This is a genomic window from Burkholderia sp. Bp9140 (genome assembly GCF_003853425.1).
GTDB lineage: Bacteria > Pseudomonadota > Gammaproteobacteria > Burkholderiales > Burkholderiaceae > Burkholderia.
The window spans coordinates 56,256-112,568 of sequence record NZ_QTPQ01000020.1; the positions used below are offsets into that span (position 1 = coordinate 56,256).

At 68.8% G+C, this 56,313-nt stretch carries 51 protein-coding genes and 1 riboswitch (2 of these 52 running past the window's edge); of the genes, 23 read left to right on the top strand and 28 right to left on the bottom strand.

Translation table 11 applies throughout. The features are described 5' to 3' along the window. From DIE21_RS17990 to DIE21_RS18025, 8 genes are all read left to right on the top strand, one after another. Window positions 1-2,215, top strand: the 3' portion of a protein-coding gene (locus tag DIE21_RS17990; RefSeq protein WP_124498973.1) for a 3-hydroxyacyl-CoA dehydrogenase/enoyl-CoA hydratase family protein. Its footprint begins 221 nt before the window's first position; 2,215 of the gene's 2,436 nt are visible here — the last part of the coding sequence; its start codon lies off the left edge, out of view; its stop codon occupies window positions 2,213-2,215. A 27-nt stretch (window positions 2,216-2,242) separates the two neighbouring features. Further along, window positions 2,243-3,442, top strand: a complete 1,200-nt coding sequence (locus tag DIE21_RS17995; protein ID WP_124498974.1) for an acetyl-CoA C-acyltransferase — start codon at window positions 2,243-2,245, stop codon at window positions 3,440-3,442. 91 nt (window positions 3,443-3,533) lie between these two features. Then, the gene (locus DIE21_RS18000) at window positions 3,534-4,301 is read left to right on the top strand and encodes an enoyl-CoA hydratase (RefSeq protein WP_124498975.1); all 768 of its coding nucleotides are present in this window, start codon (window positions 3,534-3,536) and stop codon (window positions 4,299-4,301) included. A gap of 534 nt (window positions 4,302-4,835) precedes the next feature. Then, window positions 4,836-5,726 carry a ubiquinol oxidase subunit II gene (cyoA, locus tag DIE21_RS18005; protein WP_124498976.1) on the top strand — a complete coding sequence of 297 codons (891 nt, stop codon included), beginning with the start codon at window positions 4,836-4,838 and terminating at the stop codon, window positions 5,724-5,726. A gap of 3 nt (window positions 5,727-5,729) precedes the next feature. Next, window positions 5,730-7,742, top strand: coding sequence for a cytochrome o ubiquinol oxidase subunit I (cyoB, locus tag DIE21_RS18010; protein ID WP_124498977.1), 2,013 nt, complete (start codon window positions 5,730-5,732; stop codon window positions 7,740-7,742). Then, on the top strand, window positions 7,742-8,353 hold the full coding sequence (cyoC, locus tag DIE21_RS18015; RefSeq protein WP_124498978.1) for a cytochrome o ubiquinol oxidase subunit III: 612 nt from the start codon (window positions 7,742-7,744) through the stop codon (window positions 8,351-8,353). The genes cyoB and cyoC overlap by 1 nt, the downstream gene beginning before the upstream one ends. After that, entirely contained in the window at window positions 8,354-8,686 is a 333-nt protein-coding gene (gene cyoD / locus DIE21_RS18020) for a cytochrome o ubiquinol oxidase subunit IV (RefSeq protein ID WP_124498979.1), read from the top strand. A gap of 95 nt (window positions 8,687-8,781) precedes the next feature. Beyond that, window positions 8,782-9,948: a fatty acid desaturase gene (locus DIE21_RS18025; protein WP_124498980.1), complete on the top strand. Its 1,167-nt coding sequence runs from the start codon at window positions 8,782-8,784 to the stop codon at window positions 9,946-9,948. Here DIE21_RS18025 and fdhD read toward each other — a convergent pair. Further along, window positions 9,933-10,763 carry a formate dehydrogenase accessory sulfurtransferase FdhD gene (fdhD, locus tag DIE21_RS18030; RefSeq protein ID WP_124498981.1) on the bottom strand — a complete coding sequence of 277 codons (831 nt, stop codon included), beginning with the start codon at window positions 10,761-10,763 and terminating at the stop codon, window positions 9,933-9,935. The genes DIE21_RS18025 and fdhD overlap by 16 nt on opposite strands. A 114-nt stretch (window positions 10,764-10,877) precedes the next feature. Between fdhD and DIE21_RS18035 the strand changes: the two genes are divergently transcribed. Next, complete coding sequence (locus DIE21_RS18035; protein WP_124498982.1) at window positions 10,878-11,360, top strand: nitrate reductase associated protein; 483 nt, start codon at window positions 10,878-10,880, stop codon at window positions 11,358-11,360. A 37-nt stretch (window positions 11,361-11,397) separates the two neighbouring features. Here the strand turns inward: DIE21_RS18035 and DIE21_RS18040 are convergent, their stop codons facing one another. After that, entirely contained in the window at window positions 11,398-11,793 is a 396-nt protein-coding gene (locus DIE21_RS18040) for an acyl-CoA thioesterase (RefSeq protein WP_027789162.1), read from the bottom strand. Between the two features lie 175 nt (window positions 11,794-11,968). Here DIE21_RS18040 and DIE21_RS18050 point away from each other — a divergent pair, with 175 nt between their 5' ends. Next, window positions 11,969-13,840 carry an ABC transporter ATP-binding protein/permease gene (locus tag DIE21_RS18050; protein WP_124498983.1) on the top strand — a complete coding sequence of 624 codons (1,872 nt, stop codon included), beginning with the start codon at window positions 11,969-11,971 and terminating at the stop codon, window positions 13,838-13,840. Between the two features lie 218 nt (window positions 13,841-14,058). Here DIE21_RS18050 and murU read toward each other — a convergent pair whose 3' ends face one another. Together murU and DIE21_RS18060 are read right to left on the bottom strand one after the other, a co-directional pair. Further along, the gene (murU, locus tag DIE21_RS18055; RefSeq protein WP_124498984.1) at window positions 14,059-14,781 is read right to left on the bottom strand and encodes an N-acetylmuramate alpha-1-phosphate uridylyltransferase MurU; all 723 of its coding nucleotides are present in this window, start codon (window positions 14,779-14,781) and stop codon (window positions 14,059-14,061) included. Window positions 14,782-14,812: 31 nt separating this feature from the next. Further along, window positions 14,813-15,862, bottom strand: coding sequence for an aminoglycoside phosphotransferase family protein (locus DIE21_RS18060; RefSeq protein WP_124498985.1), 1,050 nt, complete (start codon window positions 15,860-15,862; stop codon window positions 14,813-14,815). A gap of 223 nt (window positions 15,863-16,085) precedes the next feature. Between DIE21_RS18060 and DIE21_RS18065 the strand changes: the two genes are divergently transcribed. From DIE21_RS18065 to rsmA, 4 genes are read left to right on the top strand one after another with little or no spacing between them, the layout of a single operon-like run. Beyond that, on the top strand, window positions 16,086-18,446 hold the full coding sequence (locus tag DIE21_RS18065; RefSeq protein ID WP_124498986.1) for an LPS-assembly protein LptD: 2,361 nt from the start codon (window positions 16,086-16,088) through the stop codon (window positions 18,444-18,446). Between the two features lie 51 nt (window positions 18,447-18,497). Then, window positions 18,498-19,856, top strand: a complete 1,359-nt coding sequence (locus tag DIE21_RS18070) for a peptidylprolyl isomerase (protein ID WP_124498987.1) — start codon at window positions 18,498-18,500, stop codon at window positions 19,854-19,856. Between the two features lie 11 nt (window positions 19,857-19,867). Then, entirely contained in the window at window positions 19,868-20,857 is a 990-nt protein-coding gene (pdxA, locus tag DIE21_RS18075) for a 4-hydroxythreonine-4-phosphate dehydrogenase PdxA (RefSeq protein ID WP_124498988.1), read from the top strand. Between the two features lie 55 nt (window positions 20,858-20,912). Beyond that, entirely contained in the window at window positions 20,913-21,743 is an 831-nt protein-coding gene (gene rsmA / locus DIE21_RS18080; protein WP_124498989.1) for a 16S rRNA (adenine(1518)-N(6)/adenine(1519)-N(6))-dimethyltransferase RsmA, read from the top strand. 122 nt (window positions 21,744-21,865) lie between these two features. Here rsmA and DIE21_RS18085 read toward each other — a convergent pair whose 3' ends face one another. After that, entirely contained in the window at window positions 21,866-22,801 is a 936-nt protein-coding gene (locus DIE21_RS18085; protein WP_124498990.1) for a DMT family transporter, read from the bottom strand. Window positions 22,802-23,160: 359 nt separating this feature from the next. Here DIE21_RS18085 and gloA point away from each other — a divergent pair, with 359 nt between their 5' ends. Next, window positions 23,161-23,550: a lactoylglutathione lyase gene (gloA, locus tag DIE21_RS18090; protein ID WP_124498991.1), complete on the top strand. Its 390-nt coding sequence runs from the start codon at window positions 23,161-23,163 to the stop codon at window positions 23,548-23,550. A gap of 108 nt (window positions 23,551-23,658) precedes the next feature. On the opposite strand, the gene DIE21_RS18095 is transcribed toward gloA, so the two are convergent. Genes DIE21_RS18095 through glyQ form a run of 5 tightly spaced genes read right to left on the bottom strand, consistent with a single transcriptional unit; the run spans window position 23,659 to window position 29,116 of the window. Further along, window positions 23,659-24,561 (bottom strand): M48 family metallopeptidase, encoded by a 903-nt coding sequence (locus DIE21_RS18095; protein ID WP_124498992.1) that lies wholly within the window; start codon window positions 24,559-24,561, stop codon window positions 23,659-23,661. Between the two features lie 46 nt (window positions 24,562-24,607). Next, on the bottom strand, window positions 24,608-25,372 hold the full coding sequence (locus DIE21_RS18100; RefSeq protein WP_124498993.1) for a 1-acyl-sn-glycerol-3-phosphate acyltransferase: 765 nt from the start codon (window positions 25,370-25,372) through the stop codon (window positions 24,608-24,610). Window positions 25,373-25,415: 43 nt separating this feature from the next. Further along, on the bottom strand, window positions 25,416-25,979 hold the full coding sequence (gene gmhB / locus DIE21_RS18105) for a D-glycero-beta-D-manno-heptose 1,7-bisphosphate 7-phosphatase (protein WP_124498994.1): 564 nt from the start codon (window positions 25,977-25,979) through the stop codon (window positions 25,416-25,418). 10 nt (window positions 25,980-25,989) lie between these two features. Beyond that, the gene (gene glyS, locus DIE21_RS18110) at window positions 25,990-28,089 is read right to left on the bottom strand and encodes a glycine--tRNA ligase subunit beta (protein ID WP_124498995.1); all 2,100 of its coding nucleotides are present in this window, start codon (window positions 28,087-28,089) and stop codon (window positions 25,990-25,992) included. 22 nt (window positions 28,090-28,111) lie between these two features. Further along, a complete protein-coding gene (glyQ, locus tag DIE21_RS18115) occupies window positions 28,112-29,116 on the bottom strand; it encodes a glycine--tRNA ligase subunit alpha (RefSeq protein ID WP_082729730.1) in 1,005 nt (334 codons plus the stop codon). Window positions 29,117-29,449: 333 nt separating this feature from the next. Between glyQ and DIE21_RS18120 the strand changes: the two genes are divergently transcribed. Beyond that, the gene (locus DIE21_RS18120) at window positions 29,450-31,087 is read left to right on the top strand and encodes a tetratricopeptide repeat protein (RefSeq protein WP_124498996.1); all 1,638 of its coding nucleotides are present in this window, start codon (window positions 29,450-29,452) and stop codon (window positions 31,085-31,087) included. Between the two features lie 16 nt (window positions 31,088-31,103). Here the strand turns inward: DIE21_RS18120 and lnt are convergent, their stop codons facing one another. From lnt to DIE21_RS18155, 8 genes are all read right to left on the bottom strand, one after another. After that, window positions 31,104-32,801, bottom strand: a complete 1,698-nt coding sequence (gene lnt / locus DIE21_RS18125) for an apolipoprotein N-acyltransferase (RefSeq protein ID WP_124498997.1) — start codon at window positions 32,799-32,801, stop codon at window positions 31,104-31,106. Between the two features lie 52 nt (window positions 32,802-32,853). Further along, complete coding sequence (locus tag DIE21_RS18130; protein WP_124498998.1) at window positions 32,854-33,741, bottom strand: HlyC/CorC family transporter; 888 nt, start codon at window positions 33,739-33,741, stop codon at window positions 32,854-32,856. A gap of 300 nt (window positions 33,742-34,041) precedes the next feature. Beyond that, entirely contained in the window at window positions 34,042-34,191 is a 150-nt protein-coding gene (locus DIE21_RS37260; protein WP_185642797.1) for a hypothetical protein, read from the bottom strand. A 56-nt stretch (window positions 34,192-34,247) separates the two neighbouring features. Then, complete coding sequence (locus tag DIE21_RS18135) at window positions 34,248-34,880, bottom strand: gamma-glutamylcyclotransferase (protein WP_124498999.1); 633 nt, start codon at window positions 34,878-34,880, stop codon at window positions 34,248-34,250. A 20-nt stretch (window positions 34,881-34,900) separates the two neighbouring features. Next, window positions 34,901-35,686, bottom strand: a complete 786-nt coding sequence (ybeY, locus tag DIE21_RS18140) for an rRNA maturation RNase YbeY (protein ID WP_124499000.1) — start codon at window positions 35,684-35,686, stop codon at window positions 34,901-34,903. 152 nt (window positions 35,687-35,838) lie between these two features. Then, on the bottom strand, window positions 35,839-36,885 hold the full coding sequence (locus DIE21_RS18145) for a PhoH family protein (RefSeq protein ID WP_124499001.1): 1,047 nt from the start codon (window positions 36,883-36,885) through the stop codon (window positions 35,839-35,841). Window positions 36,886-36,918: 33 nt separating this feature from the next. Continuing rightward, entirely contained in the window at window positions 36,919-38,292 is a 1,374-nt protein-coding gene (gene miaB / locus DIE21_RS18150) for a tRNA (N6-isopentenyl adenosine(37)-C2)-methylthiotransferase MiaB (protein WP_124499002.1), read from the bottom strand. A gap of 272 nt (window positions 38,293-38,564) precedes the next feature. Then, window positions 38,565-39,497: a LysR family transcriptional regulator gene (locus DIE21_RS18155; protein WP_124499003.1), complete on the bottom strand. Its 933-nt coding sequence runs from the start codon at window positions 39,495-39,497 to the stop codon at window positions 38,565-38,567. A 150-nt stretch (window positions 39,498-39,647) separates the two neighbouring features. Here DIE21_RS18155 and DIE21_RS18160 point away from each other — a divergent pair, with 150 nt between their 5' ends. The 3 genes from DIE21_RS18160 (at window position 39,648) to ribB (ending at window position 42,901) form a co-directional block, all read left to right on the top strand. After that, on the top strand, window positions 39,648-40,823 hold the full coding sequence (locus DIE21_RS18160; RefSeq protein ID WP_124499004.1) for an MFS transporter: 1,176 nt from the start codon (window positions 39,648-39,650) through the stop codon (window positions 40,821-40,823). 222 nt (window positions 40,824-41,045) lie between these two features. Beyond that, a complete protein-coding gene (locus DIE21_RS18165; RefSeq protein WP_124499005.1) occupies window positions 41,046-41,729 on the top strand; it encodes a helix-turn-helix domain-containing protein in 684 nt (227 codons plus the stop codon). Window positions 41,730-41,923: 194 nt separating this feature from the next. Then, a riboswitch (FMN riboswitch) is annotated at window positions 41,924-42,072 on the top strand. Window positions 42,073-42,190: 118 nt separating this feature from the next. Continuing rightward, the gene (ribB, locus tag DIE21_RS18170) at window positions 42,191-42,901 is read left to right on the top strand and encodes a 3,4-dihydroxy-2-butanone-4-phosphate synthase (RefSeq protein WP_124499006.1); all 711 of its coding nucleotides are present in this window, start codon (window positions 42,191-42,193) and stop codon (window positions 42,899-42,901) included. Between the two features lie 90 nt (window positions 42,902-42,991). Here the strand turns inward: ribB and DIE21_RS18175 are convergent, their stop codons facing one another. From DIE21_RS18175 to DIE21_RS18195, 5 genes are all read right to left on the bottom strand, one after another. After that, a complete protein-coding gene (locus DIE21_RS18175) occupies window positions 42,992-43,678 on the bottom strand; it encodes an HAD family phosphatase (protein ID WP_124499007.1) in 687 nt (228 codons plus the stop codon). Window positions 43,679-43,839: 161 nt separating this feature from the next. Continuing rightward, complete coding sequence (gene iolG / locus DIE21_RS18180) at window positions 43,840-44,826, bottom strand: inositol 2-dehydrogenase (protein ID WP_124499008.1); 987 nt, start codon at window positions 44,824-44,826, stop codon at window positions 43,840-43,842. Window positions 44,827-44,897: 71 nt separating this feature from the next. Beyond that, complete coding sequence (locus tag DIE21_RS18185; RefSeq protein WP_124499009.1) at window positions 44,898-45,728, bottom strand: TIM barrel protein; 831 nt, start codon at window positions 45,726-45,728, stop codon at window positions 44,898-44,900. Window positions 45,729-45,764: 36 nt separating this feature from the next. Next, window positions 45,765-46,799, bottom strand: coding sequence for a xylose isomerase (locus DIE21_RS18190; RefSeq protein WP_124499010.1), 1,035 nt, complete (start codon window positions 46,797-46,799; stop codon window positions 45,765-45,767). Window positions 46,800-46,941: 142 nt separating this feature from the next. Further along, a complete protein-coding gene (locus DIE21_RS18195) occupies window positions 46,942-48,006 on the bottom strand; it encodes a LacI family DNA-binding transcriptional regulator (protein ID WP_124499011.1) in 1,065 nt (354 codons plus the stop codon). A 172-nt stretch (window positions 48,007-48,178) separates the two neighbouring features. Between DIE21_RS18195 and DIE21_RS18200 the strand changes: the two genes are divergently transcribed. From DIE21_RS18200 to DIE21_RS18210, 3 genes are read left to right on the top strand one after another with little or no spacing between them, the layout of a single operon-like run. After that, window positions 48,179-49,264 (top strand): fatty acid desaturase family protein, encoded by a 1,086-nt coding sequence (locus tag DIE21_RS18200; RefSeq protein WP_185642798.1) that lies wholly within the window; start codon window positions 48,179-48,181, stop codon window positions 49,262-49,264. 36 nt (window positions 49,265-49,300) lie between these two features. Continuing rightward, window positions 49,301-49,609: a non-heme iron oxygenase ferredoxin subunit gene (locus DIE21_RS18205; protein ID WP_011657860.1), complete on the top strand. Its 309-nt coding sequence runs from the start codon at window positions 49,301-49,303 to the stop codon at window positions 49,607-49,609. 4 nt (window positions 49,610-49,613) lie between these two features. Next, window positions 49,614-50,864, top strand: coding sequence for an NAD(P)/FAD-dependent oxidoreductase (locus DIE21_RS18210; RefSeq protein ID WP_124499013.1), 1,251 nt, complete (start codon window positions 49,614-49,616; stop codon window positions 50,862-50,864). A gap of 116 nt (window positions 50,865-50,980) precedes the next feature. Here DIE21_RS18210 and DIE21_RS18215 read toward each other — a convergent pair whose 3' ends face one another. The 3 genes from DIE21_RS18215 to glpD form a co-directional block, all read right to left on the bottom strand. Continuing rightward, window positions 50,981-51,697, bottom strand: coding sequence for an MIP/aquaporin family protein (locus DIE21_RS18215; RefSeq protein ID WP_124499014.1), 717 nt, complete (start codon window positions 51,695-51,697; stop codon window positions 50,981-50,983). A gap of 95 nt (window positions 51,698-51,792) precedes the next feature. Next, window positions 51,793-53,295, bottom strand: a complete 1,503-nt coding sequence (gene glpK / locus DIE21_RS18220; RefSeq protein WP_185640579.1) for a glycerol kinase GlpK — start codon at window positions 53,293-53,295, stop codon at window positions 51,793-51,795. A 105-nt stretch (window positions 53,296-53,400) separates the two neighbouring features. Then, the gene (glpD, locus tag DIE21_RS18225; RefSeq protein ID WP_124499016.1) at window positions 53,401-54,924 is read right to left on the bottom strand and encodes a glycerol-3-phosphate dehydrogenase; all 1,524 of its coding nucleotides are present in this window, start codon (window positions 54,922-54,924) and stop codon (window positions 53,401-53,403) included. Between the two features lie 161 nt (window positions 54,925-55,085). Here glpD and DIE21_RS18230 point away from each other — a divergent pair, with 161 nt between their 5' ends. After that, complete coding sequence (locus DIE21_RS18230; protein WP_185640578.1) at window positions 55,086-55,454, top strand: hypothetical protein; 369 nt, start codon at window positions 55,086-55,088, stop codon at window positions 55,452-55,454. Window positions 55,455-55,544: 90 nt separating this feature from the next. Here DIE21_RS18230 and DIE21_RS18235 read toward each other — a convergent pair whose 3' ends face one another. After that, window positions 55,545-55,742 carry a hypothetical protein gene (locus DIE21_RS18235; protein WP_044846784.1) on the bottom strand — a complete coding sequence of 66 codons (198 nt, stop codon included), beginning with the start codon at window positions 55,740-55,742 and terminating at the stop codon, window positions 55,545-55,547. Between the two features lie 302 nt (window positions 55,743-56,044). Beyond that, a protein-coding gene (locus DIE21_RS18240; RefSeq protein ID WP_048025981.1) for a DeoR/GlpR family DNA-binding transcription regulator crosses the window boundary here: on the bottom strand, window positions 56,045-56,313 show its final stretch. The gene runs 511 nt beyond the window's last position; 269 of the gene's 780 nt are visible here — the last part of the coding sequence; its start codon lies beyond the right edge, outside the window; it ends in the stop codon at window positions 56,045-56,047.

Sequence of the window (56,313 nt, forward strand, 5' to 3'; positions counted from 1 at the left end):
CGCGAACTACGAGGACGACATCGCGAAGCTCGCCGAGTGCGACGTCGTGATCGAGGCGATCGCCGAGCGGATGGACTGGAAGCACGACCTGTACAAGAAGGTCGCGCCGCACATCGCACCGAATGCGATCTTCGCGACCAACACGTCTGGCCTGTCGATCACGACGCTGTCCGAAGGTTTCTCGGACGAGCTGAAGTCGCGCTTCTGCGGCGTGCACTTCTTCAACCCGCCGCGCTACATGCACCTCGTCGAACTGATCCCGACCGCGCACACGCGTGCCGAGATCCTCGACCAGCTCGAAACCTTCCTGACGAGCATCGTCGGCAAGGGCGTCGTGCGCGCGAAGGACACGCCGAACTTCATCGCGAACCGCGTCGGCATCTTCTCGATCCTCGCGGTGATCACCGAGGCCGCGAAGTTCGGCCTGCGCTTCGACGAAGTCGACGACCTGACGGGCAGCCGCCTCGGCCGCGCGAAGTCGGCGACCTTCCGCACCGCGGACGTGGTCGGCCTCGACACGATGGCGCACGTGATCAAGACGATGCAGGACAACCTCGCCGGCGATCCGTTCTTCCCGGTCTATGAGACGCCTGCCGTGCTCGCCGAACTGGTGAAGCAGGGCGCGCTCGGCCAGAAGACGGGCGCCGGGTTCTACAAGAAGGAAGGCAAGGCGATCAAGGTGCTCGACGCGAAGACGGGCACCTACGTGGATTCGGGCGCGAAGGCGGACGAAACCGTCGGCCGCATCCTGAAGCGCCCGCCGGCGGAACGCCTGAAGCTGCTGCGCGAGACGGACCATCCGCACGCGCAGTTCCTGTGGTCGATCTTCCGCGACGTGTTCCACTACATCGGCGTGCATCTCGAGTCGATCGCCGACAACGCGCGCGACGTCGACCTCGCGATCCGCTGGGGCTTCGGCTGGAACGAAGGCCCGTTCGAAGGCTGGCAGGCCGCCGGCTGGAAGCAGGTCGCCGAGTGGGTGCAGGAAGACATCGCGGCCGGCAAGGCGCTCGCGAACGTGCCGCTGCCGACGTGGGTGCTCGAAGGCCCGGTCGCCGAGAAGGGCGGCGTGCACACGGCCGAAGGCTCGTGGGCGCCGGCCTCGCAGCGCTTCGTGCCGCGTTCCGACCTCGCCGTCTACGGCAAGCAGGTGTTCCGCGCGCCGCTCATCGGCGAAGCCGGCACCGATCCGAAGACCTACGGCAAGACGCTGTTCGAAACCGACGCGGTGCGTGCCTGGGTCGACGATCGTGCCGGCGAAGACGACGTCGTGATCGTGTCGTTCAAGTCGAAGATGAACACGATCGGACCGAGCGTGATCGACGGGCTCGTGCAGGCGATCGAACTCGCGGAGAAGGATTACCAGGGCGTGGTGATCTGGCAGCCGACGTCGCTGAAGCTCGGCACGCCGGGCGGCCCGTTCTCGGCCGGCGCGAACCTCGAGGAGGCGATGCCCGCGTTCATGATGGGCGGCGCGAAAGGCATCGAGCCGTTCGTGAAGAAGTTCCAGGAAGGCATGCTGCGCGTGAAGTACGCGAACGTGCCGGTGGTGGCGGCCGTGTCGGGCATCGCGCTCGGCGGCGGGTGCGAGCTGTTGCTGCATAGCGCGAAGCGCGTCGTGCACGTCGAGAGCTACATCGGTCTCGTCGAAGTGGGCGTCGGCCTCGTGCCGGCGGGCGGCGGCCTGAAGGAAGCGGCGCTGCGCGCGGCGGATGCGGCAACGGCCGCGAACGCGACCACCGAGATCCTGAAGTTCGTCACGAAGTCGTTCGAGAACGCGGCAATGGCGAAGGTGTCGTCGTCGGCGCACGACGCGCGTGCGATGGGCTATCTGAAGCCGTCCGACACGATCATCTTCAACGTGTTCGAACTGCTCGACACCGCGAAGAAGGAAGCGCGGGCGCTGGCCGCCGTCGGCTACCGTGCGCCGCTGCGCGCGAAGGACGTGCCGGTGGCGGGCCGCTCGGCGATCGCGACGATCAAGGCATCGCTCGTCAACATGCGTGACGGCCGCTTCATCAGCGACCACGACTACCTGATCGCGAGCCGCATCGCCGAAGCCGTATGCGGCGGCGACGTCGAAGCCGGCAGCCTCGTCGACGAGCAGTGGCTGCTCGCGCTGGAGCGTCGCGCGTTCGTCGAGCTGCTCGGCACGCAGAAGACGCAGGAACGGATCATGGGCATGTTGCAGACCGGCAAGCCGGTGCGTAACTGAGCGAGCGGATAAGGCAAGGAGTCTCAAATGAGCAAACAACTGCAAGACGCATACATCGTCGCCGCCAGCCGCACCCCGATCGGCAAGGCCCCGCGCGGTGTCTTCAAGAACACGCGCCCCGACGAGCTGCTGGTCCACGCGATCAAGTCGGCGGTCGCGCAGGTGCCCGGCTTCGACACGAAGCTGATCGAGGACGCGATCATCGGCTGCGCGATTCCGGAAGCCGAGCAGGGCCTGAACGTCGCGCGCATGGGCGCGCTGCTCGCGGGCCTGCCGCAGACGGTCGGCGGCGTGACGGTCAACCGCTTCTGCGCGTCGGGCATCACGGCGCTGGCGATGGCGGCGGACCGCATCCGCGTCGGCGAATCGGACGCGCTGCTCGCGGGCGGCTGCGAATCGATGAGCATGGTGCCGATGATGGGCAACAAGCCGTCGATGTCGCCGCACATCTTCGATCGCAGCGAAGACTTCGGCATCGCGTACGGGATGGGCCTGACCGCCGAGCGCGTCGCCGAGCAGTGGAAGGTGAGCCGCGAGGACCAGGACGCGTTCTCGGTCGAATCGCACCGCAAGGCGCTCGCCGCGCAGCAGGCCGGCGAGTTCGGCGACGAAATCGCCGCGTACACGATCACCGAGCGTTTCCCGAACCTCGCGACCGGCGAAATCGACGTGAAGACGCGCGAGATCGCGCTCGACGAAGGTCCGCGCGCGGATACGTCGCTCGAAGGCCTCGCGAAGCTGCGCACGGTGTTCGCGAACAAGGGCTCGGTCACGGCCGGCAACAGCTCGCAGACGTCGGACGGCGCGGGCGCGCTGCTGGTCGTGTCGGAGAAGGTGCTCAAGGCATTCAACCTGACGCCGCTCGCGCGCTTCGTGAGCTTCGCGGTGCGCGGCGTGCCGCCGGAAATCATGGGCATCGGTCCGAAGGAAGCGATTCCGGCCGCGCTGAAGGCCGCGGGCCTGAAGCAGGACGATCTCGACTGGATCGAGCTGAACGAGGCATTCGCCGCGCAGTCGCTGGCGGTGATCCGCGATCTCGGCCTCGACCCGTCGAAGGTCAACCCGGTCGGCGGCGCGATCGCGCTCGGCCACCCGCTCGGCGCGACCGGCGCGATCCGCGCGGCGACCGTCGTGCACGGCCTGCGCCGCCGCAACCTGAAGTACGGGATGGTCACGATGTGCGTCGGCACCGGCATGGGTGCGGCGGGCATCATCGAACGCCTGTAAGCGGGTCGCGACGCAAAGCGACGACGGTGCGCGGGCCACGAGCTCGCGCACCGTTTTTTCATTCCGGTAGAGGAAGTCAAAGGAGACGGTTGTGGCCGAAATTCAAGTGGAACGCGCCGACGGCGTGATGACGATCACGATCGCGCGCCCGGCGAAGAAGAACGCGCTGACGGCGGCGATGTACCAGACGATGGCCGATGCGCTCGCCGACGCGCAGGAAGACAAGGCGGTCCGCGTGATCCTGCTGCGCGGCGGCGACGGCAACTTCAGCGCGGGGAACGATCTCGAGGATTTCCTGAAGTCGCCGCCGAAGGACGAGAATGCGTCGGTGTTCCAGTTTCTCGCGCGGATCAGCAGCGCGGCCAAGCCGATCGTCGCCGCGGTGCCGGGCATCGCGGTCGGCGTGGGGGTGACGATGCTGCTGCACTGCGATCTCGTCTACGCGGCCGACACCGCGACGTTCTCGCTGCCGTTCGCGCAGCTCGGGCTATGCCCGGAAGCCGCGTCGAGCGTGCTGCTGCCGCGCCTGGCCGGCCATCAGGTCGCCGCGGAAAAGCTGCTGCTCGGCGAGGCGTTCGACGCGCTGGAAGCGCACCGGATCGGCATCGTCAATCGCGTGCTGCCGGCCGCCGAGCTCGACGCATTCGCGGCGAAGCAGGCCGCGAAGCTCGCGGCGCTGCCGGCGTCGTCGCTGCGCGTCACGAAGGCGCTGCTGAAGGATACCGGCGGCGTGGCGACGCCCGCGCGGATGGCCGAGGAAGCCGGCCACTTCTCCGCGATGCTGCGCGCGCCGGAAGCGCGAGAGGCGATGACGGCGTTCTTCGAGAAGCGCAAGCCGGATTTCCGTCAGTTCGACTGACACCGGAAACCAGCGCTTCGCCGTTTCGGATGCCTTCGCCGTCCGAGGCGGCAACGCGCGCGTCCGTGAGCCGCCGGCCGCGCGGCGTCGGTTCCGTGCCGGCGGCCGATGCGTCGATCGACGCGTCGGCTCGACCCTGCGTCGCCGTGCGCTCGTGCGGTGTTTCGCGCGCCCCTGCGTCCGCCACCGTGCTGCGGCCGCACCTCCACGCCCCATGCATGCCCGCGCCCGTCACGGCGCGGCGCAGCGTCGGCACGCTGCCCGTCCCGCCATTGCCGCCCGCTATCCGCGCCGACTGAGCGACGCTCCCGTCCCCGTCGCGCCCCGGGGCGCGCCTGCAATCGCGTGGGCCGGCATCCCCGGCCCGCTCCGGTTGCGGCGGTTCCCGCTTACTCGGCAATCCTTGTTTTCCGTCAAGTTGCACTGCGGCAATTTTCCGTACAGTTCGCGCACAGGTCGCCCGGGCCGGATGCGTCGCGCGACCGCGGCGTGCGGGCCGGCAGTTCTTCTCAACGACAATCAGGCAAACGAACAATGATCGGACGAATCACCGGCGGAGCGCGTGCGGCGCCCGTCATCGCGATGCTGGCGGGACTCGCCGGATGCAGCGACCTTCACGTGCTCGATCCGAAGGGCGCGGTGGGCGTCGCGGAGAAATCGCTGATCGCGACCGCGACGTGGGCGATGCTGATCGTCGTCGTGCCGGTGATCCTGCTCACGCTATGGTTCGCGTGGCGTTATCGCGCGTCGAACCGCAACGCTGCCTACGCGCCGAACTGGTCGCACTCGAACGCGATCGAGGTCGTGATCTGGACGGTGCCGACATTGATCATCCTGTTCCTCGGCATCCTCACGTGGCGGACGACCCACGCGCTCGACCCGTACAAGCCGCTCGAATCGTCGGTGAAGCCGATCGATGTCGAGGTGGTCGCGCTCGACTGGAAATGGCTGTTCATCTATCCGGAGCTTGGCATCGCGTCGGTGAACCAGCTCGCGATTCCGGTCGGCACGCCGGTGAATTTCCGCATCACGTCGGACTCGGTGATGAACTCGTTCTTCATCCCGCAGCTCGGCAGCCAGGTCTATGCGATGGCCGGCATGCAGACGCGCCTGCACCTGATCGCCGACGAGGCGGGCGACTACGCGGGCGTATCCGCCAACTACAGCGGCCGCGGCTTCTCCGACATGAAATTCCGCACGCTCGCCGAGCCGCGCGAACAGTTCGACGCGTGGGTGCAGAAGGTGAAGGCGTCGTCCGAGCGGCTCGACGCGACCGTGTATGGCAGCGTCGCGCAGCCGAGCGAGAAGGCGCCCGTGCGCTACTTCTCGTCGGTGGATCCGAAGCTTTTCCACAACATCATCGCGAAGTACAACAACGGCCATGTCCTCGACCCGAAGGACGCCGCCTGCACGACGAAGGGGTAACGCATGTTCGGCAAACTGACACTCTCGGCGATCCCGTTCGATCAGCCCATCATCATGGGGGCGAGTGCCTTCATGGGGCTCGTCGTGCTGGGCATCGTCGCCGCGCTGACGGCCGCCGGCAGGTGGAAATGGCTGTGGAGCGAATGGCTGACGTCCGTCGATCACAAGAAGATCGGCGTGATGTACCTGGTCGTCGCGGTGCTGATGCTGCTGCGCGGCTTCGCGGACGCCGTGATGATGCGCCTGCAGCTCGCGCTCGCGTACAACGGCCCCGGCTACCTGCCGCCGCATCATTACGACCAGGTCTTCACCGCGCACGGCGTGATCATGATCTTCTTCATGGCGATGGCGCTGCTGGTCGCGTTCTTCAACCTGATCGTGCCGCTGCAGATCGGCGCGCGCGACGTCGCGTTCCCGTTCCTGAACTCGCTCTCGTTCTGGATGACGGCGGTTGCCGCGATCCTGATGAACGTTTCGCTCGTGATCGGCGAATTCGCGCAGACGGGCTGGCTCGCGTATCCGCCGTTGTCGGAGCTGCAGTTCAGCCCGGGTGTCGGGGTCGACTACTATCTGTGGGCGCTGCAGATTTCGGGCGTCGGCACGCTGATCACGTCGATCAATTTCTTCGTGACGATCGTCAAGATGCGCGCGCCCGGCATGACGCTGATGAAGATGCCGGTGTTCACGTGGACCGCGCTGTGCTCGAACGTGCTGATCATGGCGACGTTCCCGATCCTGACGGTCGCGCTCGCGCTGCTGGGGCTCGATCGCTACCTCGACATGCATTTCTTCACGAACGAGGCCGGCGGCAACGCGATGCTGTACCTGAACCTGATCTGGGCATGGGGGCATCCGGAGGTGTACATCCTCGTGCTGCCCGCGTTCGGCATCTATTCGGAAGTCATCGCGACGTTCGCGAAGAAGCCGCTGTTCGGCTACAGGACGATGGTCTATGCGTCGTGCGTGATCATGGTGCTCGCGTTCCTCGTGTGGCTGCATCACTTCTTCACGATGGGCTCCGGCGCGGACGTCAACGCGTTCTTCGGGATCATGACGATGGTCATCGCGATCCCGACCGGCGTGAAGATCTTCAACTGGCTGTTTACGATGTATCGCGGCCGCATCGAGTTCACCGCGCCGGTGCTGTGGACGATCGGCTTCATGGTCACGTTCACGCTCGGCGGGATGACCGGCGTGATGATGGCGATCCCCGGCGCGGACTTCGTGCTGCACAACAGCCTGTTCCTGATCGCGCACTTCCATAACGCGATCATCGGCGGCGTCGTGTTCGGCTACTTCGCGGGCGTCCATTACTGGTTCCCGAAGGTGTTCGGTTTCCGGCTCGACGAGAAGTTCGGCAAGCGCGCGTTCTGGTGCTGGTTCCTCGGCTTCTATGCGTCGTTCGTGCCGCTGTACGTGCTCGGCTTCATGGGCATGACGCGCCGCCTGAACCACTACGACAACCCGGCATGGCATCCGTGGCTGGTCGCCGCCGCGTTCGGCGTCGCGCTGATCGCGATCGGCGTGCTGTGCCAGGTCGCATCGGTATGGGTCGGCTGGCGCAATCGCAACCAGCCGCAGTATCGCGACGCGACGGGCGATCCGTGGAACGGCCGTACGCTCGAGTGGGCGACGTCGTCGCCGCCCGCCGTCTACAACTTCGCGGTGATCCCGAACGTCCACGAGCTCGACGAGCTCGCGTACCGGAAGGCGAAGGGGCTTGGCCTCGGCATCGGCAAGAACGTCCGGTACCAGGACATCCACATGCCGTCGAACACGAGCGCGGGCTTCTTCGTCGGCATCTTCAGCCTGCTGCTCGGCTTCGCGCTGGTCTGGCACATCTGGTGGCTCGCGATCGCTTCGCTCGTCGGCATCGTCGCGACGGTGGTGCTGTACAGCGCACAGGACAACGACGGTTACTACATTCCGGCGGACACCATCCGCAAGATCGAGGAACAACGCGCGGGCGTGCGGATCGGCACCCCGGCGCCGCAAGCCGAACTGGAGACGAACTGATGTCGTATCAATCTGTCGCGGGCGGTGCCCGCCATCCGGCGGCACACGCTCATCCGCCGTCGCATTCGGTGTTCGGCTTCTGGCTGTACCTGATGACCGACTGCGTGATCTTCGCGTCGCTGTTCGCGACGTTCGCGGTGCTCGGCAACCAGTTCGCGGGCGGTCCGACCGCGAAGGACCTGTTCGACATTCCGGGCGTCGCGCTCGAGACGGCGGCGCTGCTGCTGTCGAGCATCACGTACGGCTTCGCGATGCTCGGCGCACAGCGTCGCCGGCGCGGCACGGTGTTCCTGTGGCTCGCCGTCACGTTCGTGCTCGGCGCCGCGTTTCTCGCGCTGGAACTGCGCGAGTTCTCGCACCTGATCGCGCAGGGCGCCGGCCCGCAGCGCAGCGCATTCCTGTCGGCGTTCTTCGCGCTCGTCGGCACGCACGGGCTGCACGTGGCGGTCGGCCTGTTGTGGATGGTCGTGCTCGTCGTGCAGATCGCGCGCGGTCCCGGCATGACGGAGCGCGACTTCCGCCGCCTCACCTGCCTGAGCCTCTTCTGGCACTTCCTCGACATCGTCTGGATCTGCGTGTTCTCCTTCGTCTATCTTGCGAGCGTGATCTAAATGGCCCATTCGGAACTCATCTGCCACGATGACGCGCACGGCACCGCCGGCGGCTATCTCGCCGGGTTCGTGCTGTCGGTGCTGCTGACGGCCGCTTCGTTCGGCCTCGTGATGGGCGGCGTGCTCGCGCCGAAAGCGGCGATCATCGCGCTCGCGGTACTCGCATTCGCGCAGATCGTCGTGCATCTCGTCTGCTTCCTGCACATGAACACGTCGTCCAGCCAGCGCTGGAACGTGATGGCGTTCAGCTACACGGTGCTGACCGCGCTGATCCTGATCTTCGGGACGCTGTGGGTGATGCACAACGTCAGCATGAACATGATGTCGCGTTAACCGGCCCGGGCCGCGGTGCGGCCCGTTCCTCCGCGCCGTGCGTGCCGCACGGCTCCTATCTTTTCCGGCGTGCGGTTCGCGCGCCTTTCCGCATCATGGTCGACAACGATTCCCAGACCCCGGTCCGCTCCGGCGAACCCATTCCGCACCGCAAGATCATCCGCGCGTGGCTCGTGCCGTTCGCCACGCGCGAGATCGTGCGCCCGATCCTGCTGCTCGTGCTCGACTACCTGCTGCTGTTCGCGGCATTCGCCGGCGCGCTGCTGATTCCGTCGAGCGTCGGCAAGATCGTCTGCGGGATGGCCGCCGGGTTCATCACCGGGCGGCTCTTCATCATCGGGCACGACGCCTGCCATCAGAGCCTGACGCCCAATCGCCGGCTGAACCGCTGGCTGGGCCGCATCGCCTTCCTGCCGTCGCTGACGCCATACAGCCTGTGGGAAGTCGGGCACAACGTCGTGCACCACGGCTATACGAACCTGAAGGGCTTCGATTTCGTGTGGGCGCCGCATACGCCGGCGGAGTTCGCCGCGCTGTCGCCGGTGCGCCGCTTGCTGGATCGCGTCTACCGAAGCGGCTGGGCGCCGGGCCTCTACTATTTCGTCGAGATCTGGTGGCTGCGGATGTATTTCCCGAACAGGACCTATATCGGTGCGTCGCGGCCCGTGTTCCGGCGTGACGGCCTGTTGGTGACGGGCTTCGCGGCCGTGTGGATCGCGGCCGTCGTCTGGGTGGCGATCGCGACACGGCAGCCCGTCGCGCTGCTGCTCGCCACCGGCGTGCTCGTGCCGTTCCTGTTCTGGTGCTCGATGATCGGCTTCGTCGTGTACGTGCACCACACCGACCCGCGCATCGCGTGGCACGCGAACCGGGCCGAATGGTCGAATGCCGCGCCGTTCGTGTCGACCACGCTGCACCTGACGTTCCCGTTCGGGATCGGCGGCCTGCTGCACCACATCATGGAGCACACGGCGCATCACGTCGACATGAGCGTGCCGCTGTACCGGCTCAAGCCCGCGCAGGCGAAGCTGGAGGACATGCTGCCCGGGCGGATCGTCGTGCAGCGCTTCAGCTGGCGCTGGTACTTCGACACGGCACGGCGCTGCAAGCTCTATGACACCGACCGCAAGCTGTGGACGGACTACCGCGGCAACCGGACGAGCGATGCGGCATGCGACGCGAGCGCGCCGGCCGCCGCGGACGAACCGCCGGGCACGGTTCGCGAACCGGCGCCCGCCGCGAGCGCTCACGCGGTGCCGTAATCGACGTGACCGGTTTCGCGGCAGAAGCTGACCAGCCGCAAGCCGGCCGCCTTCGCGATCTCGATCGCGAGCGACGACGGCGCGGAGATCGTCGCGACCATCGGGATCCCGACCCGCGCCGACTTGCGCACGAGCTCGTAGCTCGCGCGGCTCGACAGGAACACGAAACCGTCGGTGGCGTCGGCGCGCGCCAGCACGAGCGAGCCGATCAGCTTGTCGAGCGCGTTGTGGCGGCCGACATCCTCGAACGCCATGCGGATCGCGCCTGTTGCGTCGCACCACGCGGCCGCATGCAGGCCGCCGGTGAGCCGCGTGAGCGCCTGGTGGGCCGGCAGCGCGTGGGCCGCGCGCGCGAGCGCGTCGGGCGCGAGGCGCGCGAGAAAGCCGGTGTCGGGCACCCGTTCGGGCGCGAGGTCGAGCAGGTCGATGCTTTCGATCCCGCACACGCCGCAGCCGGTGCGCCCCGCGAGCGCGCGGCGCCGGTCCTTCAGCGCGGCGAACGCCTGCTGGACGACCTCCAGGTGCACCTCCGCGTGCGGCAGCGGCGCGTCGGCGTGCAGGATCACGTCGATGTCCTTGATGTCGCTGCCGCGCTCGACGATCCCTTCCGAGATCGCGAAGCCGACCGCGAACGCCTCGAGGTCGCGCGGCGTGCACATCATCACCGCGTGCGAGATGCCGTTGAAGACCAGCGCGACCGGCCATTCCTGGCCGACGTAGTCGTGCGCGGCTTCGACGGCGCCGCCGCGCGTGCGGCGCACGGACAGCTCGATCGCGCCGCGCGGTTCTTCTGTTTCAGTCGGATTCACGAGCACTCCCGTTGATTCGAGGCAGGGGCGGCGGCGATCGTGTCCGCCGCGCGCGCGCAGAGGTTCTAAAATACCTCAGGCAGGCCGGCCGCGCCGGCATCCGCCACTCGGGTAACGACCATGGGACTCAGCGACGCTCCGCTGCTATTCAATTTCGAACACGATTCGTCGGAAAACCTGACGTACATTCCAATGATCGTGCGTTTCAATCTCGACCGTTTCGGTCTGCGGATTTCCCTGGAGCAGTGGCAGCTGCTGCCGCTCGAGGACCGCAAGCTGCTCGCGCGCTTTCCGGCCGACGAGGACACCGCGATCGAGCCCAACTTCGATCACGCGCTGTTCGAAATGCTGCGCACGCATGCCGACCTCGAACCGTCGTGGTTCCAGCCGGACGAGCAGCCGAGCTGGCGCGCCACCGACACGGTGCCGGACGCGCTCGTGCAGCAGAGCGCGCTGGCCGGGCTGCCGGCGCCCGCGCTCGCGCAGTGGCAGCGGCTCGCGCCGTTCCAGCGCTACGTGCTGGTGAAGCTGTCGCGCAAGCCGAAGCTCAATCACGACTTCGTGCCCGCGATGCGGGAGTTCGGGCTGGCGGCCATGCACTGACGGGCCGCGTGCGGCGCCGCAGCGCGGCGCGTGCGGGTCAGAGCGGCGGCAGTTGCCGCGGCTTGCGGTCGGGGCCGGTCGCGACGTAGGTGAGCGTCGCCTCGGTGACCTTCACGATTTCGCCCATCAGGCGCATGCGCTGCGCGTACACCTCGACGTCGACCGTGATCGACGTGTTGCCGGTGCGCATGATGGTCGCGTAGAAGCTCAGCAGGTCGCCGACGAACACCGGCTGCTTGAACACGAACGAATTGACCGCGACCGTCGCGACGCGGCCGTTCGCGCGCTGGCTCGCGGGAATCGAGCCGGCGATGTCGACCTGCGACATGATCCAGCCGCCGAACACGTCGCCGTGGACGTTCGCGTCGTGCGGTTGCGGGACGACGCGCAGCGCGGGCTGCTTTTGCGGAAGTTCGAGGGTCGAATCGGTCATGGCGGGGGCTTTCATCCTGTAATAAAGGCGCCGCCGCGCACCGGCAGGCCGGCGAGGCCGCCCGCAGCGGCGCGTGGCGGCTTCTGCGACAATACAACGTTCGCAAATTGTACGAGAAAGCGGGCGAGCCGGCCGCCGCGGCAACGCGTCCGGCACCGCCGCCGATCCTTCCCCCATGCGCCGATATTCCGCTTCCGGCGAGCCCGCGCCGGCTCAGACCGGGCCTCGCAACGACTGGCAGACCATCCGGTCGCTGCTGCCGTATCTCGCCACCTACAAATGGCGCGTCGCGCTCGCGCTCGGCTGCCTGATCGGCGCGAAGGTCGCGAACCTCGGCGTGCCGGTCGTGATGAAGCGCATCGTCGATCACCTGTCCGCCGTGCAGCAGCTCACGGCGCTCGGGCGGGCCGAGCAGTCGGCCGGCATCGTGCTCGCGGGCGGCGTCGGCCTGCTGGTCGTCGCGTATGCGCTCGTGCGGCTGTCGACGTCGCTGTTCACCGAGCTGCGCGAGATCCTGTTCTCGAAGGTCACCGAGAGCGCGGTGCGCCAGCTCGCGCTGCAGGTGTTCCGGCATCTGCACGGTCTGTCGCTGCGCTTCCATCTCGAACGCCAGACCGGCGGCATGTCGCGCGACATCGAGCGCGGCACGCGCGGCATCCAGCAACTGATTTCCTATTCGCTGTACAGCATCCTGCCGACGCTCGTCGAGGTCGGGCTCGTGCTCGGCTTCTTCGTGGTCAAGTACGAGGCGTACTACGCGTACGTGACGTTCGCGGCGCTCGTCACGTACATCGTGTTCACCGTGAAGGTCACCAACTGGCGCACGCACTTTCGCCGCACGATGAACGAGCTCGATTCGCGCGCGAACTCGCGGGCGATCGATTCGCTGATCAACTACGAGACGGTGAAGTACTTCGGCAACGAGGAGTGGGAGGCGCAGCGCTACGACGAGAACCTGAAGCGCTACCGCAAGGCCGCGATCCGCTCGCAGAATTCGCTGTCGGTGCTGAACTTCGGCCAGCAGGCGATCATCGGCACCGGGCTGGTGTTCATCCTGTGGCGCGCGACGCAGGGCGTGCTGGCCGGCAAGCTGACGCTCGGCGATCTCGTGCTGATCAACACGTTCATGCTGCAACTGTACATCCCGCTGAATTTTCTCGGCGTCGTGTATCGCGAGCTGAAGCAGAGCCTCACCGACATGGACCGGATGTTCGGGCTGCTGTCGGCCGCGAAGGAAGTCGCGGACGCACCCGACGCGCGGCCGCTCGCGGTGGCCGGCGCGCAGGTGCGCTTCGAGCACGTGAACTTCTCGTACGAAGCGGCGCGGCAGATCCTGCACGACGTGACGTTCACGATCGATGCGGGCACGACCACCGCGGTGGTCGGCCACAGCGGTTCCGGCAAGTCGACGCTGTCGCGCCTGCTGTTCCGCTTCTACGATCTCGACCGGCAGGCGGGCGGCGCGATCCGGATCGACGGCCAGGACATTCGCGACGTCACGCAGGACTCGCTGCGCGCGTCGATCGGGATCGTGCCGCAGGACACCGTGCTGTTCAACGACTCGATCTACTACAACATCGCGTACGGCCGGCCGACCGCGAGCCGCGACGAAGTGATCGCGGCCGCGCGCGCCGCGCACATCCACGACTTCATCGAGAGCTTGCCGAAGGGCTATGACACGCCGGTCGGCGAGCGCGGGCTGAAGCTGTCGGGTGGCGAGAAGCAGCGCGTCGCGATCGCGCGCACGCTGCTGAAGGATCCGCCGGTGCTGCTGTTCGACGAGGCGACGTCGGCGCTCGATTCGCGCTCGGAGCGCGCGATCCAGCACGAGCTCGACCAGATCGCGCGGCACCGCACGACGCTCGTGATCGCGCACCGGCTGTCGACGGTCGTGCATGCGCAGCAGATCCTCGTGATGGACCACGGGCGGATCGTCGAGCGCGGCACGCACGACGAACTCGTGCGCGCGGACGGGCTGTATGCGCAGATGTGGGCGCTGCAGCAGCAGCGCGCGGCGGCGGGCGGGGAGGCGGCCGAGGCCGCGTGAGCGGGGATGCCGCGCCGGGGCGGCGCGCGGCGGAAACGGGTGGTTTGCCGGCCGTCCGCGATCGGCCGGCGATGCGCCGTCACGGCCGCGTGAGCCGGCGGAGCGCCCGCGGTATTCGATTCCGGGTCGGCCTGCCGCCGAGTGACCGGGCCGTCATCGGTCTTTCACGCCATCGGCCGCCGCGCCGGGTGGCCCGGCCGCGGTCAGCGGCGAAACGATCAGCCCGCGGCGGCGCGCAGCCGCGCGTCGAGCTCGCCGAGCTGCGCGGGCGTGCCGACGTTCTCCCAGATACCTTCATACAATTCGCCGCTCGCGCGGCCGGCCTCGATGGTCGCCTTGAAGTAGGGCGACAGCGGCCGGTGCGTGCCGGGCACGATGTCGCGGAACATCCGCGTGTCGTACACGCCGATGCTGCCGAACGTGACGCGCGGGGCGCCGGCGAGTGCCAGCCGGCCGTCATCGCGAAGTACGAAATCACCGTCCGGATGGAACGGCGGGTTCGGCACCATCACGAGATGCATCGCGGGCGCATCCAGCGCGGCCATCTGCGCGGCACGCGCGGCGAGCGTCCGGTAGTCGAATGCGCAGTACACGTCGCCCGCGACCGCCGCGAACACCGTCGGCCGGCCGTCGCGCTCGAGCAGCGGCAGCGCCTGCGCGATGCCGCCGGCGGTTTCCAGCGCTTCGCCTTCGGCCGAATACGCGAGCCGCACGCCCCAGCGCGAGCCGTCGCCGAGTGCCGCCTCGAGCTGCGCGCCGAGCCACGCGTGGTTGATCACGATCGACTCGACGCCCGCGCGGGCGAGCGCCTCGATCTGCCAGACGATCAGCGGCTTGCCGCCGGCTTCGAGCAGCGGTTTCGGGCGGATGTCGGTCAGCGGGCGCATCCGTTCGCCGCGCCCGGCGGCGAAGATCATCGCCGTGGTCAGGGTAGTGCTCATGTTCGGCTGAAGGTAAGGACGGTGAGGGCGGTCAGAACGTATAGCCGACGTCGGCCGCGCCCTTGCCCTCGAGCTCGTCGAGCAGCTTCGCGAACGGCACGAGCGGGCGGTAGCGCAGCGCGACCTTGCGCGCATAGGCCAGGAAGCGCGGCAGGTCGTTCAGGTAGTGCGGCTTGCCGTCGCGGTAGTTGATGCGCGCGAACAGGCCGAGGATCTTGATGTGGCGCTGCAGCCCCATCCACTCGAGCTGGCGGTAGAACTCGCCGAAATCCGGGTCGACCGGCAGGCCGGCCTTCTTCGCCTTTTCCCAGTAGTACGCGAAGCAGTCGAGCTCGAACTCCTCGTCCCAGCTGATGAACGCGTCGCGCAGCAGCGACACGACGTCGTACGTCAGCGGCCCGTACACGGCATCCTGGAAGTCGAGCACGCCCGGATTCGGCTCGCAGACCATCAGGTTGCGCGGCATGAAGTCCCGCAGCATGAAGCCCTGCGGTTGCGCATGGGCGCTCGCGACCAGCAGCGCGAAGGTGCGGTCGAGCGTGCCACGCATCGCGTCGGTGACGGGCTTGCCGAGGTGCCGGCCGACGAACCATTCGGGCAGCAGCTCCATCTCGCGGCGCAGGAACGCCTCGTCGAACGGCGGCAGCACGTCCGGCCTCGAGCTCAGCTGGAAGCGGATCAGCGCGTCGAGCGCGTCGCGCATCAGCGGGCGTGCCGCGACCGGGTCGGCCGGATCGAGCACCGCGATGTACGACGTGCGGCCGAGGTCGGTCACGAGCATGAAGCCCGCGTCGAACTCGTGAGCCAGCACGTCCGGCACGTGGTCGCCGGCCGCGGCGAGCAGCTGCGCGACCTGGACGAATTCGCGGCACTTCTCGGGCGGCGGCGCGTCGACCGCGACCAGCGAGCCGCCGGGGCTCGTGGCCGACGCGACACGGAAATAGCGGCGGAAACTGGCGTCCGACGACGCGGGCGCGAGGGTCGACAGGTCGAGGGCGAAGCGCTCGGCGAGCGGGCGCAGCCACGCGGTGAGCGCTTCGAGGCGGGCGTCGGGCTGGGATGCGGCGGATGGGGGTGTCATGAAACTCGGCGGAGGGGGGAACGTCTTGCCATATAATACCCCACGACTTTTTTGACGCGCCCCGCGTCAGCTTGCGCCGTGCAGGCCCGCCGCCTGTCGCGCCGTCCGCCCGATCGCCTCCCCGGTTTGCGCTCAGCCGCAGTCGCGGTGCGACGGCGCGGCCCGCCGCGCGCGAATGTGCCGTGCAGGTGCGGTTGACAAGGGGCGATTCGCCAAACGATAGATGCCGCCCAAACCGCTATTCCCGAATGTCTTCCCCGGTGACGGGGCGCCGCGCAAACGGCGGCTCGCGCTCGCACTCCTGGCCGTGCCCGGCCTCGTGCCGGCCGTGTCGTACGCGCAGCTGTCGGGCGCGGCCGCGCAGCCGCAGCCGCTCGACTCGCCGTGGGACCTGCGTCTCGCCCCGCAGCTCGAGGATCATCCGCTGAAGGACGGCGCGAAGCCGGCCGCCTTCGTGATCGCCGACCATACGAGCGGCACGGCCGACCAGGACCTGGCCGCGAAGGGCTCGGCCGAGTTGCGCCGCGGCGACGCGGTCGTGAAGGCCGACGCGCTCCACTACGATCAGGATACCGACATGGCCGACGCGTACGGCCAGGTCAAGGTGGTCAATGGCGGCACGTCGTTCGCGGGCCCCGAGGCGCATCTGAAGGTCGAGGCGAACCAGGGCTTCATGACGGCGCCGAAGTACCACTTCAACGTGACGGGCGGGTCCGGCAGCGCGGAGCGCGTCGACCTGCTCGACAGCGAGCGCTCGGTGTTCGTCAACGGCACCTACACCGCGTGCCAGTGCTCGACGAACCCGGCGTGGTACATCAAGGGCAGCCGCTTCGACTTCGATACGGGTGCCGACGAAGGCACCGCGCGCAACGGCGTGCTGTTCTTCCAGGGCGTGCCGATCTTCGCGAGCCCGTGGATGACGTTCCCGCTGTCGGGCGAGCGGCGCAGCGGCCTGCTGCCGCCGACCTTCTCGATCAACTCGAACAACGGGTTCGAGCTGACGCTGCCGTACTACTTCAACATCGCGCCGAACCGCGACCTGACGATCACGCCGCGCATCATCTCGCGGCGCGGCGTGCAGACCGAAGCGACGTTCCGCTACCTGTCGCCGTCGTATTCGGGCACGTTTACGGCCAATTACCTGCCGGACGACCGGCTCGCGCACCGCGACCGCTACGCGATCTACTGGCAGCACCAGCAGAACTTCGGCGGCGGTTTCGGCGGCTACGTCTACTTCAACAAGGTCTCGGACAACACGTATCCCGAAGACCTTGGGTCGATGAACCAGTTCATCAACGGGACGCAGACGCTGTACCAGCAGGAAGCCGGCCTCACGTACAACAACGGCCCGTGGTCGGTGCTCGCGCGCTACCAGCACTGGCAGACGCTGCCGCCGTCGATCGCGCCTTACAGCCGCGAGCCGCAGTTGAACGTGAAGTACACGAAGTACAACGTCGGCGGCTTCGACTTCGGCGCGGAAGCCGACTATTCGCGGTTCCGCATCACGACCGCCGATGCGACCGAAGGCGACCGGATCGTCTTCAACCCGTACATCGCGTACGGCGTGTACGGCCCCGGCTACTTCGTCGTGCCGAAGGTCCAGTACCACTTCGCGTCGTACGACCTGAACTACCTGTCGTCGAGCACGCCGAACAACCCGAAGCGCTTCACCGAGTCGATCCCGACCGTGAGCTTCGACACGGGCCTGATCTTCGACCGCTCGGTGCGCCTGTTCGGCCAGGACTTCATCCAGACCCTCGAGCCGCGCCTGTACTACGTGTACACGCCGTATCGCGACCAGTCGAACGCGCCGCTGTTCGACACCGCGGAATCGGACTTCGGCCTCGCGGAGATCTACCAGCCGAACACGTTCGTCGGCAACGACCGGATCGCGGATGCGAACCGGATCACGGCCGGCCTGACGTCGCGCTTCATCGATCCGCGCACCGGCGACGAGCGCGCGCGCTTCGTGGTCGCGCAGCAGTACTATTTCGCCGACCAGCGCGTGACGCTGAACTCGGGGCAGTCCGCCGTGCAGGCCCGCCACTCGGACCTGATCGTCGGCGCCGCGCTGAAGCTCGGCTCCGGCTTCATGTCGGAAACCGCGTTCCAGTACAACCAGAACAACAACCAGCTCGTGAAGTCGAGCATCGGTTTTGGCTTCAGCCCCGGCGAGCGCCGCGTGATCAACGTCGGCTACCGCTATACGCGGGCGAACACGACGCTCGACAACCAGCCGATCAACCAGTTCCTGGTGTCCGCGCAATGGCCGCTCACGCGCCGCCTGTATGCGATCGGCCGCTTCAACTACGACCTGGCAGCCGACCGGATCGTCGATGGTCTGCTCGGCTTACAATACGACGCGGATTGCTGGGCGCTCGGGGTCGGTGTCCAGCGCTTCGCGAACGGCGTGAACACGTCGGGGCAGCAGAACTCGTCGACGCGCTTCATGATGCAGCTGACGTTGAAGGGGCTGTCGAGCGTCGACAACGGTCTCGTCGCCGCATTCCGCGCCGGGGTGCCGGGCTACACGCCGCTGCCGTCCGCGCCGCCGCCGATGTCCCGCTTCAGCAACTACGAGTAACGCCGGCTTGTCTGCACCGGTCAGCACGATTTCAATGGAGTATCAGTGGCAATGAAGAAAACCCTTCGTTTCGCGGCAGTCGTGTCCAGCCTCGCCGCGTCAGCCGCGCTGCTCGCCGCCGCGCCGGCCGCGGCGCAGGCACTTGGTTCGCATGGCGCGCAGCTCGCCGACGAAGTCGTCGCGGTCGTCAACAACGACGTGATCACGGGCCGCGAACTCGACCAGCGCGTCGGCCTGATCTCGCGCCGGCTGCAGCAGCAGAACGCGCCCGTGCCGCCGGCAGACCAGCTGCGTGCGCAGGTGCTGAACCAGATGGTGCTCGAACGCATCCAGGTGCAGAAGGCCAAGGACGACGGGATCCGTATCGACGACGCGACCGTGCAGTCCACGCTGCAGCGCCTCGCGCAGGCGAACGGGATGACGCTCGAACAGTATCGCGCGCGTCTCGAGGCGCAAGGCGTGCCCTGGAGCGTGTTCACCAGCGACGCGCGCACCGAGCTGATGCTGTCGAAGCTGCGCGAGCGCGAGGTCGACGGCAAGATCACCGTGTCGGACGCCGAGGTCGCGAACTACATCGCGAGCCAGCGCGGGCCGAACGCGTCGCAGCAGCAGGACCTGCGCTTCCAGCACATCTTCGTCAAGGCGCCGACCAACGCGCCGCAGGCGGAGATCGAAGCCGCGCAGAAGAAGGCCGACGCGCTGCTGCAGCAGGCCACGTCGGGCGCCGATTTCGAGAAGCTCGCGAAGAGCAATTCGGAAGCGAACGACGCGAAGAAGGGCGGCGACCTCGGCTTCAAGGCGCCGGGCGCGCTGCCGGCCGAGGTCGTCGAAGCCGCCTCGAAGCTGCGCCCGGGCCAGGTCAACCCGACGCTGATCCGCGTGCCGGACGGCTTCGAGATCGTGCGTCTCGTCGACCGCCGCCAGAGCCAGGGCGCGACCGCCGCGGCACCGAAGATCGTCCAGACGCACGTGCGCCACATCCTGTTGCGCGTCGGCGAAGGCAAGTCGGAAGGCCAGGCGCGCCAGCAGCTGCAGGACATCCGCAAGCAGGTCGAGGCCGGTGGCGATTTCGCGAAGTTCGCGCGCACCTACTCGCAGGACGGTTCGGCGTCGCAGGGCGGCGATCTGGGCTGGATCAGCCCGGGCGAGACCGTGCCGGAATTCGAGCGCGCGATGAACAACCTGCAGGACGGCCAGATCAGCCAGCCGATTCGTACCGAGTACGGCTACCACCTGATCCAGGTGATCGACCGCCGCGAGGCGGAAGGCTCGGTGCAGCAGCAGATGGATATCGCGCGCCAGGCGATCGGCCAGCGCAAGGCCGAGCAGGCGTATGCCGACTGGCTGCGCGAACTGCGCGATTCGTCGTACGTGCAGTACAAGATCGGCGGCGTCGGCCCGGCGAACTGAGCGAGCTTCACATGACGGCATCCGCGCTGCAGATCGCGATCACGACCGGCGAACCCGCGGGTGTCGGCCCGGAGCTGACCGTGCAGGCGTTGCAGGATGCCGCGCGGCGCTGGCCCGGCGCGCATTTCACCGTGCTCGGCGACGCCGCGCTGCTCGCCGCGCGCGCGGCGGCCGTCGGGGCCGACCGGGCGGTGCTCGCCGGCGGCGGGCCGGTGTCGGTCGAGCATCATCCGCTTGCCGTGCCCGCGCAGGCGGGCAAGCTCGACGCGGCCAACGGCCGCTACGTGCTCGGGCTGCTCGATGCCGCGATCGACGGCGCGCTGGCGGGCCGGTTCGACGCGATCGTCACCGCACCGCTGCAGAAGAGCACGATCAACGATGCCGGCGTGCCGTTTACCGGCCATACCGAATACCTCGCGGAACGCACACATACGCCGCGTGTTGTCATGATGCTGGCGGGCACGGGCGAGCGGCCGCTGCGCGTCGCGCTCGCGACCACGCACCTGCCGCTGAAGGACGTGTCGTCCGCGCTGACGATCGACGGGCTCGTCGAGACGCTGGCGATCGTCGATCGCGACCTGCGGCGCGACTTCGGTCTCGCGGCGCCGCGCATCCTCGTGACGGGGCTGAACCCGCATGCGGGCGAGAACGGTTACCTCGGCCGCGAGGAGATCGACGTGATCTCGCCGGCGCTCGCGCGCGCGAACGCGCAGGGCATCGACGCGCGCGGCCCGTATCCGGCTGACACGCTGTTCCAGCCGCGCCATCTCGAGGGCGCCGATTGCGTGCTCGCGATGTTCCACGATCAGGGCCTGCCCGTGCTGAAGTATGCGACCTTCGGCGAGGGCATCAACGTCACGCTCGGGCTGCCGATCATCCGCACGTCGGTCGATCACGGCACCGCGCTGGATCTGGCCGGCACGGGCCGCGCGGATCCGGGCAGCCTGGTCGCCGCGCTCGACACGGCCGTCACGATGGCGCGCCATCGCCGCGCGTCCTGACGCGCACGGGCGCAGGCCTGACCTTATTCGTCGCATTTTTCGTTTTTCTCAGTCGATGTCGAACAGCAGACAGCACCAAGGCCACTTCGCGCGCAAGCGCTTCGGGCAGAACTTCCTCGTCGATCACGGCGTGATCGACTCGATCGTCGCGACGATCGGCCCCGCGCGCGGCCAGCGTATGGTCGAGATCGGCCCCGGGCTCGGCGCGCTCACCGAGCCGCTGATCGCGCGCCTCGCGACGCCCGAGTCGCCGCTGCATGCGGTCGAGCTCGACCGCGACCTGATCGGCCGCCTGCAGCAGCGCTTCGGCGCGCTGCTGGAACTGCACGCGGGCGACGCGCTCGCGTTCGACTTCCGCTCGCTCGCGGCACCCGGCGACAAGCCGTCGCTGCGGATCGTCGGCAACCTGCCGTACAACATTTCCAGCCCGCTGCTGTTTCACCTGATGACGTTCGCCGACGCGGTGATCGACCAGCATTTCATGCTGCAGAACGAAGTCGTCGAACGGATGGTCGCGGAGCCGGGCACGAAGGCGTTCTCGCGGCTGTCGGTGATGCTGCAGTACCGCTACGTGATGGAGAAGATGCTCGACGTGCCGCCGGAATCGTTCCAGCCGCCGCCGAAGGTCGATTCGGCGATCGTCCGGATGATTCCGTACGAACCGCACGAACTGCCGGACGTCGATCCCGTGCTGCTGGGCGAAGTCGTCACGGCCGCGTTCTCGCAGCGCCGCAAGATGCTGCGCAATACGCTCGGCGACTACCGCGAGACGATCGATTTCGACGGGCTCGGCTTCGATCTCGCGCGGCGCGCGGAGGATGTGAGCGTGGCCGAATATGTCGGTGTCGCGCAGGCGCTTGCGAAAGTGCGCAAGGCCGCGGAGTAGCGGTAACGCGCGGGCAACGCGCGCGGCACATGCCGGATCGAGGTTCACGAGGCTGCCCTGGCGGGCAGCCTTTTTACTTTGCCGATCGGTGCTCGTCGATCCCGGCGCGCGGCCGCGCGGCGCTACGCGCGCCGGCGCGGCGGCGCGTTGACGAGCGCGATCCCGGTCAGCACCAGCGCGGCCGCGGACATGAAGCGCCAGCCGACCGATTCGCCGAGCAGCAGCACGCCAAACGCGACGCCGAACAGCGGCGACAGGAACGTGAACACCGACAGCCGCGACGCGCTGTAGCGCGTGAGCAGCCAGAACCACGACAGATAGCTGACGAACGCGACGATCACCGACTGGTACGCGAGGCTCGCGAGCGCGACCGGCGTGACCTGCGCGAACGACATCTGGCCGAGCAGCGCGGCAAGCGCGACCAGCACGGCGGCCGAAACCGCGAGCTGGTAGAACAGCGTCTTGCTCGCGCTGGCCCGCGCGAGCGACGTTGAACGCACGACGACCGTCGTCGCGGCCCACATCGCGCCGCCGAGGATCCCGAGCGCGTCGCCGGCGAGCCCGGCCAGTACCGACGCGCCGGGTGCGCGCGGCGTCAGGAAGCCGTCCGCGAACGCGAGCGCGATGCCGGCGAACGCGAGGCCGACGCCGGCCCACTGGACGCGCTGCAACCGCTCGCCCGGCGCAAACAGGTGCAGGCCGAGCGCCGTGAAGCACGGTGCCGTGTACAGGAAGATCGCCATGTGCGACGCGCTCGTCAGCGTCAGCCCGAAGAACACGCAGATGAACTCGCCGGCGAACAGCGCGCCGGCCGCGATGCCCGCGCCGAGCGTGCCGTCCGCGCGGAACAGCGGCGTGCCGCGCGAGCGCGCCCAGCCCCACAGCAGGAGCGCGGCGATCACCGAGCGCAGGCCGGCCTGGAACATCGGCGGGATCGCCGCGTTCGTGCTCTTGATCGCGACCTGCTGGAAGCCCCAGATCGCGCACAGCAGCAGCATCACGCCGACGGCGCGCGTGTCGAGCGCGCGGCGCACGGGCGACCCGGCGAGCGCGGTCATCGGCGGACCTCGCCGATGCGGCGGGAAGGGGGCAGGGACATGGGCAGCGGCGGACGGACGGCGCGTCCGGCACGCTCGAATCGGCGGTTTCGCACGGCGGGCGGTGTGGCTGAATGAGGGGGTGGTCGCGTTTCGGCGGCGGGCGACATGCCCGCTTTTGGTGCGAGGTGGGAGGATGTTACCCGATCGGCAGCGTCGGCGGGGACCATCGAGCCGTGCGGTTTCGACCGGCGCACGGGCGTCGGGCTCATCGTGCGGATGCTCGGTATCGGCTGGCGGCAGGCCGGGCGCCGGCGGCGGGATTCACGTGACTCCGGTAGAATTTCCGGTTCTGGAAAGTCCCCACAGGAGTACAACCCATGCGTTTGCTGCATACGATGCTGCGAGTCGGCGATCTCGACCGCTCGATCAAGTTCTACACCGAATTGCTCGGCATGAAGCTGCTGCGTCGCGAGGATTATCCGGAAGGCAAGTTCACGCTCGCGTTCGTCGGCTATGAAGCGGAGAGCACGGGCACCGTGATCGAGCTGACCCATAACTGGGATACGCCGTCCTACGATCTCGGCAACGGCTTCGGCCACCTGGCGCTGGAAGTCGACGACGCCTATGCGGCCTGTGACAGGATCAAGGCGCAGGGCGGCAAGGTGACCCGCGAAGCGGGCCCGATGAAGCACGGCACGACCGTGATCGCATTCGTCGAGGATCCGGACGGCTACAAGATCGAGTTCATCCAGAAGAAGGCGCGCTGAGCGCGGGATGGGCGGCGCGCGGCACACGATGTGCGTCGCGCGCAACGAAAACGGGCGATGCGGAGGAATCCGCATCGCCCGTTTGCATTGCCGGTGCGCCCGATCGCGTTACAGCGACGGCAGCAGCTCGGGCGGATGATGCTTGAGCGTGTGCCGCGCTTCGCGGAATTCCGGGAAGATCGATTCGACGGTCTGCCAGAAGGCCGGGCTGTGGTTCATTTCGCGCAGGTGCGACAGCTCGTGCGCGACGACGTAGTCGATGATCGACAGCGGGAAATGGATCAGCCGCCAGTTCAGCCGGATCTTGCCGTCGCTCGAGCAGCTGCCCCAGCGCGTCGCGGCCGACGACAGCGCGTACGTCGAATACGTGACGCCGAGCTTGTCCGCGTAGACCGCGAGGCGTTCGCCGAAGATCCGCTTCGCTTCGCCCTGCAGCCAGCCCTGCACGCGATCCTTGATCTGCTGCATGTCCGCCTGCGCGGGCAGCGGCAGCGACAGCCGCAGTGCCTCGGCGTCGAATGCGACGGCACCCGTGCCGAGCGCGATCGCGATCGTCTTGCCGAGATACGGGAGTTGCGCGCCGTCGCGCCAGTCGATCTGCGGCAGCGCGCGCTGCTCGGTGCGGGTCTTCCACTCCGCGAGCTTCGCGAAGATCCAGCGCTGCTTCTCGGCGATCGCCGCTTCGATGTCGGCGAGCGTGACCCAGCGCGGCGCGGTGATCGACAGCCCGCTGCCGTCGATCGTGAAGCCGATCGTGCGGCGGGCAGAGCGCTTGAGCCGGTATTCGAGCACGCGGCTGTCGAGCGCGAACGTACGGACGCGGGAGCGATCGGGAGGCGGGCCCGGATCGAGCGGCGCCGCGGGAGCCGCCGCCGCTTCAGGCGGCGTGGGCGGCGCAGCGGGCGCCGACGGTGCCGGCGACGCCGCTGCCGGCCCGTCGAAGAGCGGCAGGTCCATCTGGCGATGATCGAGGGCCACGACGGCAGGCCGTGGCCGCGGACGCTTTTTCATCAGTTCGCTTCGTTTCGTCGTACGCAACGGCTGCAATCCGGGTGATTCAGACGCGCGCGGCATCGCGCGTGCCGGCATTGCCCGGCTGGCGATAGGCATCGGGATCGATGCGGCGCATCTCCGCTTCGATCCATGCCTCGACCTGCGAGTTCAATACGTCGGGCGTCTTGCCGTCGACGGGAATCGGCTTGCCGATCGACACGGTGACGACACCCGGGAATTTCGTGAACGAATTGCGCGGCCACACCCGACCTGCATTGTGCGCGATCGGCACGACCGGCGTGGCGGTTTCGATCGCGAAGCGCGCGCCGCCCGTCTTGTACTTGCCTTGCTTGCCGACCGGCGTGCGCGTGCCTTCCGGGAACATGATCATCCAGGCGCCTTCCGACAGGCGCTTCTTGCCCTGGCGGATCACCGACGTGAACGCGTTCTTGCCTTCCTTGCGGTTGATGTTGACCATGTGCAGCATGCCGAGCGCCCAGCCGAAGAACGGCACGTACAGCAGCTCGCGCTTGAACACGTAGCAGAGCGGCTTCGGCATCAGCGCCGGAAACGCGAGCGTCTCCCACGCGGACTGGTGCTTGGCCAGCAGCACGGCCGGGCCGTCGGGCAGGTTTTCCATCCCTTCGATCCGGTAGCGGATGCCGTTCAGCCAGCGCACGACCCACAGCGTCGACTTGCACCAGCCGGCCGCCATCCAGTAGCGCGCGTCGGGACGCATGAACGGGAACGCGATGAAGCACGCCGTGGCGTACGGCACCGTGTACAGGATGAAGTAGATCAGCAGCAGCAGGGAGCGGACGAAGCGCATCGGCGTGGGTCTGACAGTAAGGAGGATGCGCGCGGCGGCGGCATCACTCGTGTTCGTGTGAAAGGAAGTCGAGCGCGAACGCGCGCAGGTCGTCATGGACCTTCGTGCCGTCAGGCAGGTTGCCCGCGGCGAGCGTCTTCTTGCCCTTGCCGGTCAGCACGAGGTGCGGCCGGAAGCCGACCGCGATGCCGGCCTGCAGGTCGCGCAGCGAATCGCCGACGGCCGGCGTGTGGGCGGGATCGATCTCGAAGCGCTCGGCGATCATCTGCATCATGCCGGGCTTCGGCTTGCGGCAGTCGCAGTGATCTTCCGCCACGTGCGGGCAGAAGAACACCGCGTCGATGCGCGCGCCGACGGCGGCCGCCGCGCGATGCATCTTCAGGTGCATCGCGTTGAGCGCGGCCATGTCGAACAGCCCGCGGCCGATGCCGGACTGGTTGGTCGCGACGACCACGCGATAGCCCGCGTGGTTGAGTCGTGCGATCGCCTCGAGGCTGCCGGGCAGCGCGATCCACTCGTCGGGCGTCTTGATGAATGCGTCCGAATCGACGTTGATCACGCCGTCCCGGTCGAGGACGACGAGCTTGCGGTGGGGGCTGGTCGGCATCGTGCGGCCCTTATGCGGCGAGCTTCGAGATGTCGGCGACGCAGTTCATCTGCTGATGCAGCGCGAACAGCAGCGCGAGACGGTTCGCGCGCAGCGCGGGATCCTCGGCGTTGACCATCACGTCGTTGAAGAACGTGTCGACCGGCGCGCGCAGCGCGGCGAGCGCCGACAGCGCGCCCGTGTACGCACGCGCCTCGAGCTGCGACTGCACGTGCGGCGTCACGGCCGCGAGCTGTTCGTGCAGCGCCTTTTCGGCGGCCTCGACGAGCAGCGTCGGCTGCACCGTGCCGTTCGCGCCGCCTTCCGACTTCTTCAGGATGTTCGAGATCCGCTTGTTGGCGGCCGCGAGCGCTTCGGCTTCCGCGAGGCGCGTGAATTCGCGCACCGCGTCGAGGCGCGCGACGAGATCGTCGACGCGCGTCGGGTTCAGGCTCAGCACCGCTTCGACTTCGCCGGCCGAGTAGCCGCGTTCGCGCAGGAGGCCGCGCAGGCGGTCCATGAAGAACGAGAAGATCGCGTCGGTCGATTCGGCGACGCCCGGCACGCCTTCGAAGCGCGCATGGGCCGTGCGCAGCAGCGACACGAGATCGAGCGGCAGCTGTTTCTCGAGCAGCAGGCGCAGCACGCCGAGCGCGTGGCGGCGCAGCGCGAACGGATCCTTCTCGCCGGTCGGCGCGAGGCCGATGCCCCAGATGCCGACGATCGTCTCGAGCTTGTCGGCGAGCGCGACGGCGGTCGACACCGGCGTGGTCGGCAGCGCGTCGCCGGAGAAGCGCGGCTGGTAGTGCTCGGCACAGGCGAGCGCGACGTCGTCGGCTTCGCCGTCGTGACGCGCGTAGTACGTGCCCATCGTGCCCTGCAGTTCCGGGAACTCGCCGACCATGTCGGTCAGCAGGTCGGCCTTCGCGAGGCGCGCGGCGCGCTTCGCGTGCGCGGCATCGGCGCCGATCGCGGGCGCGATCTCGCCGGCCAGCGCCTCGAGGCGCTCGACGCGCGCGAGCGCCGAACCGAGCTTGTTGTGATAGACGACGTTCGCGAGCAGCGGCACGCGGTCGGCGAGCGGCTTCTTCTTGTCCTGCTCGAAGAAGAACTTCGCGTCGGCGAGGCGCGGGCGCACGACGCGCTCGTTGCCTTCGACGATCTCGTCCGGCGTCTTCGTGTCGATGTTCGACACGATTAGGAAGCGCGAGCGCAGCTTGCCGTCGACGTCGGTCAGTGCGAAATACTTCTGGTTCGTCTGCATCGTGAGGATCAGGCATTCCTGCGGCACCTGCAGGAATTCGTCCTCGAAGCGGCACGGATAGACGACCGGCCATTCGACCAGCGACGTCACTTCGTCGAGCAGCGATTCGGGCATCACGACCGTGTCGCCGTTCGCGTGTTCGTTCAGCTGCGTGCGGATCGTTTCGCGGCGATCGACGAAGTGCGCGATCACGCGGCCCTTGTCGCGCAGCGTGTCGGCATACGCGCGCGCATGCTGGATCGCGACGAGGCCGTCGGACAGGAAGCGGTGGCCGAGCGTGGTGTCGCCGGCGTCGATGCCGAACGCGGTGACGGGCACGATGCGATCGTCGTGCAGCACGGTCAGGCGTTGCACCGGGCGCACGAACTTCACGTCGGAGCCGTCCGGGCGCTGGTAAGTCATGACCTTCGGGATCGGCAGCTTCTCGAGCGTCTCGTCGAGCGCGGCCTGCAGCCCGTCGGCGAGCGTCGCGCCGGCAGCCGAATAGTTGACGAAGAACGCTTCGGCCTTGCCGTCCTGTGCACGCTCGAGATCGGCGATCGACAGGTTCGGATGGCCGAGCGCCGCGAGCTTCTTCGCGAGCGGGGCGGTCGGCTTGCCTTCTGCGTCGAGCGCGACCGACACGGGCAGGACCTTTTCGCGGACCTGCTTTTCAGGTGCGACGGCGCGCACGTTCTGCACGACGACCGCGAGGCGGCGCGGCGTGGCGTAGCGTTCGAATACGAGTTCGCCTTCGACGAGGTCGCGGGCCGCGAGGCGTTGCGCGAGACCTTCGGCGAATGCGTCGCCAAGGCGCGCGAGGGCCTTCGGCGGCAGCTCTTCGGTCAGCAGTTCGACGAGCAGGGGGGCGGGATGATTGTGCGTCATGTCTGGAATAAATCTCGTCTCGTCAGTCCTGATCGATCTTGCGTTCGACCTTGAGCGGCGGCGCCCATGCCGGCTGGGCGGCGTCCTGGGCGTCGGTGGTGAGGCCCGGCACGCCCGGCGGGTTGCCGAGCATCGGGAAGCCGAGCTTCTCGCGCGAGTCGTAGTAAGCCTGCGCGACGAGACGCGACAGCGCGCGGATGCGGCCGATGTACGCCGCACGCTCGGTCACCGAGATCGCGCCGCGCGCGTCGAGCAGGTTGAACGTGTGGCCGGCCTTCAGCACGAGTTCGTACGCGGGTAGCGCGAGCTGCGCGTCGATCATCTTCTTCGCTTCCGCTTCGTAGCTGTTGAAGAACGTGAACAGCAGGTCGACGTTCGCGTGCTCGAAGTTGTAGGTCGACTGCTCGACCTCGTTCTGGTGGTAGACGTCGCCGTACGACAGGCGGCGCAGCTCTGGGCCGTTCGGGCCGTGCTCCTCCCACTCGGTCCATACCAGGTCGTATACGTTCTCGACCTTCTGCAGGTACATCGCGAGGCGCTCGAGGCCGTAGGTGATCTCGCCGAGCACTGGCTTGCAGTCGAGGCCGCCGACCTGCTGGAAATACGTGAACTGCGTGACTTCCATCCCGTTCAGCCACACTTCCCAGCCGAGGCCCCACGCGCCGAGCGTCGGGTTCTCCCAGTCGTCCTCGACGAAGCGCACGTCGTTCTGCTTCAGGTCGAAGCCGAGCGCTTCCAGCGAACCGAGGTACAGGTCGAGGATGTTTTCCGGCGCCGGCTTGAGCACGACCTGGTACTGGTAGTAATGCTGCAGGCGGTTCGGGTTCTCGCCGTAGCGGCCGTCCTTCGGGCGGCGCGACGGCTGCACGTAGGCGGCGCGCCACGGCTCGGGGCCGACCGCGCGCAGGAACGTGTGGACGTGCGACGTGCCCGCGCCGACTTCCATGTCGATGGGCTGGAGCAGGGCGCAACCCTGCTTGTCCCAGTAGGACTGCAGCGTCAGGATGATTTGCTGAAACGTAAGCATGAAGAGCCTTCGTGGCGCTGGCGCTCCGTTGCGGGCGGCGCTCCGGGCGGGGCCCGGAGGGTCGGCTCGCGCGGCGGCGCGGCTTGTTAGTGTGCTGAAACGTGTAATTTTACCGGATCGGCGACCCGATGCGGCCGGAACGCGGACGAAGAGGCTGCCGGCGCTGTTCCGGCGACCTTGCGCAGCCTGTGCGCGGGGGGTGTCGATGCGCGCGGGCGGTCGCGTGCGCGGCGTCGCGATGCGCCTGTCGCGCTGCTTTGCGCGGGCGTTAAGATGCGCGTATTGCGGCGCGCGTGGCGCCTGCCGCGCGACCGATTGCCCACTCCGGACCGCATGGACGATTCGAACGACCTCCTCATTCCATTGATGCCGCCGCTGCTTGCGCTGCTCGGGCAGGCCGCCGACGCGCACGCGCGCGGCGAGCGCGATGCGCATGCGCTCTGGCTCGCCGCCGCCGGCCATCTGCACGCGGTCGACATGGCCGCGCTCGCGCAGCTCACCACGGCGCTCGTCGCGCGGCAGCACACGGCCGACGCGCTCGCGCTGGCCGAATGCGCGGTGCGCGTTCATCCGGGTGCCGGCGCCCGTTTCAATCACGGCTATGCGCTGCAGATGCTGGGCCGTCACGCCGACGCCGTCGCGCCGTACCGCGCGGCCTACGCGCTCGATCCGGGCTGGCCGTCGCTGCGCAACAACCTCGCGATCGCGCTGCGGCTGTCGGGCGGCGACCGCAACGAGGAAATCGCGCTGCTCGGCGCGGCCGTGGAGGCCGATCCGCACGACGTGCAGGCGTGGATCAACCTGGTCGTCGCGCGGCTCGCGACGCACGACCTCGACGGCGCGCTCGCGTGTGCGGCGCGGCTCGCGGAAATCGCGCCCGACAATGCGCTCGCGCTGAACAACATCGCGATGGCGATGAAGGAAGCGCAGCGCTGGGACGACGCCGAGCGCTACGCGGCGCGCGCGTGCGAGCTGGCGCCCGACGACGCGTCGTTCCGTTTCAACCTCGCGATCATCCAGCTCGTGCGCGGCAACCACGCGGCCGGCTGGCGCGGCCACGAGGCGCGCTGGGACGGCGCCGGCGAACTGCGCGGCCGCCGGCCGGTGCTGCCGGGCCCGCGCTGGCAGGGCGAGCCGCTCGCGGGCAAGACGCTGCTCGTGTGGGGCGAGCAGGGGCTCGGCGACGTGCTGCAGTTCACGCGCTTCGTCGCGCCGCTCGCCGAGCGCGTGCATCGCGAGGGCGGCCGGCTCGTGTGGAACACGTTTCCGCAGGTGGGCACGCTGATGGAGCGCAGCCTCGGCGCGCACGTGGATGCATTCAGTGCGGGCGGCGGCGTCGACGCGCTGCCCGCATTCGACTACGAAGTGCCGCTGATCGGCCTGCCGTTGATGCTCGGGATGGAGACGTCGACGCTCGGGGAGGCGGTGCCGTACCTGCATGCCGATCCGGGCGCGCGCGATGCGTGGCGCGCGCGGCTCGCGGGCGACGGTCGGCTCAAGGTCGGGCTCGTGTGGACGGGCAGCGCGGGGCACCAGCGCAACCCGTTCCGGCGCGTCGGGCTCGAACGCTACGCCGATGCGTTTCGCGGTATCGACGGCGTCGCGTTCCATTCGCTGCAGCCGGGCGCGGACGCGGATGTCGCCGCGGCGCGCGCGGCCGGTTTCGCGATCGAAGACTTCACCGCCGAACTGAAGCGTTTCGACGATACGGCCGCGTTCATCGGCGCGCTGGACCTGGTGATCACGGTGTGCACGTCGGTCGCGCACCTGTCGGGCGCGCTCGGCGCGCGCACCTGGGTGCTGCTCGACGTGAATCCGCACTGGCCGTGGCTGCTCGAACGCACCGACAGCCCGTGGTATCCGACCGCCACGCTGTACCGGCAGCCGACGTTCGGCGCCTGGGCGCCGGTGATGGAGGCGCTCGGGCGGGATCTGCGCGGCCTGGCCGCGGATGCGAAGCGGCCGGCCTGAGCGGCCGACCGATGCATCACACGTTGCGGTTCCGGCCGTCGCCGGCCTGCGCGCCGTTGCGGCGGCGCAGGCCCGGCCCGAACGTGAAGCCGAACGCGAGCAGCACCAGCGACACCGCGAGCACGATGTTGTTGCCGCTCGTCACGTATGGCGTGAAGCCGCTCGTGCCTTCGATCCGCACGTCGAGCGAGCCGATCGTGAACGGCTTCAGCTGGCCGAGCACGCGGCCGCGCGCGTCGATCGCGGCCGTCATCCCGGTATTGGTGGCGCGCAGCATCGGCCTGCTCGTTTCGAGCGCGCGCATCCGCGCGATCTGCAGGTGCTGGTCGAGCGCGATCGTGTCGCCGAACCACGCGAGGTTCGTCACGTTGACGAGCACGCCGGGCGGCTGCGGGTTGTCGCGGATCGTCGCGGCGATTTCCTCGCCGAACAAGTCCTCGTAGCAGATGTCGGCCATCACCGGCTGGTTGTGCACGAGGAACGGCTTCTGCACCGGCGCGCCGCGCGCGAAGTCGCCGAGCGGCATCTTCATCAGGTCGACGAACCACCGGAAGCCCCACGGGATGAATTCGCCGAAGGGCACGAGATGGTGCTTGTCGTAGTGGTAGATGTCGCGCGAGTGCGGCGTCACGCCGTACAGGCTGTTCGTGTAGTCGACGTAATGACCGTCCGGCGTCACCGACGCGCCGACCGCGCCGAACAGCACGGCCGAGCCCGTCGTGTCGCTGAACTGGCGGATCGCGACGGCGAACGGCTCGGGCAGTTCCTGGATCATCACCGCGATCGCGGTTTCCGGCGTGACGATCAGGTCGGCCGGCTTCTCGACGATCATCTGCGTGTACATCTTGATCGCCGCGTCGATGCCTTCCTGCTCGAACTTGATGTCCTGCTTCACGTTGCCCTGCAAGAGCCGCACCGTGAGCGGCGCATTCGCGGGCACGGTCCACGTGGCCTGCGACAGCCCGACGCCGGCCGCGACGAGCGCGACGGCAATGGCGGCCGGTGCGATGATGCGCACGCGCGCATTGCCGGCGGCGCCGCGTTCGACCGCGGGCGCGCGCCGCGCGGCGACGAGCGCCTGCACGGCCAGCGCGGCGAACAGCGCGAGCACCCAGGCGATCCCGTACACGCCGACGACCGGCGCGAAGCCCGCGAACGGGCCGTCGACCTGCGGATAGCCGCTCGCGAGCCACGGAAAGCCGGTGAGCACGGTGCCGCGCAGCCATTCGCCGAGCGCCCACGCGCTTGCGAACGCGAACGCGCCGTGCCAGGTCGGCGAGAACGGCCGCGGGTCGGGTTCGCGGCGATGCCACGCATGGCCTGCGCAGAACGACCACAGCCCCGCCGAGAACGCCGGGTACAGCGACAGGTACAGCGAGAACAGCACCAGCGCGCCGCCCGCGAGCGGCGCGGCCATCTCGCCGTACACGTGCATGCTGATGTAGAGCCACCAGATGCCGCTGATGAAGTTGCCGAAGCCGAACGCGCCGCCGGTAAGCGCGGCGCCGCGCCAGCTCGACGTGCGCGTCAGCTGCGCGAAAAACCAGACGAATACGACGAGCTGCAGCCAGCCGCCGTGCGGGGTCGGTGCGAAGCTGAGCGTATTGGCCGCGCCGGCGAACAGCGCGGCCGGATAGTGCCAGCGCGGCAGCGCGCGGCCGGGCGCCGGCGCGAGAAGACCGCCAGCCGGGCGGGACGGGATCGGATCGTCCATGTGAAGCGAAAGAGGGCGAGCGGTTGAAGGAGGCGCGGCCGGCGCGGGACGGTCAGTCCTCGTGCGAGGTTTCGGCGCGGCGGCTCGTGTGCGGGTTGCGGCGCACCAGCAGCACGTGGACCTGGCGCGCATCGCCGCGCTGGATCTCGAACACGAGGTTGCCGAGTTGCAGCTTCTCGCCGCGGTGCGGCACGCGGCCGAAATGATGGGTGATCAGCCCGCCGATCGTGTCGACCTCGTCGTCGGGGAAGTCGGTGCCGAACGTCTCGTTGAACTGTTCGATCTCGGTGAGCGCGCGCACGCGGTAGCGGCCGTCCGGCCCCGAGATGATGTTGCCGGCTTCCTCGTCGAAGTCGTATTCGTCCTCGATGTCGCCGACGATCTGCTCGAGCACGTCCTCGATCGTGATCAGGCCCGCGACGCCGCCGTATTCGTCGACGACGATCGCGAGGTGGTTGCGGTTCACGCGGAAGTCGTGCAGCAGCACGTTCAGGCGCTTCGATTCGGGAATGAACACGGCGGGGCGCAGCATCCCGCGCACGTCGAATTCCTCTTCGGCATAGAAGCGCAGCAGGTCTTTCGCGAGCAGCACGCCGATCACGTTGTCGCGGTTCTCCTCGTACACGGGGTAGCGCGAGTGCGCCTTCTCGAGGACGAACGGGATGAAGTCTTCAGGCTTGTCGGCGATGTTGATCGCGTCCATCTGCGCGCGCGGCACCATGATGTCGCGTGCGCACAGGTCGGACACCTGGAACACGCCTTCGATCATCGACAGCGAATCGGCATCGATCAGGTTGCGTTCGTGGGCGTCCTGGAGGATTTCCAGCAGCTCGGTCCGGGATTCCGGCTCGGGCGAGATGAAGTCGGTCAGGCGCTCGAGCAGCGAGCGCTTTTCTTGCGGTTTGTCGGTTGACTTACGACTGGGATACGAATCGTTCATGGTGGTGCGCCCGGGTCATGCCGGAGCGCGCGGTCACGGAGTAGGCAAGGATACACCAAGGGCATGGCGCGGCCGTGTCACCCCGGCCGTCCGGCCGGGGGCAGGCGGCGCGCGCGCCCCGCTCGGGGAACGGTCCGCGCCGGGCGCGGCGCCGTCCTTCGTCTCCATCCTATCTCAGAAAGGGGCGCCGGGGCAGCGGCGGCAAAAAAGCGGGCGGAACGGCGACCGGCTGGCCGGTCGGCGCCGGCGGCATTTCGTCGCGTGCAGGGCGGGCCGGGGCGGGCGCGGCAGCGCCGGAATTCAGAAGCGCATGCCGGCCGAACAGCCGCCGGCCGCCGCGCCGTTGGTCGCGGCGCCGCCGCAGCCCAAGATGCCGCAGCCGGACAGCACGACGCTCGCGGCGACGAGCAGCGCGGCCAGCGTGACGCGCGATCCGCGTGACGATTTCATGGGCGCAGAGCCTCCTTTCACATGCATGGGCGTGACGCGAGCCGGCCTGTCGGGCGTCAGCGGCACCGCGCGAGCAGCGCTTCGAGCGCGCGATCGGGGATGCCGCTCGCGCGCAGCGCGTCCACCGTGCGGCTCACGTAGTCGAGCGTCGTGCCGTAGCGGCCGGCCGCGCAGCCGAACACTTCCGTCACGACGCGGTCGGTCAGCTTGCCGGTGTAGGTCGGCACGTCGCGGCGCATCACGAATGCCAGCGCGTTCACGCGTTCGCCGGTCTCGAGCGAGCACGGCAGCCACGCGGGCCGGTACGAGCCCATCGGCATCTCGCGTTTCCACAACGTCTCGAGATGCGGCTGCGCGGACGGGCCCGCGAGCCGAAAAGCGATGCCCGAGCACGAGCCGCCGCGATCGAGCGCGAGCACGAGGCCCGGACGTTCGGGCGTGCCGCGGTTCACGCGCGACCACAGGTAGAGCCCGCGATGGTAGCCGTGTACCTTGCCGCGCACGGCGGCGACGGTCGGCAGCCCGGGGTTCCAGATCAGCGAGCCATAGCCGAACAGCCAGAGATCCTGCTGGCCGTCCCAGTCGCGCATCGTGTGCGCGAGCGACGCGGCGAGCTCGTCTTCCGTCAGCAGCCGCCCCTCGCCGATCGACGGCGGGTACGCGGGCGGCAGCATCGCGGCTTGGCGCATGGTGCGGACGCCTCTTGCGCTTACTGATACGGGTTCGGGAAGCCCAGCTTCGCGAGGATGTCGACCTCGAGCGCTTCCATTTCGGCGGCGTCCTCGTCGCTCGTCTCGTGATCGTAGCCCTGCGCGTGCAGCGCGCCGTGCACCAGCAGGTGCGCATAGTGGGCCGCCAGCGGCTTGCCCTGTTCGTGCGCTTCCTTCTCGACGACCGGGCAGCACAGCACGAGGTCGCCGATCACGGTGCCGTCGGGCGCCGGGTCGTACGCGAAGGTCAGCACGTTGGTCGGGTAGTCCTTGTGGCGGTAGCCGGCGTTCAGCGTGCGGCCTTCTTCGTCGCCGACGAAGCGCACGGTCAGCTGCGCGCTCGCGAACAGCGCCGGCTCGATCCATTCGGCGATCAGCTTGCGCTTGGGGAGCGTCTTGCGGACGTCGCCGGTGATTTCGTCGCCGTACTGCACGGACAGGTCGAGCGCCAGCTCGCGCGGCTCGTCCGCCATTTCCGCGATTTCCTCGTCGCGCGGCGCGGGTTCGGCACCCACGTGCAGCGTCACGCTGTCGTAGTGCTCTGGCTGCAGCGCGAGCTTCGCGCGCATCGCCGGATCGTTGTGCTGCGCGACGATCGCGATGGCCGCCTCGCCCGAGCTGCCCGACAGGTCGAACATCAGGCTGCGGCCGTCCGGGAAGTCGATGCGCAGCCCTTGCGCGTCGACGGTCCGGGCCTTGCCCTTCGCATCGAACAGCGAGAGACGGGGGGAATCGGGCGCGGCGGACTGGGCGCGCCCGGACTTGCGAGAACGGGAAGATTTCATGACGGGTGCGGCGATTGGAACGCGTTGAGGATACACCAAACGGCCGATCGCGCCCGAATTCGAACCGGCCGCGCGCGGGCGAAAAAAGGCCCGGCGCGCCGTCGGGCGGGCCGGGCCGTCGGCCGGTGCGGCGCGCGGGCGCCGCCCGTGCTTCACGCGTCCTGGTGCTGCGCGTGGAAGTCGTCGTACGCCTCGACGATGCGCGCGACGAGCGGATGACGCACGACGTCCGCGCTCGTGAAGCGCGTGAGCGCGATGCCGCGCACGCCGCCGAGCACCTGCTGCGCCTCGACGAGGCCGCTCTTGTGCCCGCGCGGCAGGTCGACCTGGCTCGTGTCGCCGGTGACGACGGCCTTCGAGCCGAAGCCGATCCGCGTGAGGAACATCTTCATCTGCTCGGGCGTCGTGTTCTGCGCCTCGTCGAGGATGATGAACGCGTGGTTCAGCGTGCGGCCGCGCATGTACGCGAGCGGCGCGATCTCGATCATCTGGCGCTCGAACATCTTTGCGGTCTTGTCGAAGCCGAGCAGGTCGTACAGCGCGTCGTACAGCGGCCGCAGGTACGGGTCGACCTTCTGCGCGAGATCGCCCGGCAGGAAGCCGAGCCGCTCGCCGGCCTCGACGGCCGGGCGCGTCAGCACGATCCGCTTGACCTGGTCGCGCTCGAGCGCGTCGACCGCGCATGCGACCGCGAGGTAGGTCTTGCCGGTGCCGGCCGGCCCGATGCCGAACGTCACGTCGTGCTGCAGGATCTGCTTCAGGTATTCGCGCTGCGCGGGCGTGCGGCCGCGCAGGTCGGCGCGCCGCGTGTAGAGCTTCGGCGCCGGTTCCTCGTCGGGACCGACGTCGTCGATCTGCACGACGGGTTCGTCGAACGGATGGTCCGGGTCGCCGCGAAAGCGCACGTCGAGCGTGTCCTGGCGGCCGTTGCCGGACGTGTGGCGCACTTCGACCAGCGCGAGCTGGATATCGTCGACCGACAGCGGATCGCGCGCGCGGTTGTAGAAGTTATCGAGCGCCGCGAGCGCGAGCTTCGCGCCGCGCCCGCGGATCGTGATCCGGTGGCCGCGCCGCGCGAGCGTGACGTCGAGCGCCTGTTCGATCTGCCGCAGGTTCTCGTCGAGCGGGCCGCAGAGGTTGGCGAGGCGCGCGTTGTCGTCGCGCGGTGCGGTGAATTCCAGTGCTTGGACGGTCTTCAAAGTAGCGTCGGGCTCCTGTTGAACGTCAGTCGGTCAGTGGGTGGCCGCGCTCGCGTCGTCGCTCACGAGCAGGAGCTCGCCGCGCAGCGAGTGCGGGTACGCATGGTTGATCTTCACGTCGATCATCTGGCCGATCAGGCGCGGGTGTGACGCGAGCGGCGCCGGGAAATTCACGACCCGGTTGTTCTCGGTGCGGCCCGACAGTTCGTTCGGGTCCTTGCGCGACGGGCCCTCGACGAGGATCCGCTCGACCTTCCCGACCATCGATTGGCTGATGCGCGCGACGTTTTCCTCGATGGTCGCCTGCAGATGTTGCAGGCGTTTGAGCTTGACCTCGCGCGGCGTGTCGTCGTGCAGGTTCGCGGCCGGTGTGCCGGGGCGCGGGCTGTAGATGAACGAGAAGCTGGTGTCGTAGCTCATCTCGTGCACGAGCGCCATCATCTTGTCGAAATCTTCCTCGGTTTCGCCGGGGAAGCCGACGATCATGTCGGTCGACAGCGACAGGTCCGGGCGGATCGCGCGCAGCTTGCGGATCACCGACTTGTATTCGAGCACCGTGTAGCCGCGCTTCATCGCCATCAGGATGCGGTCGGAGCCGTGCTGGACCGGCAGGTGCAGGTGGCTCACGAGCTTCGGCACCTTCGCGTAGGCGTCGATCAGGCGCTGCGTGAATTCCTTCGGGTGCGACGTCGTGTAGCGGATCCGCTCGATGCCGGGGATGTCGGCGACGTATTCGATCAGCGTCGCGAAATCGGCGATATCGGACGAGCCGGCGGTCAGTGCGCCACGATAGGCGTTCACGTTCTGGCCGAGCAGCGTGACTTCGCGCACGCCCTGGTCGGCGAGGCCGGCCACTTCGGTCAGCACGTCGTCGAGCGGGCGCGACACTTCGTCGCCGCGCGTGTACGGCACGACGCAGTAGCTGCAGTATTTCGAGCAGCCTTCCATGATCGACACGAACGCGCTCGGCCCCTCGACGCGCGCGGGCGGCAGGTGGTCGAACTTCTCGATCTCGGGGAACGTGATGTCGACCTGCGCACGGCCGCTTTCGCGGCGCGCGTCGATCATCTGCGGCAGGCGGTGCAGCGTCTGCGGGCCGAACACGAGGTCGACGTACGGTGCGCGCGACACGATCGACGCGCCTTCCTGGCTGGCGACGCAGCCGCCGACGCCGATCAGCAGGCCCGGCTTCGCTTCCTTCAGCTCGCGCACGCGGCCGAGGTCGGAGAACACCTTCTCCTGCGCCTTCTCACGCACCGAGCACGTGTTGAACAGGATGATGTCCGCGTCTTCCGGGGTATCGGTCTTTTCGAGGCCTTCGGCCGCATTGAGCACGTCCACCATCTTGTCCGAGTCGTACTCGTTCATCTGGCAGCCGAAGGTCTTTACGTAAACTTTTTTCGTCATGGGGATTCGCCGTTCGCAGTGGTTGACCTGGGGGCGTCGTCAAGGGTGAATCGGGACGGCTGCTGCCGGTGCGGCGGCGCGTGCCGGTGCCGCGTGGCGGACCGGGGCGCACCGCGCGCGCCGAGCCCGTCGTACACGATCGCGAGGATCGTGAAAAGCCGTCGGGAAAGCTCTCCATTATAGCTTTACGCGCCGTCCCGGGCGGCCGGCGGGTTGCAGCCGCGCGACGCCGCGCGTCGTGCTCCGACCCCGACATGGCGGCGCGGCAACCGTCAGCGGCACGCGTTCAGCAGATCGTCGAGCGCCGCTTCCTCGCGCGCGAACCGTTCGGCGAGGAAGTCGAGCAGCACGCGCACGCGCGGCGCCATGTAGCGCTTGCTGTGATAGATCGCGTGCAGCGGCGCGTCCTGGTGCCGCCAGTCGGGCAGCAGCACGCGCAGCCGGCCGGCGCGCACGTCGTCGGCGATGTCCCACAGCGACTTCAGCGCGATGCCGTGGCCGCGCAGCGTCCATTCGCGGGTGAGGCCGCCATCGTTGGTCTCGAACGCGGTCGACACCGGCACCGTGTGGGTCTGCATTGCGTCGCCGCGCGTGAAGCGCCACGTGTTCATCGGGCCGGACGCGATTGTGATCACGTTGCAGGGAAAGCGGGCCAGATCATGCGGATCGGCCGGCACGCCGTGGCGCTCGACGAACGACGGCGCCGCGCACAGCACGCGCCGGTTCGCGGCGAGCCGGCGCGCGATCAGCGCGCCGTCGGGCGGCGCGGCGAAGCGGATCGCGAGGTCGATCTCGTCCTGCCACAGGTTCGACGACGAGTCGGACGCCGTCAGCGAGAACGTGACGCCCGGATGCAGCGTGGTGAATTCGTCGAGCCAGTCGAGCAGCTGGTTGCGGCCGAAATCGGACGTCGACGACAGCCGCACCTTGCCGGCCACCACGTTGCGGCCTTCCTGCAGCAGCGCGTGCGCGTCGTCGAGCGCCTGCAGCGCCTGCCGGCAGCAGTTCAGGTAGAGCCGGCCTTCGTCGGTGAGCCGCAGCTGCCGCGTCGAGCGCTCGAACAGCCGCGTCGCGACCTTCGCCTCGAGCTTCGCGAGGCGCGCGCTGGCGGCGGCCGGCGTGAGGCTCAGCTTGCGCCCGGCGGCGGACAGGCTGCCCAGTTCCGCCGCCTCGACGAACAGCCGGATGTCGCCCAGTCGATCCATCGGATTTTCCAGAATTTTTTGAAAATGGTTCAAATGCCACGCCAATTATCAAAGATAGGCGTATTCGGGACAATGCGCGCACATCCCGCCTTTTTGTGCGGTGCGGCACCGAGCGGGCGCCGCGTCCGCCGCCGCCTTCCGGAGAACGTCATGCCCATTCCGTTACTGGCGCTCGCGATCAGCGCCTTCGCCATCGGCACCACCGAATTCATCATCATGGGCCTGCTGCCCGAAGTCGCGCACGACCTCGCCGTGTCGCTGCCGTCGGCCGGCCTGCTGGTCACGGGCTATGCGCTCGGCGTCGCCGTCGGCGCGCCGCTGCTCGCGGTGCTGACGAGCCGCATGCCGCGCAAGGCCGCGCTGCAGCTGCTGATGGCGATCTTCATCGTCGGCAACGTGCTGTGCGCGAGCGCGTCCGGCTACGCGATGCTGATGGTCGCGCGCGTCGTCACGTCGTTCGCGCACGGCTCGTTCTTCGGCATCGGCGCGGTGGTCGCCGCGTCGCTCGTGCCGGCCGACAAGCGTGCGAGCGCGATCGCGCTGGTGTTCACGGGCCTCACGCTGTCGAACGTGCTCGGCGTGCCGTTCGGCACGTTCGTCGGCCAGCTGCTCGGCTGGCGCGCGTCGTTCTGGATCGTCGCCGCGCTCGGCGTGCTGTCGCTCGGCGGCGTCGCGCTGCTGGTGCCGAACCGCCACGACAGCGGGCCCGTCGGCCTCAGCCACGAAGTGCGCGTGCTGAAGGAGCCGCAGGTGTGGCTCGCGCTGCTGATGACCGTGCTCGGCTTCGGCGGCGTGTTCGTCGTGTTCACGTACATCGCGCCGATCCTCGAAACCGTCACCGGCTATTCGCCGCGCGCGGTCGCGCTGATCCTCGTGCTGTTCGGCGCCGGGCTGACGGTCGGCAACACGCTCGGCGGCAAGCTCGCCGACCGCGCGCTGATGCCGTCGCTGAGCGCGATCCTGGTCGCGCTGATGGCGGTGATGGCCGTATTCGCGAAGACGAGCCACCTGCCGGTCGCGGCCGCGGTGACGGTGTTCGTGTGGGGGATCGCCGCGTTCGCGACGGTGCCGCCGTTGCAGGCGCGCGTCGTCGAGAAGGCCGCGAGCGCGCCGCATCTCGCGTCGACGCTGAACATCGGCGCGTTCAACGTCGGCAATGCAGGCGGCGCGTGGCTCGGCGGCCTCGCGCTGGAGCACGGCTTCACGCTCGACGCGCTGCCGTGGGTCGCCGTCGCGGTGACGTTCGCGGCGCTCGTCGTCACGTGGCTCGCGATGCGGCTCGATGCGCGCGCGCCGGCGCGCGGCGCGGCACCGGCGGCACGGTAGGCAAGCGGTGCGTCGAGCGGCGGTGCGCCGACGCCATGGCGACAGGAAAAGGTTCGCGAGAAACGCATTCCTCCGCGATGCTGATAACGGTGTGAAGATAACTTCGTTTGCCGGGTCTGGGCCGGGTGATAGCGTCTCGATACGCGCCGTTCGTGGCGCAACCCGATTCCGGTTCCGGCTTACCCCATTCGCAGGGCCGCACGGCGGCCCGGAGGCCATGCTATGTCTTCACCCCTGGCGCTGGTGCGCGACGTGTCTTCCTTCGAGTCCGGCGAGGCCGCCGGCGCGCGGACGTCCGCGTCGCTCGACGTCCTCGAGCAGGTCGTCGGCGTGAACCTCGCGCGCCTGCGCGCCGAGCGGCAGCTGTCGCTCGATGCGCTGGCGCGGCTGTCCGGCGTATCGCGCGCGATGCTCGCGCAGATCGAATCCGCGCGCAGCGTGCCGTCGATCAAGGTGCTCTGCAAGATCGCCGCGGCGCTGAAGGTGTCGGTCGCCGCGTTCCTGCGGCGCCACGCGGTGAACGGCTTCGAGCACCTGGCGGCCGAGCGCGCGGCACGCGTCGTCAGCTCGAACGGCCGCTTCTCGGCGCGCGCGCTGTATCCGGAAGGCGAGCCGGCCGCGGCCGAATTCCACGAGCTGCGGATCGCGCCGCTGCACACGGAGCCCGGCGCGCGCCGCGCGCCCGGCACGACGGTCAACCTGGTCGTCAGCGAGGGCACGCTCGAAGTCAGCGTGCACGATCGCCGTCAGCTGCTCGCCACCGGCGATGCGATCGTGTTCGACGCCGACCAGCCATACAGCCTGCGCAACCCGGGCGACAGCGAGGCGCGCGCGTTCCGCGTGACGGTGAGCCCCGAGGTGCCGCCGCGCTGGCTCGTGCCCGATGCCGCGCACGCGGCCGGCTGAGCGCAGGTTGCGTCGCCCGGCCGGCGCCGGTGCCGGTGCCGTTCAAGGCAGGCGCGCAGGCCAGGGGTCGGCCGTTCGGACGATGCCGTTAGACGGAGTCGTCAGTAAGGTTTTAGATGTGGTTCGCTGCGCGGCGCGCGCAGCTGATGTATGCTTGGCCCGCCGGTGCCGGGACAGATCCCGGCCGGCAATCAGTGCGTCTTCAGGGCGGGGCGAAATTCCCCACCGGCGGTAGGCTGGCGTAAGCCGGCGAGCCCGCGAGCGCCCGCGCATCCGCGCGGGGTCAGCAGATCTGGTCGAATGCCAGAGCCGACGGTCACAGTCCGGATGAGAGAAGATGTGCAGATAGTCATGTCCGTCAGGGCCGCTTTGCCATGCGTGCGAAGCGGGTTGTCGTTCTGTCTGTTTGCAATGCCCTGAAACGTTTTTCGCCCAAATCATCATTGCGAGGAGCGTTTCACATGTCCTTCATGTCCGCTTCGTCGGCCCCCGCCGACGCCTTTGCCGATCTCCCGTTGCTCGATTCCGAACCGGTGCCGCCGCGCATCGCCGCCGCGCTCGACGCGCTGCGCGCGGGCCGCGCGGTCGTGTTGCAGGACGATCACGACCGTGAAAACGAGGCCGACCTGATCGTCGCCGCCGAACGCATCACGCCCGAGACGATGGCGCTCCTGATCCGCGAGTGCAGCGGCATCGTGTGCCTGTGCCTGACCGACGAGCGGGTGCGCGCGCTCGAGCTGCCGCCGATGGTGCAGACCAACGAGAGCCGCAACGGCACCGCGTTCACCGTGTCGATCGAGGCGCGCGAAGGCGTGCATACCGGCGTGTCCGCGGCTGATCGCGTGACGACGATCCGCGCGGCGATCGCCGACGACGCGAAGCCGTACGACATCGTGCGCCCCGGCCACGTGTTTCCGCTGCGTGCGCAACCGGGCGGCGTGCTGGCGCGCCGCGGTCACACCGAAGGGACGGTCGATCTGTCGATCCTCGCGGGCCTGAAGCCGGCCGGCGTGCTGTGCGAGCTGATGAATCCGGACGGCACGATGACGCGCGGCGACGACGTCGAGCGTTTCGCGCAGCAGCACGGGCTGCCGATGCTGACGATCGCGGAACTCGTCGAATTCCGCGAGGCGCTGGCGGCCGCGCGCGAGCGCTGCTGCGAACCGGCCTGACAGCCGATGCAGCGGGTGCGCCGATGCGCCTGCGGTACGGCGTGCGCATCGAGCCGCACGCCGGTCATGTCGATCCGGTGCGGCCGTCCGTCAGGACTGCACGTCGCCGAATTCGCCGCGCAGGCCGGCCGCGACGAGCGCCGGCAGTTCGTCCATCCTGCGCATGATCCGCGTGATGCCCATCGCGCGCAGCGCGTCCGCGTAATTGTCGGGGATGTGGCTCGCGCCGACGAACGCGACCGTCTTCATGCCCGCCGCGCGCGCGGCGTTCAGGCCCGACACGCTGTCCTCGACGACGATGCAGCGCGCCGGCGCGACGCCGAGCGTGTTCGCCGCATGCAGGTACACGTCCGGGTAGGGCTTCGGCCGCGCGACCTGCTCGGCGCTGAACACGCGATCGCCGAAGATTTCGGTGAGCGCTGCGCGCTTCAGCGAACTGCGCACGCGCACGAGCCGGCTGTTCGATACCACCGCGGCCGGCAGGCCGACCTTCAGCAGCGCGTCGCGCACGCCGGTGATCGGCGCGAGCGATTGCGCGAGCGCGGTCTCGATGTTGTGCTCGATGGTCTCGATGAAGTTGTCGGGCATCGCGATCCCGAAGCGGGCTTCGAGCCCGGCGAGAAAGCGTGACGTCTGCTGGCCGAACGCGGACTTCGCGGCGTCTTCGAAATCGAGGTGCGGGAAGGTGGCGGACAGCGTCTCGAACAGCACGCGGTCGGCAATGACTTCGCTGTCGACGAGTACGCCGTCGCAGTCGCAGATAAGGTGATCGAGCATGGTGGTGAAGAAGCGGGGTGTCGGCGACGCCGATCATCCCGCCATGATACGTGCTTTCGCGGCTGCGCCGCGCGCCGTTCAGGCGTGCCCGCTCGCGCGGCCGGGCCGGTCCCGCCTTGCTGCACGGCGGCCGCGCGCCGGTGCCGGCGCCGTCGCGCGCGTCACACCTCGACCACGCGCCCCGTCTGCCACGACGTCATCGCGGCCTGAGCCAGCTCGAGTGCGGCGACCCCGTCGTCGATCGTCGTCCTGACCGGCGTGCCGTCGCGCAGCGCATCGACGAAGTGCGCGATCTCGGCCGCGTACGCGTGCCGGTAGCGCTCGAGGAAGAACGGCTCCGGCACGTCGGTGGCGATGCCGTTCGCCGACCACGCGGTCACTTCGGTCGGCCGCACGTTGCCGGCCTGCAGCATCCCGTTGCTGCCGAGCAGCTCGAAGCGCTGGTCGTAGCCGTACGCCGCGCGGCGCGACGTGTTGATCTGGCACAGCAGGCCGCGCCGCGTGCGGATCGTCACGGCGGTCGAATCGATGTCGCCGGCGTCGCGCACGGCCGGGTCGGTCAGGCAGCTGCCGGTCGCGTGCAGCGTCTGCGCTTCGTCGCCGAGAATCCAGCGGAACACGTCGAAGTCGTGGATCAGCATGTCCTTGAAGATGCCGCCCGAGCTGCGGATGTAGTCGACGGGCGGTGCGCCGGGGTCGCGGCTCGTGACGACCAGCATTTCCGGGGCGCCGATGTCGCCGCGCTCGACGCGCGCCTTCAGCGCGGCGAAGGTCGGGTCGAAGCGGCGCTGGAAGCCGATCATGCAGGTCACGCCGCGGCGGCGCACGACCTCCGCGCATTCGCGCGAGCGCGCGACGCTCAGGTCGACCGGCTTCTCGCAGAACACGGCCTTGCCCGCGTTCGCCGCCGCGACGATCAGGTCCGCGTGCGTATCGGTGCTCGACGCGATCACGACGGCCTGCACGGATGCATCGTCGAGCGCGCGCTCGATGTCGGCGGCCTGCGCGCCGTGCGCATGCGCGAGCGCGTCGGCCGACGGCGCATGCCGGTCGATCACGTACTTGAGTTTCGCGCCCGGGTGGCGCGCCAGATTCGCCGCATGGATCTTCCCGATTCTGCCCGCGCCGAACAAAGCGAATTCGATCATTCCGTTCTCCTGTTGATTCCGTTGTGTTTCGCCGGCACGCGGCCCGTGTCGGCCGCGCGCCGCGGCGGCGCTCAGCGATCGGCCAGTTCGCCGCGCACGTAGTCGATGCTGGCCCGCAGCCGGTGCTCGATGTCGTCGGCTTCGGCGATTTCGCTCGCGAACGGCTCGAACGAGAACGCGCCGCGGTAGCCGCGCGCGAGCAGTTCGCGCAACTGCCGGATGTTGCCGAGCCGGTCGGCGCCGCCGACCAGCACACGATGGCCGTCGCGCATCCGGTCGACCGGCAGGTCGCTCTCCTCGACGCCCGAGATGTGCACGAGGCCCGTCAGGTTCGGGAAGAAGATGTCCTCGCCCGACAGGTGATGGTGGAACGTGTCGTGCACGAGCCGGAATACCTGCTCACCGGCCGCGGCGTAGATGCCCTTCACCGCGTCCGACTTGCGGCGCAACGCGCACTCCTCGAAGCCGAGCGGTTCGATGAAGCCGAGCAGGCCGCGCGCTTCGAGGACCGGTTTCAGCGCCTTCAGCGCTTGCACGAGATCCGCATGGCGCGCATCGGCGTCGCGCGCGTCGTCGCGGCGGTTGGTCGGGCACAGCACCAGCGCACGCGCGCCGCATTGCGCCGCGTAATCGGCCAGCTCGGTCGCTTCGTCCGCGCGCTCGGCATTCCATTGCTCGAAGCGCTGCAGCGCGTTGATCGTCAGGATCGTCACGCCGCCGGCTTCGGCCGTCGCGCGCACGGCCGAAGCCGGCGTGCCGTCGGTGATCTCGACGCCGTCGAGATCGTTGCGGATCTCGATCGTGTCGACCCCGAGCCGCCGGCACAGCGCGACATAGCGGTCGAGCGGCAGGCGCGGCGCGCTCATCCGGTTCAGCGAAAAATGGAATGCCTGTTGCGTCATCGTGCTTCCTCAGGTGTCGAGTGGGGCGGGGCTGAATTACGTGAGTTCGCGTGCCGTGGCGTCGGCCGGTGCATCCGCCGTTGCCGCGGCGAGCGTGCGCCACGTGTCGCGCAGCCACTGCGCGCACGCGGCGTTGTTGTCGAAGATCGAATAGCGGGCGCCGCCGCCGTAGTCCGGAAACGGGATGAACTCGCAGCTGATCTGCTCGAGCGGTGCCGGCCGTGCATGAACCTGCCACTGCAGCAGGTGCCGCAGCGCCGTCTTCCACGTGTCGAGCGGCGCCGCGCGCCATTCGCCGTGATAGGCGCCCGGCGCCGGTTCGACGAACGGGTACTGGATTCCGCGGCCCGGCCGGCCGTTAGCGCGGCGCATCCAGCGGTTCTCCGGATTGTTCGGAATCACGCTGCGCGCATGCGCGTGCCGGACCCAGCCGCGCGCGATCCAGTCGGCGTAGACGGCCGACCGCGACGCCGGGGCGAGCAGGCGGCGCGCGCTGTCGGCCGGCTCGTGCAGGCCCGACGCGTCGAGTTCGGCGCGATTGTCGATCTTGAACAGCAGGTGCGAATGATCGAGCGTGATCCGGAACGGTGCGCCGGCCTGTTCGACAAGCTGCGCGACGCGCGCGATGCGCGTGAAATCCTCGCTCCACATGTCGACGTGCACTTCGAGGCTCGGCAGGCAGCCGACCGGCTCGCCGCGTTCGTACGCGCGCAGGTAGAAGTCGGCGACTTCGCGGTCCGACAGCGGATGGCCGTCGGCGTGGTGCGCGTATACCTGGCAGTTGAGCACCGTGCTGCCGAACCGCGCGCCGGCGTCGATGATCTCGTCGACGTGCGCTTCGTCGCGGCCGGCGCACCAGATGCCGCCGATCACGCGAATCGGCAGCGCATGCCGGTCGACCAGCGCGAAATACGGCTCGAGGTCCTCGCCGCGCGCCGGGTTCTTCTCGACGTAGTCGAACACGCCGGCGCCGGCGATCATCCGGAACCGCTCGGCGGGCGTGGGCAGCGGCAGGCCGTCGTGTTCGAGCACGCCGTCGAGGTTGACGCCGATGAGGATCGCTTCAGCCATGGTCTCCCGTCCGTGCTGGTCTCTGGATGGCTGTCAAATGTACGGACGTGCCGCGCGGGCGGCATGACAAACGTTGACGAAAAATCGCCAATGCGGCGGTCGATTTTCTTGCGCCGCGCATCCGTGCGATGCGCGGCGGGCGTCAGGCCTGCAGGTACGCGCTGGTGCGCACGTTGGCCGAGCAGAACACGCGGAACTCGACGGGGTCGCCGGGCGGCGGCTGTTCGACGATGCCGCACGCATGCAGCACATGCTGCAGCGCGGAAATCGCCTGGCCGTCGGGATCCTGGTCGATCGCGATGTCCATCGAGCCGGCCTCGATGTAGGTGCGGTGCAGGTCGATCATCTCGTGCCCGACCCAGACGACGCGTCCGGCCGCGCCCGCCTTGCGCAGCGCCGCCTCGATGCCGGCCGAGCCAGCGCCGCTGTTGTAGATCCCGACGATATCGTCGTGCGTGTGCAGCGCGTTCGTGACCGCGCGGTAGCAGCGGTCGTCCTGGTCGAGCGTTTCGACCGGCGCGTCGTCGCAGCCCAGGGCGGTGAACGCCTCCTTCAGCTGGTCGACGCAGCCGGCCATCCGGTCGGCGTGCGCGCGGTAGCCCATGCGTCCGCCCAGCAGCAGCACGCGGCCGGGGCGCGCCGCGAGGCGGCCGATGTAATAGCCGGCCGTGCGGCCGGCGCGGTAATTGTCGATGCCCGCGTAGTGCACGCGGGCGACGCCGCCGATGTCGGTGACCATCGTGACGACGGTTTCGCCACGCGCGATCGCGCCGGCCAGCGCGTCGCGCACGCGCGGCGTGTCGCGCGCGGTGACGATCAGCGCCGCGCGCCGGTAGGCGGGTCGTTCGATCAGCGCGGCGGCGCGCTCGTCGTCGGCGGCGGGCAGGATGGTCCGGTGCACCACCACGCGCCGGTCGAGCATCTGCAGCGAGCGCTGCAGCGCCTGCTGCAGCCGCCGGAAGAACGGCGCGTCGGTGTCCGGCAGCAGCACGTCGACGTGGAGCAGCCCGTGCCGCGTGTCGGGCAACTGGCGCGGCACGCCGAGCTGGCGTGCGGCCGCCACCACGCGTTCGCGCGCCTGCGCGGACACGCTGCCGCGCTCGTTCAGCACGCGGTCGACGGTGGTCGTGCTGACCCCGGCAAGCGCCGCGATCTCGTCGAAGCGTGCGGTGCGCTTGCGCCAGCGCGGACCGGACGGGTCGGTCATGGTCGTCTCCAGATGTGTCGCCGCCATCGGTACGTGGCGCTGTCCGGAACGCTAAAGCGATGGCGAAATTTCGTCAACGTTTCGATTGAGCGGGCCATGGCCGTCGCCTAATTTTGAGTGCATGACGAAGCGCTCGCCGCGCTTCCCGCACACGAACAACCAGGAGACACAAGTGGCCCACACGGACGACCAGGCGCACGATCGCACCGCGGCGGCGCGCCGTCAGGAATACCGGATGATCGGCGGCGCCGGCGAGCGTGCGCGGGCGGCGGGGCTCGTCAACGCCGAGTGGTACCGGTGCCCGGTGCCGCGGCCGCTGATGAAGCAGCTGATGCAGCGCGACGACGCGCGCGCGATCCGCGACACGCTGATCTGGTACGCGGCGATCGTCGCGAGCGGCGTGCTCGCGTGGCTCGCATGGCGTGCGCATTCCGCGTGGGCGATTCCCGCGTTCCTCGTATACGGCACGCTCTACTGCAGCCCGGCCGACTCGCGCTGGCACGAATGCGGGCACGGCACCGCGTTTCGCACGCGCTGGATGAACGACGTGCTGTACCAGCTCGCGTCGTTCCAGGTATTCCGCCGCGCGACGGTATGGCGCTGGAGCCACGCGCGCCATCACACCGACACGCTCGTGGTCGGGCGCGACCCGGAAATCGCCGCACCGAAGCCGACCGACTGGCTCGGGCTCGCGCTGAACGTGATTGCGCTCAAGCACGTGACGAGCGAGCTGCGCAAGATGGTCGTGCTCGCGTTCACCGGCCGTCTCGACGACGAGGAACGCACCTACGTGCCCGAATCGGAGTGGCCCAAGGCCGTGCGCGAGGCGCGCATTCATCTGACCGTTCATGCACTCGTGATCGGTGCGGCGCTGGTCTGGCACACGATCCTGCCGCTGCTCTACATCGGGCTGCCGAGCCTGTACGGCGCGTGGCTGTACCTGTACTTCGGCCTCACGCAGCACGCGGGCATGCCCGAGAACGTGCTCGACCACCGGCGCAACTGCCGGACCGTGATGATGAATCCGGTGTTCCGCTTCCTGTACTGGAACATGAACTACCACGTCGAACACCACATGTTCCCGATGGTGCCGTTCCACGCGCTGCCGAAGCTCTATGACGCCGTGAAGGCCGACATGCCGCCGCCGTACCGCAGCACGCTGGCCGCGTATGCGGAGATCGTGCCGGCGCTGGTGCGGCAGACGCGCGACCCGTCCCATCACGTCGTGCGGCCGGTGCCGGACACGGCGCGTGCATGACCGGCATCGAACATTTCAACGAAGGAGACACGCATCATGACGCAATGGATCGACACCGGCGCCCTCGACGACATCGACGATGAGGACGTTGCCCGCTTCGACCACGACGGCCGCACGTACGCGATCTACCGGATCGACGGGAACGTGTATGCGAGCGACGGGCTGTGCACGCACGAGCACGTGCATCTCGCGGACGGGCTCGTGATCGACCACGTGATCGAATGTCCGAAGCACAACGGGCGCTTCGACGTGCGCGACGGCCGGGCGCTGTCGGCGCCGGCCTGCGAGAAGCTGCGCACCTACCGCGCGAAGGTCGAGGACGGCCGCATCCTGATCGAGGTGTGACGCGATGGCGAACGACCGGGTGATGGCCATCGTCGGCGCGGGCCATGCGGGCGGCCGCGCGGCGCAGGTGCTGCGCGAGGGCGGCTGGCGCGGGCGCATCGTGCTGATCGGCGCGGAGGCGCACCTGCCGTACGAGCGGCCGCCGTTGTCGAAGGGCGTGCTGACCGGCGAACGCAGCGCCGCGCAATGCGGGCTGCGCGATCCGGATGCGTGGCGCGCGGACGACATCGAGCCGATCGTCGCGACGGTCGAGCGGATCGATCCGGTTGCGCGCGAGGTGCATGTATCGGGCGGCCGTGGATTCGCCTACGACGCGCTATTGCTCGCGACCGGCGGCCGCGCGCGCCGTCTGGCGATTCCCGGCGCGGAACTCGACGGCGTATTCGCATTGCGCACGCTCGACGATGCGGCGGCGCTCGGCGCGCGGCTCGTGCCCGATGCTCGGGTCGTGCTGATCGGCGGCGGCTTCATCGGTCTCGAGGTCGCGGCGTCGGCGCGCTCGCGCGGCTGCCGCGTGAGCGTGCTCGATGCGGCGCCGCGTCTGCTCGGGCGCGCGGTGCCGGAGGCGATCGCGGCGCGCGTGCATGCGCTGCATGTGCAGCGCGGCGTCGCAATCGGCCTGGGCCGCCGGCCCGTCGCGATCGAGCGGACGCCGGACGGCGCGCTGGCCGTCGTGCTCGACGACGGCGACACGCTGATCGCCGATACGGTGGTCGCCGGCATCGGGATCGAGCCGGCCGACGAGCTGGCGCGCGACGCGGGCCTCGTCGTCGAGCGCGGGATCGTCGTGAACACACGGCTCGAGACGTCGGCGCGCGGCATCTATGCGGCCGGCGACGTCGCGGTGTTCCCGAGCGGATCGTCGGGGCGGCTCGTGCGTCAGGAAACCTGGCACGGCGCGGAAACGCAGGCGCGCGTCGCCGCACGCAACATGCTCGGCGCGGACGAACCGTATCGCGAGATGCCGTGGTTCTGGTCCGATCAATACGACGCGCAGCTGCAGGTGGCCGGCGAACCGGCGCTCGGCGAGCGGACGGTCGCGCGCGTGCTCGGCGACGACGCCGAGATCCATTTCCACTTCGATGCAGGCGAGCGGCTCGTCGCGGCGAGCGGCTTCGGCCGTGCGTCGGGATTCGTCAAGGAGATGCGCGTCGCGCGCATGCTGGTCGAGCGCGGGATCGGCGTGAGCCCGGCCGCGGTCGCGGATGCGGGTGTGAAGCTGAAGTCGCTGGTGTCGGCCGCGGGCGATCGCTAGCGGCAGCGTGCGGTGCCGGCGCGGCGGCGGCCGTGCGAAGCGGGAGGAGGGGGGCGATCGGAAGCGCGCGGCAGCGGCTGCCGCGCGCTCGAGCCCGAACGCGCGTGAAACCGCGATCAGGCCATCGCGTGCAGGCGCAGATACAGGCCGGCCGCCGCGGCGCCGCCGAGCAGCGGGCCGATCACCGGCACCCATGCATAGCGCCAGTCGCTGTCGCGTTTGCCGGGGATCGGCAGCAGCGCGTGCATCAGGCGCGGCGACAGGTCGCGCGCCGGGCTCATCGCATAGCCGGTCGGGCCACCGAGCGAGATGCCGATGCCGAGCACGAGCAGGCCGACGGGCAGCGCGTCGAGCGCGCCGAGGCCGACCTGCGGCGACGCGAGGTACAGCACGCCGAGGATCAGCACGAACGTGCAGATCGCTTCGGTCAGCACGTTGTGCGTGGTGCTGCGGATCGCGGGCGCCGTGCAGAACACCGCGAGCTTCAGGTCCGCATCGACTTCCTTCGCGAAGTGCTGGCGATAGGCGAGCCACACGAGCAACGCACCGGCCATCCCGCCGAGCATCTGCGCGACGATGTAGCCGCCGACCTTCGCCCACGCGAACTTGCCCGCGAGCGCGAGGCTGATCGTGACGATCGGGTTCAGGTGCGCGCCGCTGAACGACGCGGTCACGTAGACGGCGACGAACACCGCCATCGCCCAGCCCATCACGATCACGATCAGGTCCGCGCCCTTGCCCTTGGTCTTCGCGAGCAGCACGTTGGCGACCGCGCCGTTGCCGAGCAGCACGAGGATGGCGGTGCCGATGAATTCCGCAATATAAGGTGACATGTTGTCTCTCGTAGATGACGGCGGACTCGCGCGTCGCGCGGTCCGCCGGTATTGTTGTATTTCGTCCGGATTTCTTGGGGTGACGACTGCGGTGGTTACTGTGCGTCGTCGGCCCACGCCTTGGCGGCGCGCACCGCGCGCTGCCAGCCGGCCATGCAGCGCTCGACCTGCTCCTTCTGCATCGACGGCGTGAAGCGGCGCTCGAGCTGCCACTGGCTGCGCACTTCGTCGAGGTTCTTCCAGTAGCCGATCGCGAGGCCCGCGAGGTAGGCCGCGCCGAGCGCGGTCGTCTCGGTGATCTGCGGACGCACCGCGTCGACGCCGAGCAGGTCGGCCTGGAACTGCATCAGCAGGTTGTTCGCGCTCGCGCCGCCGTCGACGCGCAGCTCGCCGATGCTGATCCCCGAGTCGGCTTCCATCGCGGCCAGCACGTCGAGCGACTGGTAGGCGATCGCGTCGAGCGCCGCGCGCGCGAGGTGCGCGGACGTCGTGCCGCGCGTGACGCCGAACACCGAACCGCGCGCCCGTGCATTCCAGTGCGGCGCGCCGAGGCCCGCGAACGCCGGCACGAGATAGACGCCGTCGGTATGCGGCACGCTCGCGGCGAGCGCTTCGATTTCGGCGGCCGTCTTGATGATGCCGAGGCCGTCGCGCAGCCACTGCACGACCGCGCCCGCGATGAAGATGCTGCCTTCGAGCGCGTACTGCACGTCGTCGCCGATCTGCCACGCGATCGTCGTGACGAGGTTGTTCTTCGACTCGATCGGCTTGTCGCCGGTGTTCATCATCAGGAAGCAGCCGGTGCCGTAGGTGTTCTTCACCATCCCCGACGTCGTGCACATCTGGCCGAACAGCGCCGCGTGCTGGTCGCCCGCGATGCCCGCGAGCGGGATCTTCGATGCGAACACCGTGGTTTTCGTGTGGCCGTAGATTTCCGACGACGCCTTCACGTCCGGCAGCATGCTGCGCGGGATGTCGAGCAGTTCGAGCAGCTCGCTGTCCCACTCGCGCGTGTGGATGTTGAACAGCATCGTGCGCGAAGCGTTCGTCACGTCGGTCACGTGCAGCTCGTGCTTCGTGAAGTTCCACACGAGCCAGCTGTCGACGGTGCCGAACGCGAGCTTGCCCTGGCGCGCCTTGTCGCGCGCGCCCGGCACGTTGTCGAGGATCCAGCGGATCTTGGTCGCGGAGAAGTACGAATCGATCGGCAGGCCGGTCTTCGCGCGCACCTTCGCCTCGAGGCCCTGCTTCTTCAGCGAATCGCAGAAGTCGGCGGTGCGGCGGTCCTGCCACACGATCGCGTTGTAGACGGGCTGGCCCGTCTCGCGATCCCAGACGATCGTCGTCTCGCGCTGGTTGGTGATGCCGATCGCGGCGATCGACGTGCCGTTCAGGCCGGTGCGCGTGACCGCTTCGGCGGCGACGCCGGCTTGCGTCGACCAGATTTCCTGCGGGTCGTGCTCGACCCAGCCGGGTTGCGGGTAGATCTGTTCGAATTCCTTCTGGGCGATCGAAACGATGTTGCCCTGGCGATCGAACAGCATTGCGCGGGAACTCGTGGTGCCCTGGTCAAGCGCGAGGATGTACTGATCCTGCATGTCTCTCATCTCCATCCGTGGATTGGCGTAGTTGTGATGCGCGCCGCATGTTACGCGGCACGTCGGTGAATCAACGTCGGTCAGGCAACTGCAACTGCAAACGGATCACGCGTGCGGCGCGTGCACGGCCGCGAACCACGCGTCGACCGCGGCCGTCACCGCGTCGAGCGTGCCTGGCGCGACGTGCAGGCCGAGCTTCGAGCGGCGCCACAGCACGTCCTGCGCGCAGGTCGCCCATTCGACGTCGCGCAGGTAGCGCAGTTCGGCGTCGTGGATGCCCGGCGCGATCTCGGTGCCGAGGTCGGCGAGCGACGTCGCGCCGTCGACCACGCGTTCCGCGCGCGTGCCATACGCACGCGCATAGCGGCGCGCGAGCGCGGCGGGCAGCCACGGATGGCGCTTCGCGAACGCGTCGGCGAACACGTCGAACTTCGCGTTCGCGATGTCGCCGCCCGGCAGCGGCGCGCCGGCCGTCCAGGTGTTCGCGTCGCGGCCGAGCGCGCGGCACAGCAGGTCGCCGGCTTCTTCCGCGAGCTTGCGGAAGGTCGTGATCTTGCCGCCGAACACCGACAGCAGCGGCGCGCCGGCGCCGTCGTCCAGCTCGAGGCGGTAGTCGCGCGTGACGGCCGAGGCATTCGCGGCGTTCTCGTCTTCCAGCAGCGGGCGCACGCCCGAATAGGTCCAGTGCACGTCGGCCGGCGAGATCTTGCGCTTGAAGTAGCGGTTGATCGAATCGCACAGGTACTGCGTCTCGTCGCGATCGATCGCGACCTTCGCGGGATCGTTTGTGTATTCGACGTCGGTCGTGCCGATCAGCGTGAAGTCGTGCTCGTACGGAATCGCGAAGATGATCCGCTTGTCCGGGTTCTGGAAGATGTATGCGTGATCGTGATCGAACAGGCGCCGCGTGACGATGTGGCTGCCCTTCACGAGCCGCACGCTGTGCTGCGCGCCGCGGCCGAGCGCGCCGTGCAGCACGTCGCCGACCCACGGGCCGGCCGCGTTCGCGACCGCGCGCGCGCGGACGACGCGGATCGAGCCGTCCGCGTGCTGCAGCCGCGCTTCCCATTCGCCGTCGTGGCGTTCGGCGGATACGAGCTTCGTGCGCGTGAGGATCTCGGCGCCGCGCTCCTTCGCATCGAGCGCGTTCAGCACGACGAGGCGCGCGTCGTCGACCCAGCCGTCCGAATACACGAAGCCGCGCTTGATCGAGTCGATCAGCGGCGTGCCGGCCGCATGGCGGCGCATGTCGATGCCGCGCGAGCCGGGCAGCAGTTCGCGTTTCGCGAGGTGATCGTAGAGGAACAGGCCGATGCGGATCAGCCAGGCCGGCCGCAGGTTCGGCATGTGCGGCATCACGAAGCGCAGCGGCCACATGATGTGCGGTGCCGCGCGCAGCAGCGTCTCGCGCTCCTGGAGTGCCTTGCGGACGAGCCCGAATTCGTTGTACTCGAGATAGCGCAGGCCGCCGTGAATCAGCTTCGTGCTGCACGACGACGTGTGCGACGCGAGGTCGTCCTGCTCGCAGAGCAGGACCGACAGGCCGCGGCCGGCCGCATCGCGCGCGATGCCCGCGCCGTTGATGCCGCCGCCGACGACGAGCAGATCGTAGCGATTCGGTTGGGTCACCTGCTGTCCTTATGTCTGATGGAAATGGGCGAACATGAAATGTTCGAATTCGAAATTTAACGAACGAAATCGAAAAAGTAAAGTTCGAATAAGCGGGGCCAGTAGCGCGCGGCGCGATCCCGGACGATACTGGCGGAATCGACCGTTTCGCGAGGTGAGTCATGCGTATTGGGATGTGGGCCGGCGCGTGCGCCGTCGTGCTGGCAGGGTGCGGCGCCGGCACGCCGCCGCTAGCCGGCAACTGGCGTGCGCCGTCGTTCGTCGACCTGCAGACGTCGTGCGGCGGCACCGCGCGCGACTGGGGCGCGGACGCGCAGCCGGTCTATTCGACGCTGTACGACGCGTACGTGGCGAAACGGTACCGCGGGCTCACGCAAGCGAACTATTGCACGTTCGTAAACGAACTTTCGACGCACTATGCGGCGCCCGACGCGGCGGGGCGCGCCGGCTGGGTCGCGTATTTCAACGGCGCACGCGCGCAGGCCGTCAGCTGGCGGGCCGCGGTCGATCCGACGCTGCGCGGCGGCTGACGCCGGAGCGCTGCGGGAGGCGGGAGAAGCGGAAGAAGCGGCACGGCCGGGAATCCGGCCGGCGCGCCCAGGTCAGGAACAGCGGGGACTTCAGGAATAGCGGCATTTGATGGATCGCAACGCGGCGTCGCCGGTTTCGGTCACGCAGTATTTGCGTCCCGATCCCAGTCCTTCCAGCCGCACGAGCTGCTGTTCGAGCAGCGCGTCGAGTTCATCGCGATCCATGTCGCCGTGATCGGGGGCGTCCTTCACAAGCAGTAGCGTGGCGAATTCATGCGGACTCAGCATCGTTCTCTCCATGGCAATCGGTTTGCCCGCGCAGCCGGCGCCAGCGCCGCTGCGCGATACCCCGCGGGGTATGGCTTGGGGGGAAAGCTGTATTGGCCGGCCTTGGAATTCGCACACGCCTTGGCACGGGCGGATCGTGCGAACGGGCCGGGGAACTGGAGTCTAGTCGAGCGCGCGCGCAACGACAAATCGTGCCCCGTTAATTTTCAGTTTGACAGGCACGGGCGCCGCAAGCGGTTCGGCCGGCGCGCCAACTTCTTGATTTCACTTGAAGTTTCAGGTGCGGTGCAGCATCGCAAGCGTCATTCCGCGACGTACACCTGGGTGCCCGCGGCGGCCACCGCGTCGGCCATCTCCGGCGGCAGCGGCTTGTCGGTGAAGAGCGCATGGACCTGGCTCAGGTGCCCCTGGCGCACCAGCGCCGGGCGGCCGACCTTCGAATGGTCGGCGACGAGGTAGACCGTGCGCGCATGCTGCATGATCGCCTCGGCCACGCGCACCTCGCGCGTGTCGAAGTCGCGCAGCGTGCCGTCGGCCTCGATCGCCGACGTGCCGATGATCGCGTAGTCGA

Excerpts from the sequence above, each read along its gene's own strand:
- DIE21_RS18130 (WP_124498998.1), bottom strand. The coding sequence starts at position 33,741 with ATGAACGATTCGTATCCCAGTCGTAAGTCAACCGACAAACCGCAAGAA.
- DIE21_RS37260 (WP_185642797.1), bottom strand. The coding sequence starts at position 34,191 with ATGAAATCGTCACGCGGATCGCGCGTCACGCTGGCCGCGCTGCTCGTC.
- DIE21_RS18175 (WP_124499007.1), bottom strand. The coding sequence starts at position 43,678 with ATGCTCGATCACCTTATCTGCGACTGCGACGGCGTACTCGTCGACAGC.
- DIE21_RS18160 (WP_124499004.1), top strand. The coding sequence starts at position 39,648 with ATGCCCATTCCGTTACTGGCGCTCGCGATCAGCGCCTTCGCCATCGGC.
- DIE21_RS18190 (WP_124499010.1), bottom strand. The coding sequence starts at position 46,799 with ATGGCTGAAGCGATCCTCATCGGCGTCAACCTCGACGGCGTGCTCGAA.
- DIE21_RS18040 (WP_027789162.1), bottom strand. The coding sequence starts at position 11,793 with ATGACCGATTCGACCCTCGAACTTCCGCAAAAGCAGCCCGCGCTGCGC.
- ribB (WP_124499006.1), top strand. The coding sequence starts at position 42,191 with ATGTCCTTCATGTCCGCTTCGTCGGCCCCCGCCGACGCCTTTGCCGAT.
- iolG (WP_124499008.1), bottom strand. The coding sequence starts at position 44,826 with ATGATCGAATTCGCTTTGTTCGGCGCGGGCAGAATCGGGAAGATCCAT.
- cyoC (WP_124498978.1), top strand. The coding sequence starts at position 7,742 with ATGTCGTATCAATCTGTCGCGGGCGGTGCCCGCCATCCGGCGGCACAC.
- ybeY (WP_124499000.1), bottom strand. The coding sequence starts at position 35,686 with ATGAAATCTTCCCGTTCTCGCAAGTCCGGGCGCGCCCAGTCCGCCGCG.
- gloA (WP_124498991.1), top strand. The coding sequence starts at position 23,161 with ATGCGTTTGCTGCATACGATGCTGCGAGTCGGCGATCTCGACCGCTCG.
- DIE21_RS18235 (WP_044846784.1), bottom strand. The coding sequence starts at position 55,742 with ATGCTGAGTCCGCATGAATTCGCCACGCTACTGCTTGTGAAGGACGCC.
- cyoD (WP_124498979.1), top strand. The coding sequence starts at position 8,354 with ATGGCCCATTCGGAACTCATCTGCCACGATGACGCGCACGGCACCGCC.
- cyoB (WP_124498977.1), top strand. The coding sequence starts at position 5,730 with ATGTTCGGCAAACTGACACTCTCGGCGATCCCGTTCGATCAGCCCATC.
- cyoA (WP_124498976.1), top strand. The coding sequence starts at position 4,836 with ATGATCGGACGAATCACCGGCGGAGCGCGTGCGGCGCCCGTCATCGCG.
- DIE21_RS18070 (WP_124498987.1), top strand. The coding sequence starts at position 18,498 with ATGAAGAAAACCCTTCGTTTCGCGGCAGTCGTGTCCAGCCTCGCCGCG.
- DIE21_RS18210 (WP_124499013.1), top strand. The coding sequence starts at position 49,614 with ATGGCGAACGACCGGGTGATGGCCATCGTCGGCGCGGGCCATGCGGGC.
- glyQ (WP_082729730.1), bottom strand. The coding sequence starts at position 29,116 with ATGCTTACGTTTCAGCAAATCATCCTGACGCTGCAGTCCTACTGGGAC.
- DIE21_RS18185 (WP_124499009.1), bottom strand. The coding sequence starts at position 45,728 with ATGACGCAACAGGCATTCCATTTTTCGCTGAACCGGATGAGCGCGCCG.
- DIE21_RS18065 (WP_124498986.1), top strand. The coding sequence starts at position 16,086 with ATGCCGCCCAAACCGCTATTCCCGAATGTCTTCCCCGGTGACGGGGCG.
- DIE21_RS17995 (WP_124498974.1), top strand. The coding sequence starts at position 2,243 with ATGAGCAAACAACTGCAAGACGCATACATCGTCGCCGCCAGCCGCACC.
- DIE21_RS18120 (WP_124498996.1), top strand. The coding sequence starts at position 29,450 with ATGGACGATTCGAACGACCTCCTCATTCCATTGATGCCGCCGCTGCTT.
- glyS (WP_124498995.1), bottom strand. The coding sequence starts at position 28,089 with ATGACGCACAATCATCCCGCCCCCCTGCTCGTCGAACTGCTGACCGAA.
- DIE21_RS18025 (WP_124498980.1), top strand. The coding sequence starts at position 8,782 with ATGGTCGACAACGATTCCCAGACCCCGGTCCGCTCCGGCGAACCCATT.
- DIE21_RS18230 (WP_185640578.1), top strand. The coding sequence starts at position 55,086 with ATGCGTATTGGGATGTGGGCCGGCGCGTGCGCCGTCGTGCTGGCAGGG.
- DIE21_RS18215 (WP_124499014.1), bottom strand. The coding sequence starts at position 51,697 with ATGTCACCTTATATTGCGGAATTCATCGGCACCGCCATCCTCGTGCTG.
- DIE21_RS18050 (WP_124498983.1), top strand. The coding sequence starts at position 11,969 with ATGCGCCGATATTCCGCTTCCGGCGAGCCCGCGCCGGCTCAGACCGGG.
- miaB (WP_124499002.1), bottom strand. The coding sequence starts at position 38,292 with ATGACGAAAAAAGTTTACGTAAAGACCTTCGGCTGCCAGATGAACGAG.
- DIE21_RS18135 (WP_124498999.1), bottom strand. The coding sequence starts at position 34,880 with ATGCGCCAAGCCGCGATGCTGCCGCCCGCGTACCCGCCGTCGATCGGC.
- DIE21_RS18095 (WP_124498992.1), bottom strand. The coding sequence starts at position 24,561 with ATGAAAAAGCGTCCGCGGCCACGGCCTGCCGTCGTGGCCCTCGATCAT.
- lnt (WP_124498997.1), bottom strand. The coding sequence starts at position 32,801 with ATGGACGATCCGATCCCGTCCCGCCCGGCTGGCGGTCTTCTCGCGCCG.
- DIE21_RS18035 (WP_124498982.1), top strand. The coding sequence starts at position 10,878 with ATGGGACTCAGCGACGCTCCGCTGCTATTCAATTTCGAACACGATTCG.
- rsmA (WP_124498989.1), top strand. The coding sequence starts at position 20,913 with ATGTCGAACAGCAGACAGCACCAAGGCCACTTCGCGCGCAAGCGCTTC.
- DIE21_RS18155 (WP_124499003.1), bottom strand. The coding sequence starts at position 39,497 with ATGGATCGACTGGGCGACATCCGGCTGTTCGTCGAGGCGGCGGAACTG.
- DIE21_RS18165 (WP_124499005.1), top strand. The coding sequence starts at position 41,046 with ATGTCTTCACCCCTGGCGCTGGTGCGCGACGTGTCTTCCTTCGAGTCC.
- gmhB (WP_124498994.1), bottom strand. The coding sequence starts at position 25,979 with ATGCCGACCAGCCCCCACCGCAAGCTCGTCGTCCTCGACCGGGACGGC.
- pdxA (WP_124498988.1), top strand. The coding sequence starts at position 19,868 with ATGACGGCATCCGCGCTGCAGATCGCGATCACGACCGGCGAACCCGCG.
- DIE21_RS18085 (WP_124498990.1), bottom strand. The coding sequence starts at position 22,801 with ATGACCGCGCTCGCCGGGTCGCCCGTGCGCCGCGCGCTCGACACGCGC.
- glpK (WP_185640579.1), bottom strand. The coding sequence starts at position 53,295 with ATGCAGGATCAGTACATCCTCGCGCTTGACCAGGGCACCACGAGTTCC.
- DIE21_RS18060 (WP_124498985.1), bottom strand. The coding sequence starts at position 15,862 with ATGACACCCCCATCCGCCGCATCCCAGCCCGACGCCCGCCTCGAAGCG.
- DIE21_RS18100 (WP_124498993.1), bottom strand. The coding sequence starts at position 25,372 with ATGCGCTTCGTCCGCTCCCTGCTGCTGCTGATCTACTTCATCCTGTAC.
- DIE21_RS18205 (WP_011657860.1), top strand. The coding sequence starts at position 49,301 with ATGACGCAATGGATCGACACCGGCGCCCTCGACGACATCGACGATGAG.
- DIE21_RS18195 (WP_124499011.1), bottom strand. The coding sequence starts at position 48,006 with ATGACCGACCCGTCCGGTCCGCGCTGGCGCAAGCGCACCGCACGCTTC.
- murU (WP_124498984.1), bottom strand. The coding sequence starts at position 14,781 with ATGAGCACTACCCTGACCACGGCGATGATCTTCGCCGCCGGGCGCGGC.